This window comes from Streptomyces sp. NPDC028991, assembly GCF_055564775.1.
Map to the genome: position 1 here is coordinate 112,707 of NZ_JBVHVP010000010.1, position 56,264 is coordinate 168,970.

The following is a 56,264-nucleotide window of genomic DNA, read 5'->3' on the forward strand; positions in this document are numbered from 1 at the left end:
CCGTGGGCGCTGCACAACGACCTGTTCGTGGAGTACCTGCGGGCCGGGCTGGACACCGCGCGGCTGCTGGAGGAGCTGGCCGAGTAGCCCGGCACGCCTCCGGGCACGCAAAATGGACTCCCGTCCGAACAGGGTTTTGCGGATCACCGGTGCGATCACCGATGCCGATCACCCGATGTCACCAGACCTCACCAGACCTCACCAGACCTCACCAGACCTCACCGGATGACCGAACCCCAGGAGTGCAGTGCTCCCGAGCCGCCGCGGGCACACCGCCCGCGTCCCCGTCGTCCTCGCGCTGCTCCTGGCGGCCGCGGCGGCCGGGTCGCTGACCGCCTGCGGTGACTCGGGCGGGCTGCGGAGCGCGGGCGCGACACCGGCCGCGCGGAGCCCGGCCCGGCTCTGGCCCGACCTGACACCGGCGTCGAGTCCGGCCTACGACATCGGCGAGGTGGACAACGAGGTCCTCGAGGGCGTCGCCGTCCCCGGCGGTGACATCCGCGAGGCCGATCCGGTGGCCGCCGTACGGGCCGAGATCGCCGCGCACCCTGACGACTACGAGGGCGACAGGGCGCCGTACCGCGAGACGGCCCGCCGGATGGCGGACTGCGGCCCGGGCGGCGTCGACGGTGCGGACGGCCGGTGCCCGGTGCTCAGACCGTACTACCGCGACCTGACCGGCGACGGGCGCCCCGAGATGACCCTGGGGTTCCGGCTGCTGCCCGAGAAGATGACCGCCGTGCGCGTCTACACCGTCGAGAAGGACCGGCTCGTGCGGGTCATGTCCTACGACGACGCGGTGAGCGCGGTCGCGCTGGCCGGGCGGACGGTGATCCTCCGCTCGCCGTCGGAGGTCGCGGGCTACGAGTACCGGCTCCAGTGGACGTGGGACCCCGACCAGCGGGCCATGCTCCTCACGAGCGACGAGATGCTGCGCACGGACGACGGCGGGATGCACACCAAGCGCCCGTCCCCGTCCCCGTCCTCGTCCCCGTCTTCGTCCCCATCCCCGTCTTCGTCCGCGTCGGCGTCGGCGTCCCGGTCCGCTTCCCCGTCGGCGAGCGCCCGGTGAGGCTCGCCCTCCCCCGGTGGACCGGCCCGCTCGCGGTGAAGGCCGCCGTCTTCATCACCGTGATGTGCTGCGCGCTCGCCGCGCTGCTCGGCGTGCTGGTGCACGTCTCGGTCACCAACCAGACCGTGGGCCAGGCCCGCGACGTCGCCCTGTCCCGGCTGGAGGAGGCGACGAAGGCGTACGAGGCCGGGGACCCGCTGCGCCGGGGTGCCGGCGTCGATCCGCCGGGGCTGCCGCAGCGGCTGCGGGAGCTGGCCGTCTCGGGCCGGCGCGGCACGCTGGTGGCCGAGCACGACGGGCGCCCCACGATGTGGGCGGCGGGCCCCGCCGACGGCGGCCGGGCGCTCGCGGTACGGGTCGACCACACGCAGGGACAGCGCACCATCGACGGCCTGGACGGTGCGATCGTGTGGTCGTCGGCGCTGGCGATCGGGGCGACGCTGCTCGTCGGCGCGTTCGCGGTGACGCGGGTGACGCGCCGGTTGCTCACGACGGCGCGGGTGGCGCGGCGGATCAGCGCGGGCGACCTGGACGCGCGCGTCGGCGATCCCCGTGCGCAGGATCCGACGCGCCCGCAGGACGAGGTGGCCTCGGTGGCCGCCGCGCTGGACTCCATGGCGTCGTCGCTGCAGGGCAAGCTGCTCGCCGAGCAGCGGTTCACCGCGGACGTGGCGCACGAGCTGCGCACCCCGTTGACCGGCCTGCACGCGGCGGCCGAACTGCTGCCGCCGGGCCGGCCGACCGAGTTGGTCCGGGACCGGGTGGCGGCCCTGCGCACACTCACCGAGGACCTGCTGGAGATCTCCCGGCTGGAGAGCGGCCGGGAACGGGTGGAGGTGGAACCCGAGGCGCTGGGCGCGCTGGCCGGACGGGTCGTCCGGGGCGCCGGCACCGACACGCGGGTGGACGTCGTACGGGACGCGCGGGTGGAGACCGACCGGCGGCGCCTGGAGCGGGTGCTCGGCAACCTGGTCGCGAACGCTCACCGGCACGGCCGGGCACCGGTGGTGCTGACCGTCGACGGGCCGGTGATCACCGTACGGGACCACGGGGACGGCTATCCGGAGTACCTCCTCGCCCACGGACCGCAGCGGTTCCGCACCGAGGGCGGGACGAAGGGGCACGGCCTCGGACTGACCATCGCGCTGGGGCAGGCGGAGGTGCTCGGCGCTCGGCTGGAGTTCACGAACCCGCCGGACGGCGGGGCACTGGCGACCCTGACCCTGCCTCAGCAGTCCTGACCGGTCCCGGGCGGCCGGGCGGTTCCCCGATGGCTCAGTGCGGCGGGCGGTCCGCACCGAGCACTCCTAATGTGGCGGTTAGTCACCTGAAGACCCGTTCGCTCCCGGGAGGAACTCCCATGTCCCTGTTGTCCGCACGCTCCACGCGCTCACCACTCCTTCGCGGCCTCGCCACCGCGGTCGCCGCCGGCGCGCTCGCCACCGCCGTCGCCGTCACGCCCGCCGTCGCGAACGACGAGTGGGGCGGCGGCGGGGACTCCGCCTCCGGCAGCGCCACCGCCAACCCGTCCGGCGGAAACGGCGGGAACGGCGGCGGGAACGGCGGCGGGAACGGTGGAAACGGCGGCGGGAACGACGGCCGCCAGGAGCAGGGCCGGTACCGGGGCGTGGTCACCGCCGACCGCCTCCCCCTGCGCACCTCGCCGACCCGCGGCGGACAGGTCATCCGGTACGCCCACCGGGGCGAGACCGTCCGCATCTACTGCAAGACCCCCGGCGACAAGGTGAAGGGCAACCCCCTCTGGTACCTCCTCACGGACGGCACCTGGGCCTGGGGCGCGGCCCGCTACATCGACAACATCGGACCCGCGCCGCGCTGGTGCTGATGCGGACGACTCACACATCACTTCATTTGGGTAAGTTCCGGACATGACCAAGGCCGGAACCGGACCCGGAATCACCGTGGCACAGGCGGACACGCCCGCTCCCGTCCCCCGTCTCCCCCGGCGTCGTGGCATCGAACTCACGCTGATCCTCATGGCCGTCCTGCTGTCGGTCTTCGGCTACTGCAACGTCGGTCTCGCCCAGCACGGCAGCCTCCCGCCCGGCGCCGCCGGTTACGGCGCCGGGCTCGGCGTGCTCGCGCTCCTCGCCCATCTGGCGGTGCGGCTGCGCGCTCCCTGGGCCGATCCGCTGCTGCTGCCCATCGGGGTGCTGCTCAACGGCCTCGGCCTGGTCCTGATCTACCGGCTCGACCTGGAGACGCCCGGCGACCGTGCGGCCCCCACCCAGCTGGTGTGGTCGACGCTGGGCGTCGCGCTGTTCATCGTGGTCGTGCTGCTCCTGCGCGACCACCGCGTGCTCCAGCGCTACGCCTACGTCTGCGTCGCCGCCGCGCTCGTCCTGCTCACCGTGCCGATCTTCTTCCCGGCCGTGAACGGCGCCCGCATCTGGATCCGGATCCAGGGCTTCTCCATCCAGCCCGGTGAGTTCGCCAAGGTGCTCCTCGCCGTGTTCTTCGCCGCCTACCTGGCCGCCAACCGCGCCGCGCTGGCGTACGCGGGCCGCCGTGTGTGGCGGCTCCAGCTGCCCACCGGCCGCGTCCTCGGCCCGATCCTCGCCGTGTGGCTGGTCAGTGTCGGCGTCCTGGTCCTGGAACGCGACCTCGGCACCTCGCTGCTCTTCTTCGGCCTCTTCGTGGTCCTCCTCTACGTCGCCACCGGCCGCACCGGCTGGATCGCCGTCGGTCTGCTGCTCGCCTCGCTGGGCGCGGTCGCCGTGGGCTGGCTGGAGCCGCACGTGCACAGCAGGGTGGAGGACTGGCTGCACCCCTTCGCGTCGATCGAGGCGGGCCGGGGGCCCAACCAGCTGGCCCAGTCGCTGTTCGCCTTCGCCGCGGGCGGGGTGACCGGCACGGGCCTGGGCCTGGGCGACTCCATCCTGATCGGATTCGCCGTCAAGTCCGACTTCATCCTGGCGACCGCCGGGGAGGAGCTGGGCTTCCTGGGGCTGACCGCGATCTTCCTGCTGTACGCGCTGCTGGTGGAGCGCGGCTACCGGGCGGGTCTGGCCGCCCGCGATCCCTTCGGCCGGCTGCTCGCGGTCGGCCTCTCCTCGATCGTGGCGCTCCAGGTGTTCGTCATCGCGGGCGGGGTGACCGGGCTGATCCCGCTGACCGGCATGGCCATGCCGTTCCTGGCCCAGGGCGGCTCCTCGGTCGTCACCAACTGGGCGATCGTCGCGCTGCTGATCCGGGTCAGCCACGCGGCCCGCAGCCAGGCCGGCCAGGCCGACGGGCGGGTGGCGCCGTGAGAACGGACAGGCTCCGGTGACCCGGAACATCCGGCACGCCGCCGCCTTCTGCGCCCTGTTGCTGATCGCCCTGCTGGTCAACGCGGCCCGGGTGCAGATCGTCCAGGCGCCGGAGTACGACGGCAATCCGGCCAACCGCCGCCCGGACATCGCCCGCTACCAGCAGCCGCGCGGCGACATCCTGGTCGGCGGCGAGCCGGTCACCGGCTCCCGGGACACCGGCGAACATCTGCGCTTCGAACGGACCTACCAGGAGGGGCCGCTGTACGCACCGATCACCGGCTTCGCCTCGCAGGCGTACGGGACGACCCTGCTGGAGCACGCCGAGGACGGCCTCCTGTCCGGTGCCGACCCGGTGCTCGCGCCACTCCCCCTGTGGAACGACGTCACCGGGGCCCACAATCCGGGCGGCGACGTCGTGACGACCATCAACGGGGCCGCGCAGCGGGCGGCGTTCGAGGGGCTCGGCCGGCACAAGGGTGCGGTGGCCGCGATAGAGCCGTCGACCGGCCGCGTCCTGGCGCTGGTCTCCACGCCGTCGTACGACCCGCAGCTGCTCTCCGGGAACAGCACGGCCGCCACCCGGACCTGGGACCGGCTGAACGGTGACCCGGACAAGCCGATGCTCAACCGGGCGGTGCGCCGTACCTATCCGCCGGGTTCCACCTTCAAGGTGATCACCGCGGCGGCCGCACTGGACGCGGGCGTGATCCGGGACCTCGACGCGCCGACCCGCTCGCCCGACCCGTACACCCTGCCCGGCACCCGGACCCGGCTGACGAACGAGGCCGACGGCTGCCGCGACGCCTCGCTGCGGGAGGCGTTCGAGTGGTCCTGCAACACGGTCTTCGCCAAGCTCGGCGTGGACGTGGGCGTGCGCGCCATGGCGGCCACGGCCGAGGCCTTCGGCTTCAACGACGACGGGCTGCGCATCCCGTTCGCCGCATCGCGGAGCACCTTCGACACCTCGGTGGACCGGGCGCAGCTCGGGCTGTCGTCGATCGGCCAGTACAACACGCGGGCCACTCCGCTGCAGATGGCGATGGTGGCGGCGGCGGTGGCCAACGGGGGCCAGGCGCGTTCGCCGTACCTGGTGGAGCGGACGCTGCGGGCGGGCGGCAGCCTGGTGGCGACGGCCGGCTCGCGGCCCACCCGGGAGGTGATGCGCCCCTCGACGGCGGCGCGGCTCAAGGAGCTGATGACCGGGGTGGTGGAGAAGGGCACCGGCGCGAACGCCGCGATCCGCGGCGCCACCGTCGGCGGCAAGACCGGCACCGCCCAGCACGGCTTCGGCAACTCGGGCACGCCGTACGCCTGGTTCGTCTCCTGGGCGCAGGGCGACGGCGACCTGGAGCCGAAGGTCGCGGTCGCGGTGGTGGTCGAGGGCTCGTCGGCGGACCGCGAGGGCATCAGCGGGGGCGGGCTGGCCGCGCCGATCGCCCGGGCGGTGATGGAGGCGGTGCTCGAGTCCTGAGACGGGGGTACCACGGCGCCGACGGCCCGACCTAACGTTCGGTACATGACTGACGCCGCGTACGAACTCGCCCAGGTCAACATCGCCCGCCTCAAGGCCCCCCTGGACTCACCGCAGTTGAAGGACTTCGTCGACGCGCTCGACCCGGTGAACGCCGCGGCGGACGCCGCCGAGGGGTTCGTGTGGCGACTCCAGGACGACTCGGGCAACGCGACGGACGTGCCCTTCTTCGGCGACGACTGGCTCATCGTCAACCTGACGGTGTGGCGGGACGCGAACGCCCTGACGGCCTTCATGTACCAGGGGCGGCACCGGGAGATGCTGACCCGCCGGCGAGAGTGGTTCGAGCGGCTCGCGGAAGCGGTCACGACCCTGTGGTGGGTCCCGGCCGGGCACCGGCCGACGGTCGCGGAGGCGGAGGCGCGGCTGCTGCACCTGCGCACGCACGGGCCGACGCCGTACGCGTTCACGCTGCGGACGTCGTTCCCGGCGGGGTCGTCGGTGCCGATGGCGGGTGAGGCGCCGGAGGGGCTGGGCTGTTCGGTCTAGGCACCTGAACACCTCCCACTTCTTTACTCGCGGTCAACAAGTCGTGCGCAGGGGATTGACGAGCTTACTGACACGCAGTCTCATAAGACCAAGCGAACGAGAGTAACCGCGGGTAACCCGAACCGTACGACGAGGTGGGACAGCCATGACGACCCTGACGGAAGCCGACGCGCTCGAAGGCCTGCGCGACGCGCTCGGCCTGCTCAAGGACCGGGAGCAGGTGGCCGAACGGCTGCTCGACTCTTCCGCCAAGCACTCCTTCGACCCGGACGAGGAGCTGGACTGGGAGGCGCCCTTCGAGGACGGCAAGTGGTTCTGGCCGCCGGAGCTGGTGTCGCTGTACGACACCCCGATGTGGAAGCGGATGAGCGAGGAGCAGCGCATCGTGCTCTCCCAGCACGAGGCCGCCGCGCTCGCCTCGCTCGGCATCTGGTTCGAGCTGATCCTCATGCAGCTGCTGGTGCGGCACATCTACGACAAGGCCGCGACGAGCGCGCACGTGCGCTACGCGCTGACCGAGATCGAGGACGAGTGCCGGCACTCGAAGATGTTCGCCCGGCTGATATCGCGCGGCGAGACTCCGTGGTACCCGGTGAGCCCGGTCCACCAGCACCTGGGGCGCCTGTTCAAGACGATCTCCACCACGCCCGGCTCCTTCACCGCCACGCTGCTCGGCGAGGAGGTCCTGGACTGGATGCAGCGGCTGACCTTCCCCGACGAGCGGGTCCAGCCGCTGATCCGGGGGGTCACGCGCATCCACGTCGTGGAGGAGGCCCGCCACGTGCGCTACGCCCGCGAGGAACTGCGCCGCCAGATGGTGACGGCTCCGAAGTGGTCGCAGGAGTTCACCCGGATCACCTCCGGCGAGTTCGCCCGCGTCTTCTCCATCGCCTTCATCAACCCCGAGGTGTACACGAACGTCGGCCTGGACAAGCGCGAGGCCCTGGCGCAGGTCAAGGCCAGTGGCCACCGCAAGGAGATCATGCAGACCGGCGCGAAGCGGCTGACGGACTTCCTGGACGACATCGGGGTGCTGCGGGGCGTCGGGCGCAAGCTGTGGAAGTCGTCGGGGCTGCTGGCGTAACCGGTCTCCGGCGCCTCGCTCCGCCGGGCCGCGCTCCCACCCGTCCGTCCCACCGGGCGGCACGATTCGGACACCGCCCAGTACACCGGCCCACCGGGCCGGGCCGGGCGGAGCGGTTACGCTGCGGTTCATGACCCCGCAGGCCTCCACCCCCGCCTACCGCCGGCTCAGCGTCGAGGAGCGCCGCGTCCAGTTGCTCGACGCGGCGCTCGCCCTCTTCGCACACCGGCCACCGGAGGAGGTCTCCCTGGACGACGTGGCGGAGCAGGCCGGGGTGTCGCGGCCGCTGGTGTACCGGTACTTCCCCGGCGGCAAGCAACAGCTGTACGAGGCCGCGCTCAGGTCCGCCGCCGACGAGCTGCGGATGTGCTTCGACGAGCCCCGCGAGGGCCCGCTGCTGGCCCGGCTCTCCCGCGCCCTGGACCGCTATCTCGCCTTCGTCGACCAGCACGACACCGGCTTCAGCGCCCTGCTGCGCGGCGGCAGCGTGGCGGAGACCTCCCGGACCTCCTCCATCGTGGACGGCGTACGCCGGGCCGCCGCCGACCACATCATGAGCCACCTGGACGTCGACGCACCCGGCCCCCGGCTGCGGATGACCGTCCGGATGTGGATCACGGCGGTGGAGGCGGCCTCGCTGATCTGGCTGGACGAGGGCAAGCAACCGCCCGTGGACGAGCTGCGGGACTGGCTGGTGGAGCAGTTCCTCGCCGTGCTGACGGTCACCGCCCGCCGCGACCCGCAGACCGCAGCGCTGGTCGAGGCGCTGGCGGCGGACGTCTGACACCGGTACGCGGATCACTGACACTGGTGCCGTGAAGAGCGAAGACACCCCCTTCGAGGGCGGCCCCATGGACGGGCGGGTACTGCCCGTGCTGGTCGGGATGACCGGGCACCCGCCGAAGACCTACCGCATCCCCGTACCGGACCCGGACGGCGGCCCGCCCACCGTGCTCGTGTACCGGCGGGTGCCCCGGGACGCCCGGGGCGGGCTGCGGTTCGCCCGCTGGAAGTACGTGTATGCCCCCGAGGGGGAGAAGGGCGCGGGCGGGAAGGGCTCCGGCCGGAGGTGGCCCTGGTCCAGACCGGACGCCGGACCGGGCACCGATCCAGACGCCACGCCGGGTGGCAAGCCGGACGACGCCCACGGGTGACCCCGTTGCGCCGAACCGCGCACACTCGGCGCGCGGGCCCCGGGAACACGCCACATGCTCGCCGTGCGGAGCGGACCCGCCGCCCCGCGACGGAGGTGATGGCGTGTCAGGAAGGCTTCTGCGTCTGGTGTGTACGGCGGCGGTGGCGGCCGGGATCGTCCTCGCGCCCGTGCCCGCCGCGGCCGAACCCGGGCCCGGCACCGACGGCGACCGGTCGGTGGCAGCGCTGCTGACGGACCTTCAGCGTCTCTACCAGGAGGCGGAGAAGGCCACCGAGACCTACAACGGCACCGAGGAGCTGCTGAAGAAGCAGCGTGCCGAGGTGCAGCGGCTGGACACCGCGCTGGCCCGGACCCGGCTGTCCCTGCACGACAGCCGGGGCGCGGCCGGACGGCTGGCCCGGCAGCAGTACCGCAACAGCGGCGACCTCTCCCCCTACCTGCGGCTGCTGCTGGCCCGCGACCCGCAGCGCGCGCTCGACCAGGGACACGTGCTCGGGCAGCTGGCCCGCGAGCGGGCGGACACGGTGGGCCGCCTGACCGGCGACGAGCGGAAGGCCGACGAGCTGGCCCGCCGGGCCCGCGAAGCCCTGGACCGGCAGCTCGCCCTCGCCGAGCGGCAGGAGACGGAGCGGAACGACGTACGCGAGCGGCTGCGCGCCGTGGAGGAACTGCTCGCCTCGCTCACCCCCGAGGAGCTGGCCGCGCTGGCGGAGTTCGAGAAGAGCGGGATCGCCGAGGCGCAGGAGCGGTTCATGGCGTCCGGCGCGCTCGGCGACGACGACAAGCCCTCCGCCGAGGGCGACCGGGCGGTGCGCTTCGCGGTGGAGCAGCTCGGCAAGCCGTACGAGTGGGGCGCCGAGGGCCCGGCGTCGTACGACTGCTCGGGCCTGACCTCCGTGGCCTGGGACCGGGCCGGGACGCCGATCCCGCGCACCAGCCAGGAGCAGTGGTCGCGGCTGGAGCACGTGCCGCTCGGCGAGCTGCGCCCCGGTGACCTGGTCGTGTACTTCCCCGAGGCCACCCACGTGGCGATGTACCTCGGCGACGGAATGGTCGTCCAGGCGCCGCGCCCCGGCGCCGAGGTCAAGGTGTCGCCGATCGCGGCCAACCCGGTCCTGGGCGCCGTACGCCCCGACCCCGGCGGGGAGCCGCTGCGGCGCTACACGCCGCCGAGGCTCCCCGAGGGGGCGACGGCCGGGTCCGACGAGGGGTACGCGGCGGCCTACGCGCCGGCCGCGCCCGAGACCTCCATCAGGTAGCCCTCGGTCTTCGCCGGGTCGTAGAAGAAGTTCTCGAAGTCGGCCGGGTCGTTGAAGCCGTTGGCGAAGCGGTCGGCGACCGGCTGGAGCTGCCCGGCGGCGCCGATCAGGTTCAGGATGTGCTCCGGCGGCGGGGCGAGCATGGCGTTCGTCCACTTGGTGACGTGCCGGGCGGTCTCCCAGTAGCGGTCGAAGGTCTGCCGCATCCAGGCCTCGTCGAACTCCTTCTCCCCCTGCTCCAGGATGGAGGCGAGGTAGGAGGCGGCGCACTTGGAGGCGGAGTTGGAGCCCTGGCCGGTGATCGGGTCGTTGGCGACGACCACGTCGGCCACGCCGAGGACCAGGCCGCCGCCGGGGAGGCGGCCGACCGGGTTGCGGACGGTGGGGGCGTAGCGGCCGGCGAGGGTGCCGCCGGCATCGGTCAGTTCGACCTTGGTGGCCCGCGCGTACTCCCAGGGAAGGAATCTCTCCATGAGTTCCAGGGTCAGGGAGAGGTGCTCCGCCGGGTCCTTGACGTCCTTGAAGGCGTCCAGCGGGCCGCCGGGTATGCCCTCCCAGAACAGGATGTCGGCCCGGCCGGAGGTCGTGAACGTCGGCATGATGAACATCTCGCCGACGCCGGGGACCAGGTTGCAGCGGACGGCCTCCATGTCCGGGTGCTCCGGACGCGGGCCCATCCCGTGGACGTAGGCCACCGCCAGCGCTCGCTGCGGTTCGCTGTACGGGGACCTCTCCGGGTCGCGGCCGAACATCTGCACCAGCTCGCCCTTGCCCGCCGAGACGAGGACGAGGTCGTAGGCGCGGGAGAAGTAGTCCAGGTCGCCGACGGCCGCGCCGTGGATGACCAGCTGGCCGCCGCGCTGCGCGAAGGTCTCCATCCAGCCGGCCATCTTCACCCGCTGGTCGACCGACTGCGCGAAGCCGTCGAGGTGCCCCACCCAGTCGATCGCGCGCTGCGACGGGCCCGGGTCGAAGGAGCCGGGGGCCGCCACCGAGACGCCGAGTCCCTCGATCTTCGGGGCCTGGGACTCCCAGAAGTTCAGCTGGAGGTCGCGCTCGTGCTGGAGTGCCGTGTGGAACATGCACTGCGTCGACATGACCCGGCCGGCGCGGATCTCGTCCGCGGTCCGGTTGGACATCAGGGTCACCTCGTAGCCGTGCGACTGGAGGCCGAGGGCGAGCTGGAGACCGGACTGGCCGGCTCCGACGACGAGTATCTTCCGCATGCGGGGGACGCTCCTAAAGGGACTACTACTCGGGGGTTTCGTCGAGCGCGTGGCCCACGAGGGACAAGAGGGTCTCGATGGCCGAGATCCGGCGGCGCGCATCCATGATCATTACAGGTATGTGCGCGGGGATCGTCAACGCCTCCCGCACGTCCTCCGCCTCGAACAGCTCGCTGCCGTCGAAGTGGTTCACCGCGACGACGTACGGCAGTCCGCAGCTCTCGAAGTAGTCCAGCGCCGGGAAGCAGTCCTTCAGGCGCCGGGTGTCGGCCAGCACGACGGCGCCGATCGCGCCGCGCACCAGGTCGTCCCACATGAACCAGAACCGCTGCTGACCCGGTGTGCCGAACAGGTAGAGCACCAGGTCGTCGTCGAGCGTGATGCGGCCGAAGTCCATGGCCACGGTGGTGGTGAGCTTGCCCGGGGTGGCGGTGAGGTCGTCGGTCTCCTCGCTCGCCTCGGTCATCAGCGCCTCGGTCTGCAGGGGCGTGATCTCCGAGACGGCGGTGACCAGTGTGGTCTTGCCGACGCCGAATCCTCCCGCCACCACGATCTTCGTGGCTATGGGCGCGCGGGTGCGATCCGTCTGCCAGGGCTGAGCGGGCTCGTCGGGGTCGACGAGCGGGGAGACGCCGTAGGCGGCGGCGTCAGAGACGACGGAGTCCACTGAGCACCCTTTCGAGCAGAGCGCGGTCCGGGCGGCCCGTGCCGTGGCCGGTCCCGGTTCCGTACACACGGATCTTTCCCTGGTCCGCGAGGTCGCTGAGGAGCACGCGGACCACGCCGAGCGGCATCTTCAGCAGCGCGGCGATCTCGGCCACCGTACGCATACGGCGGCACAGTTCGACGATGGCCCGCATCTCCGGCATCACGCGGGAGGTGAGGGAACCGTTCGTCAGTTCCTTGCGCTCCTCGGCGGCTTCCAACGCGGCGGTACCGGCCGTCGCGCCGACGAACGTCTCGACGAGCAGAACGTGGCCGAAGCGGGTACGGCCGCCGGTGAGCGAGTAGGGGCGTACGCGGGCGGACTTGCGGTCGGCGCCGCGTACGGGGAGGTGCTTCGGTGTTTTCCTGGGGCTGCTGCTCATCGGGTACTCCCCGTAGAGGTCGACTCGGACTCCAGGGATTTCCGCAGCTCGCTGCGGAGTTCGGGGGTCAGGACGTGGCCGGCGCGGCCGACGAACAGCGCCATGTGGTACGCGATGACGCTCATGTCGGCCTCCGCGGAACCGTGCACGCCGAGCAGCGAACCGTCGCTGATCGACATCACGAACAGGCTGCCCTCGTCCATGGCGACCATCGTGTGCTTCACGTTGCCGAAGTCCATCAGCCGGGCGGCCCCGATGGTGAGGCTGCCGACGCCGGAGACGACGGTGGCGAGGTCGGCGGCGGAGCCGCGCGGGCCGGTGCGGCGCACGGCCTGGGCCTCGCGGGCCGCGTCGATGCGGTGCTGGTCGGAGGAGAGCAGCAGCAGGCCGTCGGAGGAGACCACCGCGACCGAGAGGATGCCGGGCACCTCCTCGACCAGGTTGGTCAGCAGCCAGTGCAGATTGCGGGCTTCACTGCTGAGTCCGAAAGTACTGGGCGCGGTCAACTGCTTGCCTCCTCGACAGTGCCCCCCGTGGCTTCTTCGGTTGTCCCTGCTGCGGCGGTCGGCGCCTCGTTCCGACCGGTCCGGTCGGCGATCTCCGCCTCGACGTCGCGGCGGCCGGCCTCCGCCCCCTGGCGGAATCCGCCCAGGCGGCGGCGGAGTGCGTCGGCGTCGACGGAACCCGCGGTGCGCGGCCGTGGGGCCGCCGCCGGTGTACTGAGCTTCGGGGTCCGCTTGGGCAGGCCCTTGTCGGTGACAGGCTCGGCGGACCCGGTGTTCTCGGCGGACCCGGTGTTCTCGGCCGGCCCTGGGCTTCCGGCAGCCCCGGGCGCCCCGGCGTCCGCTGCCCGCTCGGTGCCCTCGTTCGGGGTGCGGCCGTGGGCGTCGGGGCCGATGGCGTAGGGGTCGGCGGAGCGCTGTCCGGGGAGCTCGATCGCGGCGGGCTCCTGTGTGGCGGGCTCCTCCGGGGCGGGTGCCTCGGGTGCGGAACCCGGCTCGGGCTCCGGTGCCTGTGCCGGTTCCGGTGCCTGTACCGGCAGCAGGAGGGCCATCGTGGCGTCGTCGGGGAGGTCGTGGCCGGGGTGGGAGGACGCGGAGTCCTCCGTCTCCGGGGCGGGATCCGCGACCGCGCCCGGGTCGGCTGCCTCCGCCTCGTCCGTCTCCGGTGACGCCGACGGGGCCGGGGAGGGAGCCGTGACCGCTTCCGCCTCCGGGGCCGCCTCCGCGCCCTCCGCCACGTCGGTCTCCGCGCTGTCCGCCTCGTCGGCCTCGTCGGCCTCCGCGCGCCGTACGGCCTGTTCCGCAGAGGCGACCAGCGGGTCCACGTTTTCCCGCGTTCCCTGCTCCGCGCGGCCGTGCAGGACGTTGGAGTTGGCCTCCGCGTCGGCGCCCGGCAGGGAGAAGGACCCCGTGCCCTCCGTCATCGGCACGGTCGGCGCGAGGGCGGCCGGCGGCGCCGCCGCGAGCAGGGTGCTCGGGAGGACCACGACGGCCGCGACACCGCCCTGCTTCTGCTCCCGCAGGCGCACGCGCGCACCGTGCCGGTGGGCGAGCCGGGCCACGACGTACAGGCCGAGCCCGAGACCGTCGTCGCCCTCCTGGTCGTAGGGCGCGTCCGGGTCGAAGTCGGTCAGGCGGGCGTTGAGCCGCTGGAGCCGCTCGGTGGCCATGCCGATGCCCTCGTCCTGGACGGAGAGCATCACCTCGCCGTTCTCCAGCAGCCAGCCGGAGACCTCGACGGGCAGGTCCGGCGGCGAGAAGGAGGTGGCGTTCTCCATCAGCTCCGCGAGCAGGTGGGAGAGGTCGTCGGCGGCGAACCCGGCCACGTGCGCGTGCGGCGGCAGCGCGGCGATGCGGACGCGCTCGTAGCGCTCGATCTCACTGACCGCGGCCCGGACCACGTCGACCAGCGGCACCGGTCCGGCGCTGTGCTGGACGTGCTCGGTACCGGCGAGGACGAGGAGGTTCTCGCTGTGCCGGCGCATGACCGTGGCGAAGTGGTCGAGCTTGAACAGGGTGGCCAGGCGGTCCGGGTCCTGCTCGCGCTCCTCCAGGCTCTCGATGACCGCGAGTTGCCGCTCGACCAGACCGAGAGTGCGCAGCGCGAGGTTCACGAAGGTGGAGCCGATACTCTTGCGCACGACCTCCAGCCGAGCGGCGGACTCGGCGAGTTCGGCGCGCAGTCCCTCGCGGGCGTCGGCCATCTTCTGCCGCTGGCCGACGAGGTGCTTGCGGTCGGCCTCCAGCGTGTTGACGCGCCCGGCGAGCGTGGCCGCGTGCGTGTGCAGGGCGTTGACGGAGCGGACGACCTGGGCGAACTCGTCGTTGCGGCCGGTGAAGGCGACGGGCTCTTCGGCCGTCGGATCCTCCGCGCCGGCGAGCCGGGCCGAACCGCGGCGCAGCACCGAGAGCGGGCGCGTCAGGGTGCGCGCCATGGCGGTGGCGATGCCGACGGCCAGCAGGATCAGGGCGCCGAGGGCGGCGATCCGGATCTCCAGCGCGGTGACGTCGTCGTCGCGCAGCTTCTCCAGAGCCGTGGTGCGCTTCTCGTAGAGGGCGGACTCGGCGCCGCGCATGGCGTCGACGCGGGCGGAGAGCGCGGCGTCCAGCCTCTTGGTGCTGGTGCCGAGGTCGTCGTCGGACAGCGCCGGCTCGTCCGTGAGGCCGGCGAGGTACTTCTCGGCGGAGTTGACCTCGGGGCCGGCGACCGTGGCGTCGAAGCCGGCGCGCGCCTCCTTGGGCGCGCCCTCGCGGAAGTCGGCGAGTGCGGCGTCGGAGCGCACCCGGGCCTGCTGGGCGGCGGCGGCGAGCGCGTCGCGCTGCTCGGCGTCGGCCTCCGAGGAGGTGGTCGTCTCGGTCGGCAGGCCCGTGATCGGGTCGATGACGGTCTGCGTACTGCTCGGCACGTTCAGCGCCGCGAGCAGCAGACCTCGGGTGGCGGCGGCCTGCTGGACGGCGGTGTCCAGTTCGGCCAGGGCGTAGGCGCCGGCGCCTACGCGGGGCGGCATCCGCTCGGCCAGCTCCTCGGCCAGGGCGTGCAGTTCGGTGATCGCCTCCGAGTACGCCTCGTGCGCCTGGACAGCGGTGCTCTTGCCGGTGAGCGCCGCCCGGCGCAGCGCCGCGATGGCGTCGAGGTCCTCGCGCAGGGAGGCCGGCGTGTCGGTGTCGGCACGCAGTTCCTCGACCTGCCGGTCGACGCGTGCGCTGCGCTGTTCGGAGGGCGCCTTGGACTCGGGGCGGCCGGCGGCGATGTACGGGGTGACCTCGTCCCGCTCGTCGGCGAGGGAGTGGGCGAGGGTCAGCGCGCCCTGGGTCTGCTCGGCGAGCGTCACCAGTTCCTGGGAGTCGTGCAGTTGCCCGGAGGCGGCCACGACCGACGGGGCTCCGGCCCCGGCGACGGCGGCGGCCACGACCGCAACGGCGACGATGAGGCGGTTGCGTACGTGGGTCGGACGGCCCTTGCCGACGGGGGCCGCCGGCGGCGCCGGGGTGGAGGTGCCGGAAGTGCGCTCCGCGCTCTCCCGGGGGGCCGTCTGCTTGCCTGTGCGACGAGGCCGCGTCTTCTGCACCGGTGCTCGCATTCCTGACTCGTGTACCCGTGGGCCCGGGTGGCGCTCCGTCAACTGGCCGGTCGGCGCGTGCACCCTCCGCCACGCTCTGGGCTGCTCCCCGGCCGCCGATGGCGCATCGGGCGGAGAGACCGCGTGAGCAGGGCAGGCCCCCCACCGGATCCCGACCCTCCCAGTGCCGGTGGGCGGTGGGCGCGCATCATCCGACCCGCCACCCGAAGGAGTGAACCCCGGACGGGAGTTGGGGAGCAAGTTCCCCTGTCTCGTGCGGCACGCCTGTGCGGCGCGCCGGTTGGACGTCTGGGACGGGCGGTGGCACTATGTGCCGCCACGCGTTGCCGGAGTGCCGAATTCCACCCCAAATCCGGCGCCTGACCTGCGCCCCTGCGTCGATCCCGGGGAACTTGCCAGCCTTTTGCGGACGCCGTGAAGAGGTCGTGCAGACTGGCTGGATGCGCACGGAACTCGTCTCGGAACCCGGCCTCACCGACCACCCCAACGAGGACTTCGCGAGCGTCGGACTACCGGCCTCGGGACAGGGTGGCTCGCTCGTCGTGCTGGACGGCGTGACTCCGCCTCGGACCGCGACGGGGTGTCTGCATTCCGTGCCCTGGTTCACCGCGCGCCTCGGCGGCGCCCTGACCGAACTGACCGTTTCACTGCCGGATGTTCCCCTCGCCGAAGCCCTGTCCCGCGCCATCGCTCGTACCTCGGCGGCACACTCGGAAACCTGTGACCTTTCTCACCCGCGGACTCCACAGGCAACCGTGGTCCTGGCGCGGTGGTCCCCCGCCCGCGTCGAGTACCTGGTCCTGTCCGACTCGGCCCTGCTGGTGGAGGCCCCGGACGGCACGGTCACGGCCGTCCTGGACGACCGGCTGGCCAGGCTGCCCCGAGCGGCCCTCGCCACCGACGCGCTGATCGACGCCGGCCTCCGGAACAAGGAGGGCGGCTTCTTCACGGCCGCGGCCGACCCGGCGGTGTCGGCGCGGGCGGTGACGGGCGTGCTGCCGCGCGACGAGGTGCGCACGCTGGCGGCGCTGACGGACGGGGCCGCGCGGTGGGTGGAGAAGTTCCGGGAGGGCGACTGGACGGACTGCCTCGCGCTGGTGCGGAAGCAGGGCGCGCAGGCGCTGGTGGACCGGGTGCGGGAGCTGGAGCGGTCGGACGCGGCGGGGCCCCGGGCGTTCCTGGGGCGCAGCAAGGCGCACGACGACGCGACGGTGGTGTACGCGGAGCTGTGAACGCCGGGGGCCGCGCCCCTACTTCTCCATCCCCCGGTTGAGCTGCCGCAGCAGCCGGGCCAGTTCGGTCACCTCGCGCGGGTCCCAGTCGGCGAGCCGGCCGGCGTACCGTGCGCGGCGCGCCTCCCGCACCCGGCTGACACGCGACTGGCCCTCCGGGGTCAGGGTGACCAGCCATGCGCGGCCGTCGGCGGGGTCGGGTTCCCGGGCGATGAGGCCGAGTTCCTCCAGGGCGCGCAGCTGGCGGGACATCGTCGCCTTGCCGACGCCGATGTAGGCGGCGAGTTCCGTGGCGCGCTGCCCACCGCACTCACCGAGCCGGACGAGAAGGCCGTACGCGGACGACTCCAGGTCGGGGTGGACCTCCCGGGCCATCTCGCCCTGATTGGCACGGGCGCGCCGGAGCAGGACCGTCAACTCCCGCTCCAAGGCCAGGAACTCCGGCTGGTTCACACCACTACCGGACAGGTCGGATTCGACCCCGCGTCCGCCGCCGTTCCCGTTTTCGTGCACGTCAGCCCCTGCCTCGAATTTCCCGGTCCTGAAAGTTTCCGCCACGGGCCGCCATCACCGCAGCTTGGCAAGTATTTCGCAGGCTTAGACCATCGGCGGCTTCCGGCCCCTCTTCCCACCCCCCGTTCTACGTGCGTAGCGTCTTCACCGGACCTCGCGATGGCATGCTCACGCCACTCACGAGTCCTCCCCACTCGCGCATCCCCCACCGAGCACCACCGAGCCATCGGAGGCACGTCATGCTCGTGCACAGATCCGGATCGGCCCGCGGACGGCGCTTCGCCGTCACCGGGATTCTGCTCGCCGCGTTCTCCCTGGTGTCCGCCCTCCCCGCGCAGGCCTCGCCGGCCGCCGACACCCCGCCGCGCGGCTCCGCCCACATGGGCATGGGCGTCCTCGAGCACGACGGGCGCCACGGCACCCCCGTCCCGGGCGACGCGACCCAGACGGAAGGCGTCGACGTCTCGAGCCACCAGGGCAACGTCGCCTGGTCGACCCTGTGGAACAGCGGAGTCAAGTGGGCCTACGTCAAGGCCACCGAAGGGACGTACTACACCAACCCCTACTTCGCCCAGCAGTACAACGGCTCCTACAACGTGGGCATGATCCGCGGCGCCTACCACTTCGCCACCCCGGACACGACGAGCGGCGCCGCGCAGGCCAACTACTTCGTCGACCACGGCGGCGGCTGGTCCCGCGACGGCAAGACGCTGCCGGGCGCGCTGGACATCGAGTGGAACCCGTACGGGGCCACCTGCTACGGCAAGTCGCAGAGCCAGATGGTCTCCTGGATCCGCGACTTCCTGAACACCTACAAGGCGCGCACCGGCCGCGACGCCGTGATCTACACCGCCACCAGCTGGTGGACCCAGTGCACCGGCAACTACGGGGGCTTCGCGGCGAACAACCCGCTGTGGATCGCCCGGTACGCGTCCTCGGTCGGGACGCTGCCGGCGGGCTGGCCGTACTACACGATGTGGCAGTACACCTCGTCCGGGCCGACGGTCGGCGACCACAACAAGTTCAACGGGGCCCTGGACCGGGTCCGGGCGCTCGCGAACGGCTGACGCACACGCGCGTACGGCGAGGGCCCGGACTCGCACGGAGTCCGGGCCCTCCCCTTTACTCATCCGGTCGCATGGCCCGTCACGCCGCGACCGGAACCTCCGGCTCCGCACCGCTGGTCGCCGGTGCGAGTGCCAGCTCCAGGACCTGGCGGACGTCGGTGACCGCGTGGACGTCGAGCTTGTCCAGCACCTCGGCCGGGACGTCGTCCAGGTCGGGCTCGTTGCGCTTGGGGATGATCACCGTGGTGACGCCCGCCCGGTGCGCCGCGAGCAGCTTCTGCTTGACCCCGCCGATCGGCAGCACGCGCCCGGTCAGCGAGACCTCGCCGGTCATCGCCACGTCGGTGCGCACCAGCCGGCCGGAGAGCAGCGAGGCCAGCGCCGTCGTCATCGTGACGCCCGCGCTCGGGCCGTCCTTGGGGACCGCGCCCGCCGGGAAGTGGATGTGCACGCCCCGGTCCTTCAGGTCGGCCACCGGCAGCTCCAGCTCGGCGCCGCGGCTGCGCAGAAAACTCAGCGCGATCTGCGCCGACTCCTTCATGACGTCGCCCAGCTGACCGGTCAGGGTCAGCCCGGCCGCGCCCGTCTCCGGGTCGGCCAGCGACGCCTCCACGTAGAGCACGTCGCCGCCCGCGCCGGTGACCGCGAGGCCCGTGGCCACGCCCGGCACCGAGGTGCGCCGCTCGGCCGGGTCCTGGGCGGACTCGGGCACGTGGTGCGGCCGGCCGATCAGGGCACGCAGGTCGCCGTCGGTGACGGTGAACGGGAGCTTGCGTTCGCCGAGTTCGTGCTGGGCCGCCACCTTGCGCAGCAGCCGGGCGATCGACCGTTCCAGGGTGCGCACGCCCGCCTCTCGCGTGTACTCGCCGGCCAGCTTGCGCAGCGCGCCCTCGTCGACCGTGACCTCGTCCGGGGCCAGGCCGGCCCGCTCCAGCTGGCGCGGGAGCAGGTGGTCGCGGGCGATGACGATCTTCTCGTCCTCGGTGTAGCCGTCGAGGCGGACCAGTTCCATGCGGTCGAGCAGGGCCTCCGGGATGGCTTCGAGGACGTTGGCCGTCGCGAGGAACACGACGTCGGACAGGTCCAGCTCGACCTCCAGGTAGTGGTCCCGGAAGGTGTGGTTCTGGGCGGGGTCGAGCACTTCGAGCAGGGCGGCGGCCGGGTCGCCCCGGAAGTCGGAGCCCACCTTGTCGATCTCGTCCAGCAGGACGACCGGGTTCATGGACCCGGCCTCCTTGACGGCGCGCACGATGCGTCCGGGCAGCGCGCCGACGTACGTACGCCGGTGGCCACGGATCTCGGCCTCGTCGCGGACGCCGCCGAGGGCGACGCGGACGAACTTCCGGCCCATCGCGTGGGCGACGGACTCGCCGAGGCTGGTCTTGCCGACGCCGGGCGGGCCGACGAGAGCCAGTACCGCACCACCGCGCCGGCCGCCGACGACCCCGAGGCCGCGGTCGCCCCGCCGCTTGCGCACCGCCAGGTACTCGGTGATCCGCTCCTTGACGTCCTCCAGACCCGCGTGCTCGTCGTCGAGGACCGCCTGTGCGCCCTGAATGTCGTAGGCGTCCTCGGTGCGGACGTTCCACGGCAGTTCGAGGACGGTGTCGAGCCACGTGCGGATCCAGGAGCCCTCCGGCGACTGGTCGGAGGACCGCTCCAGCTTGTCGACCTCCTTGAGGGCCGCCTCGCGGACCTTCTCCGGCAGGTCGGCGGCCTCGACGCGGGCACGGTAGTCGTCGGACTCCTCACCCTCCTGCTCGCCGTTGAGTTCGCGCAGTTCCTTGCGCACGGCTTCCAGCTGGCGGCGCAGCAGGAACTCCCGCTGCTGCTTGTCGACGCCCTCCTGGACGTCCTTGGCGATGGTCTCGGCGACGTCCTGCTCGGCGAGGTGGTCGCGCAGTTGCTGGGTGGCGAGCCGCAGCCGGGCGACCGGGTCGGCGGTCTCCAGGAGCTCGACCTTCTGCTCGGTGGTCAGGAAGGGCGAGTAGCCGGAGTTGTCGGCGAGCGCGGAGACGCCGTCGATGGCCTGGACGCGGTCGACGACCTGCCAGGCACCGCGCTTGCGCAGCCAGGCGGTGGCGAGCGCCTTGTACTCCTTCACCAGCTCGGCGACCTGGCCGGGCAGCGGGTCGGGCACGGTCTCGTCGACGCTCGTGCCCTCGACCCACAGCGCGGCGCCGGGACCGGTGGTGCCGGCGCCGATCTTCACGCGGTCCCGGCCGCGGATCAGGGCTCCCGGGTCGCCGTCGGCCAGCCTGCCGACCTGCTCCACCGTGCCGAGGACGCCGGTCTTGGCGTAGGTGCCGTCGATGCGTGGGACGAGGAGGACCCGGGGCTTGCCGGGTTCGGACCTGGCGGCGGCCTGGGCGGCCTCCACCGCGGCCCGTACCTCGGCGTCGCTCAGGTCCAGGGGGACGACCATTCCGGGCAGGACCACTTCGTCGTCGAGCGGCAGCACAGGCAGGGTGAGCGGTGTGAAGGCGGCGGACTCAGCAGCCATGATCTCCCCTTCGGCAGTCAAGTTGAGTTACATCGACTCAATGAAAGGGAGTCTCCGATTGTTCCCCACAGCGTGTTCGCTCTGAGCGATCAACAACCGGGGCTTCCGTGGCCTGCCGGAATTCAAGGGCCGGCTCGGGATCCGCAGCCGGGCCCCGTGGAGGGGAGCACGGCCGGAGGCTCCCGCATTCCCCCTGTCAAGCCCTGTCAAGATGGGCCGATGCCCACCCCTTCCCATGACTCCTACGACATCCCCGAAGTGCTGGACCGTCGCGAGGGCCCGCACGGCGAGGTCGTCCTGCGCCGGCACGGGGCGCTGCTGCAGATCATCGCGAACGGCTGCTTCCTGATGGACACCTCCGACGGACGCTCGGAGCGGCGCCTGGTCGACGCGGCGGCCGACGCGCTCGCCGCCTCCGGCGGACGCGGTGCGCCGCACCTGCTCATCGGCGGGCTCGGCGTCGGCTTCTCGCTCGCACACGCGGCCGCCGACCCGCGCTGGGGCCGGATCGCGGTCGTCGAGCGCGAGCGCGCCGTCATCGACTGGCACCGGGGCGGACCGCTGGCCGCGCTGTCCGCCGAGGCGCTGGCCGATCCGCGCGCGGAGATCGTGGAATCGGATCTCGTGGAGTACGTCAATGAGACATCCGACACGTACGACGCGCTCTGCCTCGACATCGACAACGGCCCCGGCTGGACCGTCACCGAGGGCAACGACGGGCTCTACGCGCCGGCCGGACTGGCGGGCTGCGCACGGGTGTTGAGGACCGGCGGGGTGCTTGCCGTATGGTCTGCGCAGCCCTCTCCGGAATTCGAAGAAACCTTGCGTAATGCCGGGTTCCAACAGGTGCGTACCGAAGAGATCCCCGTTGCCCGGGGCGTTCCGGACGTCGTCCACCTCGCCGTCGGGCCTGGATAGCAAAGGCGCGGTGGCTCCCCGTACGCTGCTGCTCTGACGCGGATCATTCAAGCGTCAAGCGCAGCCATGGGATCACCCCACGGATTCCGGAAAGCACACCTCAGGGGCGGGCGATGGAGCAGACACAGACCTCCCACAACGGCACGGCGACGGCTACTCCGGGCGCACAGCGACGGGTGCTGGTGGTCGAGGACGACCAGACGATCGTGGACGCCATCGCGACCCGCCTGCGCGCCGAGGGGTTCCTGGTGCAAACGGCGGGCGACGGTCCGTCCGCGGTCGACACGGCCGAGGCATGGCAGCCCGACCTGCTGATCCTCGACATCATGCTGCCCGGCTTCGACGGTCTGGAGGTCTGCCGGCGCGTGCAGGCCCAGCGACCGGTGCCGGTGCTCATGCTCACCGCGCGCGACGACGAGACGGACATGCTGGTCGGACTCGGCGTGGGCGCCGACGACTACATGACCAAGCCGTTCTCGATGCGCGAGCTGGCCGCGCGCGTGCATGTGCTGCTGCGCCGGGTGGAGCGGGCCGTCGTGGCCGCCTCCACGCCGCGCAGCGGCATCCTGCGCCTCGGTGAACTGGAGATCGACCACGCGCAGCGCCGGGTGCGGGTGCGCAGCGATGACGTGCACCTCACCCCCACCGAGTTCGACCTGCTGGTCTGCCTGGCGAACACCCCGCGCGCGGTGCTCTCCCGTGAGCAGCTGCTGGCCGAGGTGTGGGACTGGGCGGACGCCTCCGGCACCCGGACCGTCGACAGCCACATCAAGGCGCTGCGGCGGAAGATCGGCGCCGAGCGCATCCGCACGGTGCACGGCGTGGGCTACGCGCTGGAGACACCGACGCCATGAGCCGAGGGCGGCAGGCCGCGCGCAGGAGCCCCGCCCCCCGGAGCACCGGGGTTCCCTGGGGCGGTGTACGCCCGTTCTCGATCAAGACCAAGCTGGGCGCGCTGGTCGTCACGTCGGTGCTGATCACCACCGGCCTGTCGGTGATAGCGGTGCACACCAAGACGGAGCTGCGCTTCATCACGGTCTTCTCGATGATCGCCACGCTGCTGATCACGCAGTTCGTCGCGCACGGGCTGACCGCGCCGCTGGACGAGATGAACGCCGTGGCCCGGTCCATCTCGCACGGCGACTACACGCGCCGGGTACGCGAGAACCGCCGCGACGAGCTGGGCGACCTGGCCGTCACCATCAACCGCATGGCCGACGACCTGGAGGCCCAGGACCTCCAGCGCAAGGAGCTGGTGGCGAACGTCTCGCACGAGCTGCGCACCCCCATCGCGGGCCTGCGCGCGGTGCTGGAGAACATCGTCGACGGGGTCACCGAGGCCGATCCGGAGACCATGCGCACGGCGCTCGGGCAGACGGAACGGCTCGGCCGGCTGGTGGAGACGCTGCTGGACCTGTCCCGCCTGGACAACGGCGTCATACCGCTGCGCAAGCGGCGCTTCGAGGTGTGGCCGTACCTCTCCGGCGTGCTGAAGGAGGCCAACATGGTGGCGTCGGCACGCGCGGGCATCGCCTCCGGCTCCGGCAACCACACCCGCACCGACGTGCATCTGGCCCTCGACGTCTTCCCGCCGGAGCTGACCGCGCACGCCGACCCCGAGCGCATCCACCAGGTCGTCGCCAACCTCATCGACAACGCGGTCAAGCACAGCCCGCCGCACGGCCGCGTGACGGTCAGGGCGCGGCGCGGGGAGCTGCCGGAGTCGCTGGAGCTGGAGGTTCTCGACGAGGGACCCGGCATTCCGCGCTCGGAGTGGCGCCGGGTGTTCGAGCGCTTCAACCGGGGTTCGGTGTCCCGGCCGCACGGTCCGGGCAGCGACGGCGGCACCGGACTCGGCCTGGCGATCGCGCGCTGGGCGGTGGATCTGCACGGCGGCCGGATCGGTGTGGCCGAATCCGAGCGGGGCTGCCGGATCCTCATCACTCTTCCGGGCCTGCCGTCGGCGTCGAGTTGACGTAGGGTTCGAAGCGGAGCGTCAAGATCCACTGACGTCCGCCCTGGCGGACACGTGTGATCAGGCGCAGACCAGGGTCAGACCCGCGTTTTCTCGGCGCCGGGTCCCGGTCTCCCGATCCCACACGCAGCAGAACCTCGCTTGTTTCCCGCCATTTCCAGCACCGAAACGCGGTCTGCGATGTGACTTACGCGACGATGAACGGGCCCGGTCTGACCTTCCGGGCCCGGGAGGCGTAGCCTTGATTCCCGCTGTCCACCATCTTGTGAAGCGGAAGAGGGCGGTTCTCGCCGTGTCGCCACAGTCCCCCAGTAACTCGAGCATCTCGACCGACACCGACCAAGCGGCCAACGCGGGCAAGAACCCCGCGGCCGCCTTCGGTGCCAACGAGTGGCTCGTCGACGAGATCTATCAGCAGTACCTCCAGGATCCGAATTCCGTGGACCGAGCCTGGTGGGACTTCTTCGCCGACTACAAGCCGGGGGCGGCCGCGGCCCAGTCCGCCTCCGGCAGCACGAACGCGGATTCCGGCAGCGCGCCCCAGGCCGCCCCCGCGCCGCAGGCGCAGGCTCCCGCCCCGGCCCGGCCCCAGGCCGCCGCCCCCCAGCAGGCCGCCGCGCCCGCACAGCAGGCCGCGCAGCCCGCCGCCGCACCGGCGGCTCCGGCCACGCGGCCCGCCCCGGCCAAGCCCGCCGCCAAGCCGCAGGCGAAGGCCGCCGCGCCGGCCAAGGACGCCACCGCCACCGAGGCCCCCGAGGGGCCCGAGCTGGTGACCCTGCGCGGCCCCGCCGCCGCGGTCGCGAAGAACATGAACGCCTCGCTCGAGCTGCCCACGGCCACGTCCGTGCGCGCGGTCCCGGTGAAGCTGCTGTTCGACAACCGCATCGTCATCAACAACCACCTCAAGCGCGCCCGGGGCGGGAAGATCTCCTTCACGCACCTGATCGGCTACGCGATGGTGCAGGCCATCAAGGCCATGCCGTCGATGAACTACGCGTTCGGCGAGAAGGACGGCAAGCCGACGCTCATCAAGCCGGCGCACGTCAACCTCGGCCTCGCCATCGACCTGGTCAAGCCCAACGGCGACCGCCAGCTCGTCGTCGCGGCGATCAAGAAGGCCGAGACGCTGAACTTCTTCGAGTTCTGGCAGGCCTACGAGGACATCGTCCGCCGCGCCCGCGACGGCAAGCTGACGATGGACGACTTCTCCGGCGTCACGGTCTCCCTGACCAACCCCGGCGGTCTCGGCACCGTCCACTCGGTGCCGCGCCTGATGCCCGGCCAGGCCGTCATCATGGGCGTCGGCTCCATGGACTACCCCGCGGAGTTCCAGGGCACCAGCCAGGACACCCTGAACAAGCTCGGCATCTCGAAGGTCATGACGCTCACGTCGACCTACGACCACCGGGTCATCCAGGGCGCCGCCTCCGGCGAGTTCCTGCGCCAGGTCGCCAACCTGCTCCTCGGCGAGAACGGCTTCTACGACGAGATCTTCGAGGCGCTGCGCATCCCCTACGAGCCGGTCCGCTGGCTCAAGGACATCGACGCCTCGCACGACGACGACGTCACCAAGGCCGCCCGCGTCTTCGAGCTGATCCACTCCTACCGGGTCCGCGGCCACGTCATGGCCGACACCGACCCGCTGGAGTACCAGCAGCGCAAGCACCCCGACCTGGACATCACCGAGCACGGGCTCACCCTGTGGGACCTGGAGCGCGAGTTCGCGGTCGGCGGCTTCGCCGGCAAGTCCCTGATGAAGCTGCGCGACATCCTCGGCGTGCTGCGCGACTCGTACTGCCGCACCACCGGCGTCGAGTTCATGCACATCCAGGACCCGAAGCAGCGCAAGTGGATCCAGGACCGCATCGAGCGCTCGCACACCAAGCCGGAGCGCGAGGAGCAGCTGCGCATCCTGCGCCGGCTGAACGCCGCCGAGGCGTTCGAGACGTTCCTCCAGACCAAGTACGTCGGCCAGAAGCGGTTCTCCCTGGAGGGCGGCGAGTCCGTCATCCCGCTGCTGGACGCGGTCATCGACTCGGCGGCCGAGTCCCGCCTGGACGAGGTCGTCGTCGGCATGGCCCACCGCGGCCGGCTGAACGTGCTGGCCAACGTCGTCGGCAAGTCGTACGCGCAGATCTTCCGCGAGTTCGAGGGCAACCTCGACCCGAAGTCGATGCACGGCTCCGGTGACGTGAAGTACCACCTGGGCGCCGAGGGCACCTTCACCGGCCTGGACGGCGAGCAGATCAAGGTCTCGCTGGTGGCCAACCCATCGCACCTGGAGGCGGTCGACCCGATCGTCGAGGGCGTCGCCCGCGCCAAGCAGGACATCATCAACAAGGGCGGCACGGACTTCACCGTCCTGCCGGTGGCGATCCACGGCGACGCGGCCTTCGCGGGCCAGGGCGTGGTGGCCGAGACCCTGAACATGTCGCAGCTGCGCGGCTACCGCACCGGCGGCACGGTCCACGTCGTCATCAACAACCAGGTCGGCTTCACCGCCGCCCCGGAGTCGTCGCGCTCCTCGATGTACGCCACCGACGTGGCCCGCATGATCGAGGCCCCGATCTTCCACGTGAACGGCGACGACCCGGAGGCCTGCGTCCGCGTGGCGCGCCTGGCCTTCGAGTTCCGCCAGGCGTTCAACAAGGACGTGGTGATCGACCTCATCTGCTACCGCCGCCGCGGTCACAACGAGACCGACAACCCGGCCTTCACCCAGCCGCTGATGTACGACCTGATCGACAAGAAGCGCTCGGTGCGCAAGCTGTACACCGAGTCCCTCATCGGTCGCGGCGACATCACCCTGGAGGAGGCCGAGCAGGCGCTCCAGGACTACCAGGGCCAGCTGGAGAAGGTCTTCACCGAGGTCCGCGAGGCCGCCTCCCAGCCGGCCGCCGCCGAGCCCTCGGACCCGCAGGCCGAGTTCCCGGTCGCCGTGAACACCGCGGTCACCGCCGAGACCGTCAAGCGGATCGCCGAGTCCCAGGTCAACATCCCCGACCACGTCACCGTGCACCCGCGGCTGCTGCCGCAGCTGCAGCGCCGGGCGGCGATGGTCGAGGACGGCACGATCGACTGGGGCATGGGCGAGACCCTCGCCGTCGGCTCGCTGCTGCTGGAGGGCGTCCCGGTCCGGCTGTCCGGCCAGGACTCGCAGCGCGGCACCTTCGGCCAGCGCCACGCGGTGCTCATCAACCGCGAGACCGGCGACGAGTTCACGCCGCTGCTGTACCTGTCCGAGGACCAGGCCAGGTACAACGTCTACAACTCCCTGCTCTCCGAGTACGCGGTGATGGGCTTCGAGTACGGCTACTCGCTGGCCCGCCCCGACGCGCTGGTGATGTGGGAGGCGCAGTTCGGCGACTTCGTCAACGGCGCGCAGACGGTCGTGGACGAGTTCATCTCGTCGGCCGAGCAGAAGTGGAACCAGACCTCCGGCGTCACCCTCCTGCTGCCGCACGGCTACGAGGGCCAGGGCCCGGACCACTCCTCGGCCCGCCCGGAGCGCTTCCTCCAGCTCTGCGCGCAGAACAACATGACGGTCGCGATGCCGACCCTGCCGTCGAACTACTTCCACCTCCTGCGGTGGCAGGTGCACAACCCGCACCACAAGCCGCTGGTCGTCTTCACCCCGAAGTCGATGCTGCGCCTCAAGGCCGCGGCCTCGAAGGCGGAGGAGTTCACGACGGGCCAGTTCCGCCCGGTCATCGGCGACGACTCGGTCGACGCGGCCGCGGTCAAGAAGGTCGTCTTCTGCGCGGGCAAGGTCTACTACGACCTCGACGCCGAGCGGAAGAAGCGCGGCGTGACGGACACGGCCATCATCCGCATCGAGCGCCTGTACCCGCTGCCGGGTGCCGAGCTCCAGGCGGAGATCGCCAAGTATCCGAACGCCGAGAAGTACCTGTGGACGCAGGAGGAGCCGGCGAACCAGGGTGCCTGGCCGTTCATCGCGCTCAACCTGATCGACCACCTGGACCTGGCGGTCGGTGCCGACGTCCCGCACGGCGAGCGCCTGCGCCGCATCTCGCGCCCGCACGGCTCGTCCCCGGCCGTCGGTTCCGCCAAGCGGCACCAGGCCGAGCAGGAGCAGCTGGTGCGCGAGGTCTTCGAGGCCTGAGAGTCTCCGAGCCGGCCTGACGTGACCTGATGGCCACGCCGGAGGGCCCGGTCCGTGTTCACTGGAACACGGACCGGGCCCTCCGGCGTGTCGCGCACGTCCTATCCTGGGACCAGCGGTTCCACGGAGCCGGCCTTGTCCGACCCCTTCCGACGGAGAGCACGTTGTACTTCACCGACCGCGGCATCGAGGAACTGGAGAAGCGGCGCGGCGAGGAGGAGGTCACCTTCGAGTGGCTCGCCGAGCAGCTGCGGACCTTCGTCGACCTGAACCCGGACTTCGAGGTGCCGGTGGAGCGGCTGGCGACGTGGCTGGCGCGGCTGGACGACGAGGACGACGAGGAGTAGCCGCACCGAGAGGGCACCGGCAGGCATGCCACCGCGTTCCCGGGGCCGTCACGGACGCCGTGACAGCCCGTACGCCACCCCCAGCGCGCCGTGTGCGATGAGCAGCGCACCCGCCGTGGTCCAGCCTCCGGCGCGGCGTCGCAGGCCCCAGACGGTGAGCGGCAGGCCGGCCGCCACCTGGGCCACGGCCAGGGCACGGGCTCCGGGACCGCCCACCCAGGGCATCCAGGGAGCGAGGCGGCTCTCGTCGGCGGTGGGGCGGCGCCCGGCCGCCTCGGTCCGCCGGGCACCGGGCAGGGCGCGGACGGCGTCGCCGAGGCGGTCGGCGGGCTCGCCGGGGTCGAGACCCGCGGGGAGCGCGACTCCCGCGCGCGTGAGGACCGCGAGCAGTCCGCGCAGCCTGGTACGGGCGTCCGCCTCGGGATCCGGCTTCGTCAGCCCGTCCAGCGACTGGACGTCCAGTACGGGATCGAGGCCGAGGCGGGCGGCGAAGGTACGCATCGCCTCGTCCTCGCCGGCCGGAGTGCCGCCCGCGAGCCACACGTAGCCGACCGGGCGGCGGAATCCCGACGCGAGGGTGTAGCCGGCCCGGTCGGCGTCCCACCACAGGGCGAGTACGGGCCACGGGGCGCCGACCGCGAGGGCCGCGGCCCAGCCGGTGAGCACCCGGTCGACCGGTTCGTCGCCGTGCCGCCAGGGCCGGCCCTCGGGTACGAGCACGCTCCATTCCTCGCCGGCCCTGGCCAGCGGCATGCGTTCGCCCAGCAGCGGGGCGACGGCGGCGACGGAGTCCGGCTCGGCGCGGCACAGCAACAGGGCACCGGGAGCGGGATCGGGCACGGACTCTTCCGTCGGCATGCTCACAAACTAGGTCAATTCAACATTCCCGGCCGACCGCAGTCACCGGAACGGGTGCCTTGACTTTCCTCGAGCGCGATATATCGTGATTGAGGAGGACGCGATATGGCGCGTTCGGTCGAGGAGGTCTGCACCATGTCCGAGTGGTCCGTCGCGGAGCCCGGAAAGCTCACCTTCGACGAGCACGTGAGCGAGCTCCAGGTACGCATCGTCAACGGAACAGTCAACGTCGTGGGCACGGACGAGGGTTCCGCCCGCCTGGAAGTCTCCGAGATCGAGGGACCGCCACTGATCGTGACCCACCGGGACGGAGTACTCACGGTGGCCTACGAGGACCTGCCCTGGAAGGGCTTCCTCAAGTGGCTCGACCGCAAGGGGTGGCGCCGCAGCGCGGTGGTCTCCCTGGCCGTGCCGACCGGCACCCGCGTGGAGGTGGGCGCGGTCAGCGCCGCGGCCGTGGTCTCCGGGCTCGACGGGCGCGCGGAGGTGAAGGGCGTCTCCGGCGACACCACGCTGGTGAGCCTCACGGGCCCGGTCCGCGCCGACACCGTCTCCGGGAATGTGGAGGCGCAGGCCCTCACCGGAGACCTTCGCTTCAACTCCGTCTCCGGCGACCTGACGGTCGTCGAGGCGGGCTCCTCCGTCCGGGCCGACTCGGTGAGCGGTTCGATGATCGTCGACCTCGACACCGCCGGCGGGCCCACCGACATCAGCCTGACCAGCGTCTCGGGCGAGATCGCCATCCGGCTGCCGCAGCCCGCCGACGCGGAGGTGGAGGCGAACACCGCCAGCGGCTCCGTCTCCAGCGCCTTCGAGGACCTCCGGGTGGGCGGCCAGTGGGGCGCCAAGCGGATCACCGGCCGGCTCGGCGCGGGCAACGGCCGCCTGAAGGCCACGACGGTCTCCGGCTCGATCGCCCTGCTGCGCCGTCCGGCGGCGGAGGACACACCGTGGGAGCGGGAACCGCGGAGCACCGGCCCGGCAGGCGACGCCCAGGACGATTCGGGGGACAATTCCGCTTCCGGCCGGGACCACAGCGCCACCGGCACCCCGGCCGACAGCACGACCGACAAGAAGGTGCTCTGACATGTCCCCCGTCTTCGCGCACGGCCGCCTGAGGCTCTACCTCCTCAAGCTCCTGGACGAGGCCCCGCGCCACGGCTACGAGGTGATCCGGCTCCTCGAAGAGCGCTTCCAGGGTCTGTACGCGCCGTCGGCGGGCACGGTGTATCCGCGCCTGGCCAAGCTGGAGGCCGAGGGCCTGGTCACCCACACCACCGAGGGCGGCCGCAAGGTGTACGCCATCACCGAGGCCGGCCGCGCCGAGCTGTCCGACCGCAGTGGTGAACTGGCCGACCTGGAACTGGAGATCCGGGAGTCGGTCGCCGAGCTCGCCGCCGAGATCCGGGCCGATGTGCGCGGCGCCGCGGGCGATCTGCGCCGGGAGATGCGGGCGGCGGCCGGCGCGGCCCGCCGGGGCACCGGCTCGGGTGCGCACGACGAGGGGGACGGCTCCGCGGCCGGCGCCGCGGACACCGACGAAAAGGAGGCCTGGCGCGCCGCGAAGGAGGAGATGCGACGCGTCAAGCAGGAGTGGAAGGAGCAGGCCCGCCGCGCCAAGGACGAGAGCCGCCGCGCCCGTGACGAGGCCCAGCGGGCCCGGCGCCAGGCCAAGGAGGCCCAGGAGCGGGCCCGGGTGCAGGCGCAGGAAGAGGTGCAGCGCATCGCCCAGCGGGTCCAGGAACAGGTGCAGGACCATTTCTCGCGGGGCGACTGGCCGACGGGGCTGCGCGAGGGCCTGAGCGAACTGGCCAAGGAGGTCGGCGACTTCGGGAAGGACTTCGGGAAGGAGTTCGGCAAGGACTGGGGCTTCGGCCGCACCGACGCCGGCCCGACCGCCCCCCGGCCCGAGTACTCCGCCACCCCTGAGGACTTCCCGGCCGGTTACGCGCCCGCCTGGGCCCAGGAGGACGCGGCGGAGACCACCGGCGATCCCGCCCGGGACCTGGACCGGCTGCTCGACCGCTTCCGGGACGACATCCGTGACGCGGCCCGGGACCACGGCGTCACGGCCGACCAGCTCCGCGACGCCCGCGGCCAGTTGTCGACGGCCGCTGCGCACATCGGGGCGATACTGCGAGCACCCAAGGCCTGAACCCGGCGGTCTGCCGCCGGCGCACCGCCGGACGCATCTCGCCGGGGGCGCCGCGCAGGTCAGGCGCAGGCCTCGTCGGTGCCACCACCCAGCACCCTCGTCAGCGACTCGTGGGTCACCCCGTGGTCGGCGAGCACCTCGGCGGGCACACCGGGGCGGACGGTCAGGGCGAGGAGGATGTGCTCGTCCCCGATCTGCCGGTCGCGCCGGGCGACGGCGACCCGCAGGGCCTTCTCCAGCACCTCCTTGGCGCCCCGGCTGAAGCCGCGGTGCCCGGTCCACCAGCGCTTGGCCTTCCGGTCGCCGGACATCGCGCCGACGCCATGGGTCTCCTCCACCCGGGCGACGATCTCGGAGACGTCGATTCCCAGCCCGGCGAGGGCGTCGGTCTCGGCCTGCGACAGACCCGCACGGCGGCGCGCCTGCGCCAGGGCCTGCCGTACCTCGCCCTTGCGTTCGCCGGCCCCGAGCGCCGACAGCGCGAAGGCGGCACGGCTCGCCTCACGATCCAGCACGGCGAGCAGCAGGTGCTCGGCATCGACGGTCCGCGCCTGCGCCGCCTCCGCGTACTCGACCGCCCCCTGCACCACGGCCCGGGCGTCCTTCGTGAACCGCTCGAACATCAATGCCTCCCGTACTTCTTGTGCACGGCCTGCCTGCTGACTCCGAGTTCGGTGGCGATCTCCTGCCACGACCACCCCTGATTGCGCGCGCTGCGCACCTGCACCGCCTCCAGCTGCTCCAGCAGCCTCCGCAGTGCGGCGACGGCTCGCAGCCCGACGCGAGGGTCGCGATCGCCCGCACGCGCGGCGAGATCCGTTGCTTCACTCATGCCGTCAACATAGGTTGACGGCTCCGTGAATGTCAACACCAGTTGACACGCGGGTCCGTCGTACGGGGAACGCGAACGGCGGGCCCGGACAACCGGACCCGCCGTGGACGCTCTGCCGCCGCAGACGCGCTGCGACGCTTCGGACAACCGCGTCAGGAGCCGCTGAGCACGATCTTGCCGAACTGCCCCCCGGAAGCCATCCGCTCGAACCCCTCACGGGCCCGGTCCATCGGAAGCACCTCGTCGATGACGGGACGCACGCCGGTCGCGGCGCAGAAGGACAGCAGATCCTCCAGCTCGTCCTTGGTGCCCATCGTGGAGCCGACGATCTTGAGCTCCAGGAAGAAGACCCGGGTCAGCTCGGCGTGGGAGGGCCGGTCACCGCTGGTGGCACCGGAGATGACGAGCGTGCCGCCCGGCCGCAGTGACTTCACCGAGTGGGACCAGGTGGCGGCGCCCACGGTCTCGATGACGGCATCGACCCGCTGCGGCAGCCGCGCGCCCGGCTCGACGGCCTCCACGGCGCCCAGCTCCAGGGCCCGCTTGCGCTTGGCCTCGTCCCGGCTGGTGGCGAAGACGCGCAGCCCGGCCGCCTTGCCGAGCACGATCGCGGCCGTGGCGACCCCGCCGCCGGCGCCCTGCACCAGCACCGAGTCACCGGGACGCACCCCGGCGTTGGTGAACAGCATCCGGTACGCCGTCAGCCAGGCGGTCGGCAGACAGGCCGCCTCCTCGAAGGAGAGCTCCTTCGGCTTGGGCAGGAGGTTCCAGGTCGGAACGGCGACCTGCTCGGCGAACGTCCCCGGGTAGCGCTCGGTGAGGATGGAGCGGGGTTCCTCGGGACCGACCCCGTGCCCGGTCTGGCCGATCACGGAGTGCAGGACGACCTCGTTGCCGTCCTCGTCGACACCGGCGGCGTCACAGCCGAGGATCATCGGCAGCCGGTCCTCCGGGAGGCCGACGCCGCGCAGGGACCACAGGTCGTGGTGGTTGAGGGAGGCGGCCCTGACATCGACGACACTCCAGCCGGGGCGGGTCCGGGGAGCGGGACGCTCTCCCAACTCCAGGCCGGTCAGCGGCTGGTCGCGGTCGATTCGGGCGGCGTACACAGCGAACATGACCTTGACGATAGGTTCCCCACCCGCCATCCGAAACCGTACGCCCCTGTGACACACGCCCTCTTGTCACCGGGGCCGACCGCTCCCGGCGCGGCTGCGGGCGATCCCCCCGCCGGGCCGCACGCCCACGTCACGTCCGGAGGCCACGAACGGTGAACAGCCCCGTCCACCGAGGACGAGGCCGTTCACCACACGCGGAACCACACCGTCACCGGCGCGCGACGCCCTCCGCCCGAGCCGCCGCCGCCACCGCGGCCGTAACGGCCGGCGCGACGCGCTCGTCGAACGGGGACGGGATGACGTAGTCGGCGGCGAGGTCGTCGCCCACCACGGAGGCCAGCGCCTCGGCCGCCGCGAGCTTCATGCCCTCGGTGATCCGGGACGCGCGCACCTGCAGCGCGCCCGCGAAGATGCCCGGGAACGCCAGCACGTTGTTGATCTGGTTCGGGAAGTCCGAGCGCCCCGTCGCGACGACCGCCGCGTACTTGTGGGCGACCTCCGGGTGCACCTCGGGGTTCGGGTTGGCCATCGCGAAGACGAAAGCGCCCTCGGCCATCGAGGCGACCGCCGGCTCCGGCACCGTACCTCCGGAGACGCCGATGAAGACGTCGGCGCCGGACAGAGCCGCCTCCAGCGAGCCGGACAGCCCCGCCTTGTTCGTGAAGGAGGCCACTTCCCGCTTGACCGGGGTCAGGTCGTCCCGGTCGGCCGAGACGACGCCCTTGCGGTCGGCCACCGCGACGTCCCCGATGCCGGCCTCCACCAGCATCTTGGCGATGGCGACACCCGCCGCGCCCGCGCCCGAGATCACCGCCCGCAGTTCACCCAGCGTCCGCCCGCTCAGCCGCGCGGCGTTCCGCAGGGCCGCAAGCGTCACGACCGCCGTACCGTGCTGGTCGTCGTGGAAGACCGGGATGTCCAGGCGCTCCTGGAGCTTGCGCTCGATCTCGAAGCACCGCGGCGCCGAGATGTCCTCCAGGTTCACGCCGCCGAAGGACGGCGCGAGCCGCACCACCGTCTCGACGATCTCGTCGGCGTCCGTGCAGCTCAGCGCGATCGGGACCGCGTCCACGCCACCGAACTGCTTGAACAGGATGGCCTTCCCTTCCATCACCGGAAGGGAGGCCTCGGGCCCGATGTCCCCGAGTCCCAGAACGGCCGTACCGTCCGTCACGACCGCCACGACCGACGACTTCCAGGTGTAGTCGTGGACGAGGTCGGGCTGCTCGGCGATCGCGCTGCACACTTGCGCGACGCCGGGCGTGTACGCCAGGGACAGGTCGTCCTTGTCACGGACCGGCACGGTGGCCTGCACGGCCATCTTGCCGCCGCGGTGCAGCGCGAACACGGGGTCGAAGGAGTCGAGGGGCTCGGCGCCCGCCTCCTGCTCCGCACTGGCGTCGCTGTCGCTGCGAGGATTGACGATCTCCGCTGCCACTTTGTCTTACCCCTTAAGAGTTCATGGTTTGAGGGTTTGTCCACTCCTGGTGAGGAATGGGCGGGCACCGCGCAGGAAGATGGCTGTCTGGGCCACATGGGCCCCCGCGCGACGGGCGCGCCGCACACGCGCCCTGAGCCCCTGATGAGGGGTGTAAAGAACCTTCTTACCCGACGGACACCCCCCGCGACGAGTCCGATAAGCGCAAGCTCACATGTCGGACCACGGACGCCGGATGCCGGTGACATGGCTCATACCCAGGGATTCGGACAACTTCTCGTCGGGCCTTGACAGGCCCGGAGATCAGCCCCTCAGTGGCCGCGCGCACCGGTGAACCACGCCTTCATTCCGGGAAATGCCGAAGATCTTCCGGCCGGAAGGGCCGATTCCCGTAAAGGTTCGGTCGGGATGTACCGACCTGGTGCGGTTCGGGGGGTCACCCGTTATCCGATTTTGACATGACGTCCCCCCTGAATGGCCGAGTCCGAATGGCAAGATGCCGTAATCACACGAGGTCGCGACACTCGAAGGCGTGTGCTCTCGTCGACCCACAACGCCTGCCGGCCCCCCGGCCGGCGCCCCGCCCCATCGGCAACTCCACCATCCGCCGGAGGACCCACCATGACCGCAAGCTCCACCCGTCGTACCACCGCCGCGCACTCCCGGCTAGCAGCGGTCGGTGCGATCGCGGTCGCAGGCACCCTGCTGCTCACCGGATGCGGCGACCAGACCAAGGACAACGGTTCCGGCGACGAGAGCTCGTCGAAGAGCGCCGCTCCGCTGGCCGACAAGCTGCCGCAGGCCATTCGCGACAAGGGCGTCATCAAGGTCGGTTCCGACATCGCCTACGCCCCGGTCGAGTTCAAGGACGACTCCGGCAAGGTCGTCGGTATCGACCCCGACCTGGCCGAGGCGATGGGCAAGCAGCTCGGCGTGAAGTTCGAGTTCCAGAACGCCACGTTCGACACCCTCGTCGGCGGTCTCGCCTCCAAGCGCTACGACATCGCCATGTCGGCCATGACCGACACCAAGCAGCGCCAGGAGGGCATCGACGCCGACACCGGCAAGAAGGTCGGCGCGGGCGTCGACTTCGTCGACTACTTCACGGCGGGTGTCTCGCTCTACACCAACAAGGGCGACGACCAGGGCATCAAGACCTGGGACGACCTGTGCGGCAAGACCATGGCCGTGCAGCGCAACACCTTCTCCCACGACCTCGCCAAGGAGCAGGCGACGAAGTGCGAGAAGGACGGCAAGAAGACACTGAAGATCGAGGACTTCGGCACCAACCCCGAGGCCGAGACCCGGATGCGTTCCAAGGGCGCGGACGTCGTCTCCGCCGACTTCCCGATCGCCGCCTACTCCGTGAAGAACTCCGGGGGCGGCAAGTACTTCGAGATCGTCGGCGGCCAGGTCGAGGCGGGCCCCTACGGCATCGCCGTCGCCAAGGGCAACACCGAGCTGCGCGACGCGCTCCAGGCCGCGGTCCAGGCACTCATCGACAACGGCGAGTACAAGAAGATCATCGACAAGTGGGGCGTCGCGGACGGCGCGATCACCGAGGCCAAGATCAACGGCGGTTCCTGAACCGGCCCGTTCGACTCGGCTCTGAAAGGCTCCACCCGTGACTGTTGACGTCAACAAGACGGACGGTCCCGACGCGACGCCCCCCGCCGGGCCGGAGGCCATCAAGGCCATCCCGGTCCGGCACCCGGGGCGGTACGTGTCCGCGGCCGTCGCACTCGCCCTCCTGGGCACCGTCGTCTACGCCTTCGCCCAAGGCAACATCAACTGGGGCGCGATCCCCGAGTACTTCTTCGACGACCGCATCCTCAAGGGCGTCTGGAACACCCTGCTGCTCACGGTGCTGTCGATGGCGATCGGCATCGTCGGCGGCATCCTGCTCGCCGTGATGCGCCTGTCGAAGAACCCGGTGACCTCGTCGATCGCCTGGTTCTACATCTGGTTCTTCCGGGGCACCCCGGTCCTGGTCCAGCTGTTCGTCTGGTTCAACCTCGGCCTGGTCTTCGAGTACATCAACCTGGGTCCGGTCTACAAGGACTACTGGTCCTCGTTCATGACGCCGCTGCTGACGGCGCTGCTCGGTCTGGGGCTCAACGAGGCCGCGTACATGGCCGAGATCTGCCGTGCCGGTCTGCTCTCGGTCGACGAGGGCCAGACGGAGGCGTCGCACGCGCTCGGCATGAGCCAGCCGAAGACGCTGCGCCGGATCGTGATCCCGCAGGCGATGCGTGTGATCGTGCCGCCCACGGGCAACGAGGTCATCAACATGCTGAAGACCACCTCGCTGGTCTCGGCGGTGCAGTTCGCCGACCTCTTCAAACAGGCCCAGGACATCGGGCAGGGCGCCGGCTCGACGGTGGAGATGTACTTCCTCGCCGCCGCCTGGTACCTGATCATGACCTCGATCCTGAGCGTCGGGCAGTACTACGTCGAGCGGTACTACGCCCGCGGTTCCAGCCGCACCCTGCCGCCGACGCCGCTGCAGCGCTTCAAGGCGGCCGCCCTGCCCGCACGCCGCCCGAAGGGAGTCACGGCATGACGCAGTCCTCCCCCGCCATGGTCAAGGCCGAGGGCGTCCACAAGTCCTTCGGAGCCGTGGAGGTCCTCAAGGGGATCGACCTGGAGGTGAAGCAGGGCGAGGTGTTCTGCCTCATCGGCCGCTCCGGCTCCGGCAAGTCGACCTTCCTGCGCTGCATCAACCACCTGGAGAAGATCAACGCCGGTCGGCTGTACGTCGACGGCGAGCTGGTCGGCTACCGCCAGAGGGGTGACAAGCTCTACGAGCTCAAGGACAGCGAGGTCGCCGTCAAGCGCCGGGACATCGGCATGGTCTTCCAGCGCTTCAACCTGTTCCCGCACATGACGGCGGTGGAGAACGTCATGGAGGCGCCGATCCAGGTCAAGGGTGTGAGCAAGGCGCAGGCCAGGGACCGCGCACGCCAGCTCCTGGAACGCGTGGGCCTGGGCGACAAGGCGGGCAGCTACCCCTCGCAGCTCTCCGGCGGCCAGCAGCAGCGCGTCGCCATCGCGCGGGCCCTCGCCATGGACCCGAAGCTCATGCTGTTCGACGAGCCGACCTCGGCCCTGGACCCGGAGCTCGTCGGCGACGTCCTCGACGTCATGCGCGACCTCGCCGAGTCCGGTATGACGATGGTCGTCGTCACCCACGAGATGGGCTTCGCCCGCGAGGTCGGCGACAGCCTGGTCTTCATGGACGGCGGTGTGGTGGTCGAGGCGGGCAACCCGCGCGACGTCCTGACCGACCCGCAGCACGAGCGGACGAAGGCGTTCCTGTCCAAGGTCCTCTGAACGGCCACCCGCCGTCGGACCACACCACGTCGGACCACACCACGACGGACCGCACGACGACGGACCGCACGACGACGGACCGAGGGGCGGTACGGATCTCCGTACCGCCCCTTCGGGTTGCTCGCGGGCTACTTGAGCGCCAGCAGCAGCGTGTCCGACGGCGAGCACCACACCGGCCGCGCCTCGCCGAAGCCCTTCTCACGCAGCACGCGCGCGTGCCACGCCACCGAGGGCATGTCGCCGTCGGCGTGCTCACCGTAGATCTCGAAACGGCGTGCCGTGGGCCCGGCGAGGGCCGGGTCCTTGGCGGCGAGCTGCCACCATTCGGCCCAGTCGAGCGCGCCGTCGCGCTTGGCCGCCTCCATCCGCGCGTGCCGCTGGGCGCGCTCGGCCGCGTTGATCCGTGGCGTCGTCTCGTCGATCATGTGGTCGGCGTTCATGAAGACACCGCCGTCGCGGACCAGCCCCGCGATCCGACCGTAGAGGGCCGCGAGGGGTTCGGCGTGGAGCCAGTGCAGGGCTGTGGCGGTCAGGACGGCGTCGTAGGAGTCGTAGGGCAGCCTCGCCGTCCAGTCGGGGTCCTTGAGGTCGGCGGTGACCAGGGAGACCCGTTCGTCACCCGCGAAGGTGCCCTCGGCGATGGCGAGGAGCGCCGGGTCCAGGTCCACACCGGTGCTGGTGGCCTCCGGGAACCGGGCGAGCAGCCGGGCGGTGATGGTCCCGGTGCCGCAGGCGAGGTCCAGCACCCGCGGCGCGGGGCCGACCAGGGCCTCCACCATGTCCAGCATGGTCCGCAAGCGCTCCTCGCGGTCCGGCATGTACCACTCCTGCTGCCGGTCCCAGCTGACCTGCCAGGCCTGCCAGTCGGCGGCGGTCGTGGTGGTAGTGGTGGTGTCCGCGTCCGTCATCGAGCCCCTCCGTCGCGTACGAGACGTAATACCCTGGAAGCACGATCAGCTGTTACCTGACCGCAGGCACGACCATAGAGCCCCTTCGTAAGGACTACAAGTGGAACTGGCCTATTACTCGGACTACGCCGTACGTCTCGTCAACACCGAGGAACCGGCCCGGGGAAAGGACTCACTGACCTCGGTCGAGGCCGTCCGTGAACTCTTCGGCGCCAACCAGTCGGCGGCCCGGCGCGCCACGGACGCGGACGTGACGCGGTTCCGTTCGGTCCGGGGACGGCTGCGCTCGGTCTTCGAGGCGGCCGACGGCGGCGACGAGACCCTCGCCGTGGACCTCCTGAACTCCCTCCTGCTGGAGTTCCCGGTGAGCCCGCAGATCTCCGGCCACGACCACCGCGACGACGACGGCAGCCCGCTGTGGCACATGCACCTGGCGGACCATCCGTCCAACGCGACGGCCGGCTTCGCCGCCATCGCGGCGATGGGCCTGGCCTTCCACCTCACCGAGTACGGCGTGGACCGCCTGGGCCTGTGCGAGGCCTCCCCCTGCCGCAACGCCTACCTGGACACCTCCACCAACCGCTCCCGGCGCTACTGCTCCGACCGGTGTGCCACCCGTGCCAACGTGGCGGCCTACCGCGCCCGCAAGCGCTTGGAGGCGGACCGGTCGGCCGGCACCGGCCTGAGCGCCGAAAGCGCCCAGCGCACCACGGCGAACGGCGAACGCTGACCCGGCCGGAGCGGTCGGTACCGCACCCGCGCCCTGCCGAGCACGAGCTCCTCGGGGACAACCCCGTAGTCGGTGCTGTCCCCGCCCGCGAACGCGTTGTCCCCGAGCACCCACCAGCCGGCCCCGCGCCGCTCGACGGCCCGCTTGACCACGAGCAGATCCTGCTGGAAGGGATGCCGCAGCACGACCACGTCACCGGGCCGCACCCTGGCCCCCCAGTGCACCAGGAGCACGTCCCCGTGGTGCAGCGTGGGCACCATCGACGGCCCGGTCACCTCGGCCGGCCCGAAGGGCAGGGCCCCTCTCGCGCGTTCGGTCTCCTGCGACAACTGCTCCGGCATGTCCCGGCACCTCCCCGGTCTTTCCTCCACCAGTCTCAGTCTCACCCCGGACTTTTGTCCTAAGCCCACGGGGGCACTCGCGAAATCGGGCCTCCCAGGGAGTAATGTCCCCCCTGAGAAGACGATCACGAGGAAGGAACGCTCCATGCTTTCCCGCCTGTTTGCCCCCAAGGTCACGGTCAGCGCCCACTGCGACCTGCCCTGCGGCGTGTACGACCCGGCCCAGGCCCGCATCGAGGCGGAGTCGGTGAAGGCCGTCCAGGAAAAGATGGCCGGCAACGACGACCCGCACTTCCAGGCTCGCGCCACGGTCATCAAGGAGCAGCGCGCCGAGCTCGCCAAGCACCACGTCTCCGTGCTGTGGAGCGACTACTTCAAGCCCCCGCACTTCGAGAAGTACCCGGAGCTGCACCAGCTGGTCAACGACACCCTGAAGGCCCTGTCGGCCGCCAAGGGTTCGACCGACCCGGCGACCGGCCAGAAGGCCCTGGACTACATCGCCCAGATCGACAAGATCTTCTGGGAGACCAAGAAGGCCTGATCTTCGATCATGCCGCTTGACCTGCGGTTTCTTGGTCGCATGGGATTTTGGCCCGCACCCGGTCCGCGGTACGCCGAACACGGCGTCCCCGACGGACCGGGTGCGGTCTTCTTTCCGGGGCCGCGCGGGCCCGTCCGGGCACGACGGGCGGCCGGGGCGGGCGTGAGCGGCGCCGTCGCTCAGCGCTTCCTGCGGTACGTCCGCACCACGACGCCGTCGCCGAAGGTCCGCACCGTCCCCTGGCCAATCCGTCTCCTCCTCCGCCTCAGGCATTCCAGGTAGAGTGCTCCACTCGTAGTGGTTCAATCGGATTTCCGGTTCTCGGAGAAGCGCGTTCCGGTCAGGCGGTCGCCCGCGCCCGCGGCTCGCGCCACATCGGCCACATCCGGGGGCCGTCCGGCAGGTCCAGTGCCCGGCCGGTGAACGCGAAGCCGAGGCGCTCGTACAGCCCCCGGCCACGGGCACTGCTGGCCTCCAGGTAGGCGGGCAGCCCCTCGCGGTCGCATCGTTCGAGGACCGACTCGATGAGCGCGGTACCCAGGCCCTCGCCCTGCCGCCCCGGCGTGACGCCGATCATCCACAGGTACTCGTGGGCCCGCCCGGACGGGTGGACGCTCTCCGTCAGCCGGGCTATCAGCTCGACTCGCTCGTTCTCCGGGTCGACCGCCTCGCGCACCTGGACGGGGCCGTCATCGGCCCCGCCGCCGCCGTCACCACCGGGCACGTCGCCGGGCTGCCCGTCCGCCGCCACGGGCAGCCACAGGGCACAGGCCGCCCCGTCCTCGGTGAGATCGATACGCCCGTCCGCGAGCACGGCGTCGGTGAAGGCCCTCATGAGCCGGTGGTGGGTCCGGCGGCGGTACTCCCGGCCGGGAAAGACCCAGCTGCTCACCGGGTCGTCCTGAAAGGCCTCGTCCAGCAGCCGCACGACCAGCTCCCGGTCACCCTCCCCCGCCGCCCGTATCGCCACACCCATGCCCGGCCCGTCCCTTCCACTCAACATCGCCTGTCCGTACGGCGGTTGAGCCTAGCCGTTGGCTTCGAGGGGGAGGATGCGGTGATCCCGGCCGTACGGCCGTACGCCGGAGGGGGCGGGCCCCGCACACCGTGGGGAAGTGCGGGACCCGCCGAACCGGAGCACTCGGCGGTGCGGCCGTACGTCGGTCAGGTCCGTACGGCCCTGCACGGGCTCCGGGGTCTTGCGCGGCCTGCCGGGCGTTCCGCGGTCGCCGGGCCGGCCAGGGTGACCGTCAGACGCTGCGCCGGGTCACGAACTCGGCCAGTGCGAGCAGGCCGCCCGCCGCCTCCGGATCGGGCACGGCACGGGCCAGCTCCTGCATGGCCCTCGCCATCCGGTCGGCCGCCTGGACCTGTGCCCAGTCCCGGCCGCCCGCCCGCTCCACGGCCAGTGCGGTGCGCTCCAGGTCTTCCTTGCCCTCCTCGTACGGCGCCGCGTACAACTCGGCGAGCTCGGCGGCGGCCGGGGTGCCGGAGGTGAGGGCTGCGACCACCGGCAGCGACTTCTTGCGGGCGGCCAGGTCCGCACGGGCCGGCTTGCCGGTACGGCGCGGATCACCCCATATGCCGATGACGTCGTCGATGAGCTGGAAGGCGAGGCCCGCCTCGCGACCGAAGGCGTCCAGAGCCTCGACGTCCTCGGCGGCGGCTCCGGCGTACAGGGCGCCGAGAGCGCAGGCGCACCCCAGCAAGGCGCCCGTCTTGGCCTCGGCCATGGCGAGCGTCTCGTCGAGGGTGACCTCGCCCGGGGGGCGCCGCTCCATGGCCGTGTCCGCGTGCTGTCCCTCACACAGTTCGACGACGCAGTCGGCGAGCCGGGTGGCCGCCGCCGCGGACGCCGGGTGCGGGTCGGCGGCGAGCAGCCGCAGGGCCAGCGCCTGGAGGGCGTCCCCCGCGAGGATCGCGTCGGCGTCGCCGAACACGGTCCACGCGGTCGGCCGGTGGCGCCGGGTGGTGTCACGGTCCATCACGTCGTCGTGCAGCAACGTGAAGTTGTGGACCAGTTCCACCGCCGCCGCGGCCCGCGCCGCCGCCGTCCGGGCCCCGGGTCCGCCGAGCGCGGCGGCCGAGGTGAGGACGAGCGCGGGACGGATCGCCTTGCCCGCGTTGCCCGCCGCCGGCGTGCCGTCCGCATGCTGCCAGCCGAAGTGGTAGAGCGCGACCCGGCGCATCGACGCGGGCAGTGACGCGATGGCGGAGCGCAGTTCGGGGTCGACCGACGCCCGGGACTCCCGCAGGAGCACGGCCGCCTCGTGTCCGTCGGACCCCGCCGGCCCCTGCCCGTCGGGCGCTGCCCCGGGCGCCCCCGGCTCCTTCTCCCGCTGCGTGCCGATGTGCCCGTGCCTTTCCAGTGTTCCGGTGGGGCGACGCGCCTCGGTGGCGTCGTACCGAGCCTCTGTCATGGACTCACCTCCCCCATACGCCCGCATCCGTACCCCGGGGGTGTACCCGCCCAGGAGGGCGGGAACACGGCGTTCGGGCGACTGGCGTCACTGCCAGCGGCCGATCTCGACGTTCTCCAGGACGCCGAGCGCGTCCGGCACGAGGACCGCGGCCGAGTAGTAGGCCGTGACCAGGTACTTGATGATGGCCTGTTCGTTGATGCCCATGAAGCGCACCGACAGACTCGGCTCGATCTCGTCCGGGATGCCGGTGGCGCGCAGGCCGATGACGCCCTGGTCCTGCTCGCCGGTACGCATCGCGATGATCGAGGACGTACGGGCCTCGGTGACCGGGATCTTGTTGCACGGGTAGATCGGCACCCCCCGCCAGGTCGGGATGCGGTTGCCCGCGATGTCGATCGTCTCGGGGACGAGCCCGCGCTTGTTGAGCTCGCGGCCGATCGCGGCGATCGCACGCGGGTGGGCGAGGAGCAGCTTGGTGCCGCGCCGACGGCTCAGCAGCTCGTCGAGGTCGTCCGGGCCGGGCACGCCGTCGTGCGGCTGGATCCGCTGGTCGTACTCGCAGTTGTGCAGCAGGCCGAACTCGCGGTTGTTGACGAGCTCGTGCTCCTGCCGCTCCTTCAGCGCCTCCACGGTCAGCCGGATCTGCTGTTCCGTCTGGTTCATCGGCTGGTTGTAGAGGTCGGCCACCCGCGAGTGGATGCGCAGCACGGTCTGGGCCACGCTCAGTTCGTACTCACGCGGCCGAGCCTCGTAGTCGACGAAGGTGTGCGGGATGTCCGGCTCACCACTGTGGCCGGCCGAGAGGTCGATCGCCTTCTCGCCGTGCCTGTTGGTGCGCTGCTCGGGGATCGAGCGCTGCTCCTCGAGGTGCGTGCGCAGGGATTCCGCGCGCTCCGCGACCTGCTCCACCTCCTGGCGGGGCAGGACGAGCACCGTGCACGCGGTGACCGTGCGGGCGGTGTACTCCCAGATGGCGTCCCCGTCGAGCAGCGCCTGGTCGCCGAAGTAGGCGCCGTCGGCCAGGACTCCGAGGACCGCGTCGTCGCCGTAGGGCCCGGTGCCGACCTTCTCCACCTTGCCGTGCGCCAGCAGGTACACCTCGTCGGCCCGGCCGCCGAACGAGGCGATCACCTCGCCGGGGCCGAACTCACGCTGCTCGCAGCGCTGCGCCAGTTCCGAGAGCACCTCCTCGTCCTCGTAGGACCGCAGGGCCGGCAGCTCGCCCAGTTCGGCGGGGATGACCTCGACCCGGTCGCCGGTCTTCACGAACGTCACCCGGCCGTCGCCCACGGCGAAGGTCATGCGTCGGTTCACCCGGTACGTGCCGCCCTGGATGTCCACCCATGGAAGCGTGCGCAGCAGCCAGCGGGAGCTGATCTCCTGCATCTGAGGAACGGACTTGGTCGTGGTGGCCAGGTTCCGCGCGGCCGCCGTGCCGAGGCTCTGCTGCGGCCTGGTCTGCTCGGTGCGGACCTCTTCGCCTACCGACATAAGGAATTGCCCTCCCGGTCATGCCGGACGGCTGCGCCCGGCATCGATGTGCGGGGACCAGCTTTCCTCACGGACAGTGCCGGTGCTATTACCCGAAAGAGCGGGAATGGATCACCGGTGGCCGGGGCAGAGGTGGGGGCTTGTTCGGATTCTCGGTGTCTTGTCGGGCTCTGTTCAAAGCTGTCGGCCGGAACGAGCTTGTCCGGATCGAATCGCACACGGGCCGAACAAGTAGTAGGGAGCACTCCGTTTCGGTACAAGCACCGTACGAGGCGAACGCGTCGGGCGGTCGTCGCGCAGCGTGAAGGAGCCGGCCGTGGCCTCACCCATGTCCGCGAGCAGTTTCCTCAAGGCACTGAAGGCGGAGGGCCTCACCGTCGTCCAGGTCGGCGACTGGCGCGACCACAACCGCAACCACAAGGGGCCCTGGGGACCCGTGCACGGTGTGATGATCCACCACACGGTCACCAAGGGCAGCGCCCGGACCGTGGAGATCTGCCGCAAGGGCTACGCGGGCCTGCCGGGGCCGCTGTGCCACGGGGTCGTCACCAAGGACGGCAAGGTCCACCTGGTCGGGTACGGCCGGGCCAACCACGCCGGGCTCGGTGACGACGACGTGCTGCGCGCGGTGATCGCGGAGAAGGGGCTGCCCCGGGACAACGAGACGAACACCGACGGCAACCGGCACTTCTACGGCTTCGAATGCGAGAACCTGGGCGACGGCGTCGACCCCTGGCCGGCGGCACAGCTGGAGGCGATCGAGCGGGCCGCCGCCGCGGTCTGCCGCCACCACGGGTGGAACGAACGATCCGTCATCGGCCACCTCGAATGGCAGCCGGGGAAGGTCGACCCGCGCGGATTCACGATGGCCTCGATGCGCGGGCGGATCCGGGACCGGCTGAAGTGAACGTGTCCGCTGCGCGCGGCGGCGCGACAATGGCGGGGTGACCGGCACCGACACCCGTGACCTCGCCGCCCTGCGCCCCCGCCTGCCCTCGCCGCTGCAGGAGGTCGCCGACGAGCGGTTCGAGCGGCTTGGTGTCCGCCTGCTGCTGAAGCGGGACGATCTCATCCACCCCGAGCTGGTCGGCAACAAATGGCGCAAACTCGCGCCGAATCTCGCCGCGGCGGACGGTCGTACCGTCATCACGTTCGGCGGCGCCTATTCCAACCACCTTCGCGCCACGGCCGCCGCCGGCCGGCTGCTCGGCCTGTCCACGGTGGGCGTGGTCCGCGGCCAGGAACTGGCCGGCCGGCCGCTCAACGCCTCGCTGGCCCGGTGCGCGGCCGCCGGCATGCGGCTGCACTTCGTCGACCGCTCGGCCTACCGCCGCAAGGCCGAACCGGAGACGCTGGCGGCCCTCCTGCGAGCGGCGGACGCCGAGGGCGCGTTCGTCGTCCCCGAGGGCGGCAGCAACGCGGAGGCCGTCCGCGGCTGCCGGACCCTCGGCGAGGAACTGGGCGAGCACGCCGACGTGGTCGCGCTCGCCTGCGGCACCGGCGGCACGCTCGCCGGGCTGGCCGCCGGCCTCCCGCCGGGCCGCCGGACACTCGGGATACCGGTCCTCAAGGGCGGCTTCCTGGCCGAGGACATACGACGGCTCCAGTTCCGTGCCTTCGGCGGGCTACGCGGCGCCTGGAGCCTCGACGACCGCTTCCACCACGGCGGCTACGCCCGCACCACCCCCGAGCTCGACTCCTTCGCCGAGGACTTCGAAAACCGCCACGGCATCCCCGTGGAGCGCGTCTACGTCGCCAAGATGCTCCACGCCCTGCTCGTCCTCGCCGAGGAGGGCGCCTTCCCGCGCGGCACGGCCCTGACGGCGGTCATCACCGGCCGCCCCTTTCCCTGAACGGGCCCGCCATCCGTCACGGGCGTCCGGTGCCTCACCCGCGCGTGGGAGGCCGCTACGCCGTCTCCCGGTATGCCGCCGCCTCCTCCAGGTCCAGCCGGCGCAGCAGCGTCCGGAGCATCTCGTCGTCGATGTAGCGGCCGTCCCGGAGCCGGACGAACACCTCGCGCTCCGCGCTGATCATCTCCCGCGACAGCCGCCGGTAGGTGTCGTCGACGGTCTCCCCGGTGACGGGGTTGACCTGTCCGAGCCGTTCCCAGACGGCGTTGCGACGCCGCTCCAGGACCGTGCGGAGGCGGTCGGCGAGCGGGGCCGGCAGGGCGTTGCGCTCGTCGGCCAGGAGATCGTCCAGGCGCTGCTCCGCGGCCCGGGAGGCCTGCGCCTGGGCGTTGGCCTCCGCGAGCGTCTCGGCCTGTACGTCGCGCGCGGGGAACTTCAGCAGGCGGATGAGCGGCGGCAGGGTGACGCCCTGGACGACGAGCGTCCCGATGACCGTGGTGAAGGTGAGGAACAGGATGAGGTTGCGCTCGGGGAAGGGCTCGCCGCCGTGCACGGTGAGCGGGATGGAGAAGGCGATCGCCAGCGACACCACACCCCGCATCCCCGCCCAGCCGATCACGAACGGCCCCTTCCAGGAAAGGTCGCCCTCACGCGCGCGTACGCGTGCCGACAACCGGGGCAGGAAGGTGGCCGGATACACCCACACGAACCTCGCCACGGCGACCACCAGGAAGACCGCGACCGCGTACCAGGCGGCGTCGGCACCCTCGTAGTCCCCGAGGCCCTTGAGGACGACGGGCAGTTGGAGGCCGATCAGGGCGAACACGACCGACTCCAGGACGAACGCGACCATCTTCCACACCGCCTCCTCCTGGAGACGGGTGGCGAAATCGACCTCCCACGCGCGGTGGCCGAGATAGAGCGCGACGACCACGACCGCGAGCACCCCGGAGGCGTGCACCTGCTCGGCGACCGCGTAGGCGACGAACGGGATCAGCAGGGAGAGCGTGTTCTTCAGCAGCGCCTCCGTGACGTGTGTGCGCAGCCAGTGGAGCGGCACCATGAGCACCAGCCCGACGCCGACGCCGCCGATGGCCGCGATCAGGAACTCCGCGATCCCGCCGGCCCACGTGGCGCCCTCGCCGACCGCCGCGGCGAGCGCCACCCTGAAGGCGGTGATGGCGGTGGCGTCGTTCACCAGGGACTCGCCCTGGAGGATCGTGGTGACGCGGGAGGGCAGCCCCACGCGGCGCGCGACCGCCGTGGCCGCGACGGCGTCCGGCGGCGCCACCACCGCGCCGAGCACCAGGGCCGCGGTGAGCGGCAGGCCCGGCACGATCAGGTACGCGGCGCAGCCGACGACGAAGGTGGCGAAGAGCACGTAACCCACGGACAGCAGCGCCACGGGCCGCACCTGTGCCCGCAGGTCGAGGTAGGAGCTGTCGGTGGCCGCCGTGTGGAGCAGCGGGGGCAGCAGCAGGGGCAGGACGATGTGCGGGTCGAGGGTGTAGTCCGGCACTCCGGGGACGTAGCTCACCGCCAGTCCCACCGCGACCAGCAGCAGCGGTGCCGGCACCGGCACGCGCCGGCCCGCCGCGGCGATCGCGGCGCTGCCCGCCACCAGCAGCAGCAGCGGCATCACGTCCATGGTCCTCGCCCGCCCTCGTTTTTCCGCGCGGTCATCCGCACGCCCGTCGTAACCTGGCAATCATGAAACAGTGCACGCACGCCGACGCGCTGCCGCACCCGGAGCCGGAGCCGCGCGGCGAGACCTGTCCGGAGTGTCTGGCCGAGGGCACGGACCCGGTGCAGCTGAGGCTGTGCCTCGTCTGCGGTCACGTCGGCTGCTGCGACTCCTCGCCGAGGCAGCACGCGACGGCGCACCACAAGGAGACGGGCCACCCTGTGATGCGCACCTTCGAGCCCGGGGAGAACTGGCGCTGGTGCTTCGTCGACCACGTCCTCGTGTGACCTCCGCCCGGGACGGTTCGACCGTCTGAGGCCTGGGTACGTCAACCCGGCGCGCGCTCTTCCGATTTGGGCCCGCCACACCCCTAGCCACTGTGCGTGTTCATGTGTTTACTATGAGTGACAGCAAGGGGATGGGGTCTCGGGGACAGGAAAGTTCGGAGCGCGATAACGTCACCGCTGAACCACGTATCGCGTTACCCGAGGGGCGACCCTCGGCCCTGTAACGCTTGTACCACCTTGGAGGTGAGGGTGTCCCAGATCGCAGGCGAGCCCGCGACCCAGGACTTCGTCGAAGTCCGGCTGCCGGCCGCGGGTGCCTACCTGTCGGTACTGCGTACGGCGACGGCCGGCCTCGCAGCCCGTTTGGACTTCACCCTCGACGAGATCGAGGACCTGCGCATCGCAGTCGACGAGGCCTGCGCGATCCTGCTTCAGCAGGCCGTGCCCGGCTCGGTGCTCAGTTGTGTCTTCCGCCTCGTCGACGACTCGCTCGAGGTCACCGTCTCGGCGCCGACCACGGACGGCCACGCCCCCTCGCGGGACACCTTCGCCTGGACCGTGCTGTCCGCCCTCGCGGGCAAGGTCTCCTCCGCCGTGGACGAGGACAAAACCGTTTCGATCAGTCTCTACAAACAGCGCGGCGCGGGACCCGGGCCGGCGTGAGGAACGGGGACGGGCCGGTGCGGGACGAAGAGCGCGGCACACGGGAGCTGCCGGCCGAGGGCACACGTTCTGAGAACGAGGCCCGGCGCACGGCGGACGGCATCGACGGCATCCCCGAACAGGCCCGGCCGCATCCGGAGGACGAGGCCTCCCCCGAGGCCGTCGCCCCCGGCGACGGACAGCGGACCGGGGACACCCCCGTCCGGCCCGTCCGAGCGGAGGCGAGGGCTCGGGAAAGGGCAACGGGCGGGACGATGAGCGAGCACGAGCGACACTCCGAGGACGACGCGCCGGGCACCCGGGGCACGCAGGGCACGCGGCACGACCCGCAGGACCGCAGCGGGGCGCGTCTCCTGTTCGCCGAGCTGCGCACGCTGGAGAAGGACAGCCCCGCGTACGCGGAGCTGCGCAATCGGCTGGTCCGCATGCACCTGCCGCTCGTCGAGCATCTCGCGCGCCGCTTCCGCAACCGCGGCGAGCCCCTGGACGACCTCACCCAGGTCGCCACCATCGGGCTGATCAAGTCGGTCGACCGCTTCGACCCGGACCGCGGGGTGGAGTTCTCCACGTACGCGACCCCGACGGTCGTCGGCGAGATCAAGCGGCACTTCCGGGACAAGGGCTGGGCGGTGCGCGTCCCGCGGCGCCTGCAGGAGCTCCGGCTGGCCCTGACGACGGCCACGGCGGAACTCTCACAGCTGCACGGGCGCTCCCCCACGGTCCACGAGCTCGCCGAGAAGCTGGCGATCTCGGAGGAGGAGGTCCTGGAGGGCCTGGAGTCGGCCAACGCGTACTCCACGCTGTCCCTGGACGTCCCGGACACCGACGACGAGTCCCCGGCGGTCGCGGACACCCTGGGCGCCGAGGACGAGGCCCTGGAGGGCGTCGAGTACCGGGAGTCGCTCAAGCCGCTGCTGGAAGACCTGCCGCCGCGGGAGAAGCGGATCCTGCTGCTGCGCTTCTTCGGCAACATGACCCAGTCGCAGATCGCGCAGGAGGTCGGGATCTCGCAGATGCACGTGTCGCGGCTGCTGGCCCGCACGCTGGCACAGCTCCGGGAGAAGCTGCTGGTCGAGGAGTAGCCGCCGGGCACCGGTCAGCGTCGTTCGCACCGCGGCCGGAGCACCGGGCGGCGCTTACTTCCCGGCGCTGCCGGGCCCCCGGATGCCGAGCGCCTGAGTGGTCGTGGGGTTCACGAGCAGCACCAGCGCCGTGACGGCGACGACGCCCAGCACGATGCCTCCCGGGATGGCCACGCTGTCCGCCTGCAGGAGGTTGTAGGCCACGGGCAGCGCCATGATCTGCGTGATGACGGCGGGCCCCCGGCTCCAGCCCCGCTGGCCCAGCAGTCCGCGGGCGGCGAGCAGCGGCAGCAGGGCGAGGGCGATCAGGGTGACGCCGCCGGTGATGGCCGAGGTCCGGTCGTCGGGGTGCCCGGTGAGACCTCCGACGAGCATCCACCCGCCGCCGACGACGAGCGCCAGCCCCTCGAGTGCGGCCAGCGCGGCCGCGGCGGTCAGCCGGCCGGGACGGGGACCCGCCTCTTCGGCGGCTTCGGGGGTGGGGGTCTGCTCACTGCTCACCCCTGAAGGGTAGCCCTCGGCACACCGCGGCCGTGGGCGCGTCCGGCGGATCGCGCGCCGTGCGCCCTCCGCGATCTCCACCTCGGTCTGGGCCGGGTACCACTCAGTAGGTACCCTGCAAACCATGCGTGCACTTCTCGTGGTCAATCCGGCGGCAACCACCACGAGTGCGCGCACGCGCGACGTGCTGATCCATGCGCTCGCGAGCGAGATGAAGCTGGAGGCGGTCACCACCGAGTACCGCGGCCACGCACGCGACCTCGGCCGGCAGGCGGCACAGAGCGACGACATCGAGCTGGTGGTCGCCCTCGGCGGCGACGGCACGGTGAACGAGGTCGTCAACGGCCTGCTGCACGCCGGCCCCGACCCGGAGCACCTGCCCGGCCTCGCGGTGGTCCCCGGCGGTTCCACCAACGTCTTCGCCCGCGCCCTCGGCCTGCCCAACCACGCGGTGGAGGCCACCGGCGCCCTGCTGGACGCCCTGCGCGAGGGCAGCGAGCGGACCGTCGGACTGGGCCTGGCCTCGGGTACGCCGGGCACCGAGGACGAGGCGGTCCCGGCCCGATGGTTCACCTTCAACGCCGGGCTGGGTTTCGACGCCGGCGTGGTCGGCCGGGTCGAGCAGCACCGTGAGCGCGGCAAGAAGTCGACGCACGCTCTCTATGTCCGCCAGGTGATGCGCGCGCTCATCGGCGAGCCGCACCGCCGCAACGGGACGATCACCCTGGAGCGGGCGGGCGAGGACCCGATCACCGATCTGGTGCTGTCCATAGTCTCGAACACGTGCCCCTGGACGTTTCTCGGCAATCGCCCGATCTACGCGTCACCTAAGGCCTCGTTCGATACCGGGCTCGACATCTTCGGCCTCAGCCGCCTGTCGACGGCCGCGGTTGCCCGGTATGGCACCCAGTTGCTCACTTCGTCCCCCGAGCGCGGACCCAGGGGACGGCACGCGGTCTCCCTGCACGACATGACCGAGTTCACCTTGCATTCGAAGGTGCCGCTCCCCCTTCAGATGGACGGTGACCACCTGGGGCTGCGGACCAGCGTGACGTTCACAGGCGTTCGCCGTGCACTGCGTGTGATTGTGTGAGCAGAAGGGGCGAAAGTCCTTTCACTCGAACGTTTAGACCAGGGTCCACCCCATGGAAGTACGGCTGTGACCTAGTCGACACCGAAGAATCAAAAAAAACTTTCCGGAAGGGGTTGTATCCGCCGCCGAGGTTTGCGAGTCTCTTCTTGGCGATCGGAACGGCCCGCAACACCGGCCTCCACAGATCACCAGAACCCCTCTTCAAATCACAGGACCACGCCAGGGCAACCTGACGGTAGGCCCTTCCCTTGTTGAGGGTTTCGTGAAAGCGTTCACATTCACAAGCATCCCTGCATGTAATACCAAGGAGAGGTAGCAGCCATGGACTGGCGTCACCGCGCCGTTTGCCGCGAGGAAGACCCCGAGCTCTTCTTCCCCATCGGCAACACCGGTCCCGCGCTGCTGCAGATCGAGGAAGCCAAGGCCGTCTGCCGTCGCTGCCCTGTCATGGAGCAGTGCCTGCAGTGGGCGCTCGAGTCCGGCCAGGACTCCGGCGTCTGGGGTGGTCTCAGCGAGGACGAGCGCCGCGCAATGAAGCGCCGTGCCGCCCGCAACCGGGCTCGTCAGGCCTCCGCCTGACCATCCACCCCTGCTGACAGCCTGAGCTTGGCGGCGTGTACAGCGCGTACACAACCCCCGCTCCCGAGCCGCAGCGCGCAGTACCCCCGATGCGCATCGGACGATGGATCGCACGAGCACTGGCCTCGGACCCTCACCGGTCCGGGGCTTTTTGCTTGGGTCTTGCCGCCCGGCCCCGCTTCCTACTTGTCCGTGGGCACCGGGATGTCCAGGATCACCCGGGTGCCGCGCCCCGGAGCCGGGACCATGTCGAAGACGCCGCCCAACTCGCCCTCCACCAGGGTACGGACGATCTGCAGGCCGAGGTTGCCGGAGCGGCGCGGGTCGAAGTCCTCGGGCAGGCCGACGCCGTCGTCCTGGACGGTGACCAGGAGGCGGGCCTCCTTCGTCGTACCGCCCCGGACCGCGGAGACCTCGACCGTGCCGGTGTCGCCGTCGCGGAAGCCGTGCTCCAGGGCGTTCTGCAGCACCTCGGTCAGTACCATCGACAGGGGGGTCGCGACCTCGGCGTCCAGAATGCCGAAGCGACCGCTGCGCCGGCCGGTGACCTTGCCCGGCGAGATCTCCGCCACCATCGCCAGCACCCGGTCGGCGATCTCGTCGAACTCCACCCGCTCGTCCAGGTTCTGGGAGAGCGTCTCGTGCACGATGGCGATCGAACCGACCCGGCGTACCGCCTCCTCGAGCGCCTCGCGTCCCCGGTCTGACTCGATGCGCCGAGCCTGAAGGCGCAGCAGGGCGGCCACCGTCTGGAGGTTGTTCTTCACCCGGTGGTGGATCTCCCGGATGGTGGCGTCCTTGGTGATCAACTCGCGCTCACGGCGGCGCAGTTCCGTGACGTCGCGCAGGAGCACCAGCGAACCGATGCGGGTGCCCTTCGGCTTGAGCGGGATGGCGCGGAACTGGATCACCCCGTCGTGCGCCTCGATCTCGAACTCGCGCGGCGCCCAGCCGCTGGCCACCTTGGCGAGTGCCTCGTCCACCGGGCCGCGGGACGGGGCGAGTTCGGCGGTGGTCCGTCCGAGGTGATGGCCGACCAGGTCGGCGGCGAGGCCCATGTGGTGGTAGGCCGACAGCGCGTTCGGGGACGCGTACTGGACGATGCCGTCCGCGTCGAGGCGGATCAGGCCGTCGCCGACGCGGGGCGAGGCGTCCATGTCGACCTGCTGGTTCTCGAACGGGAAGGCGCCGGCCGCGATCATCTGCGCGAGATCCGAGGCGCTCTGCAGATACGTGAGTTCCAGCCGGCTCGGGGTACGCACGGTGAGCAGGTTGGTGTTGCGGGCGATGACGCCCAGGACGCGTCCCTGACGTCGTACGGGGATGGACTCGACGCGGACCGGGACCTCCTCGCGCCACTCCGGGTCGCCCTCGCGCACGATCCGGCCCTCGTCCAGGGCGGCGTCCAGCATGGGGCGCCGGCCGCGCGGGACCAGGTGGCCGACCATGTCGTCCTGGTAGGAGGTCGGTCCGGTGTTGGGCCGCATCTGGGCCACGGAGACGTAGCGGGTGCCGTCGCGGGTGGGGACCCACAGGACCAGGTCGGCGAAGGAGAGGTCGGAGAGGAGCTGCCACTCCGAGACCAGCAGGTGGAGCCACTCGAGGTCGGAGTCGTCGAGCGCGGTGTGCTGGCGTACGAGTTCGTTCATGGAGGGCACGTGGCTGAGCGTACCTGGCGGTTCGGACAGCGATCGAAACCAGCCGAACTCCACCGTCGCAGGTCCCGGGTCCGGTCCTGGGAACACCCGCGGGCGGCACGGTCCCGGAAACACCCGCGGGCCGCGGCGCCTGAGAGGGACCCTCAGCCCTCCCGGCACCGCAGCCCGGAGCAACAACGGCCGTGGGGTGTGCGGTCCCGGTCGGCCGAAGGATGAGGAGCCGGGGCAGTCAGGGCAGAGAGCTCCGGTTCCTCGGTCCGCCCTCCTGTGCGGGGAGGACGGAAGCCTGGCGATCACCTTGCCCGAGTGTCACGGGAAGGATCTCGGTACAAGTGTCTTGGTCGCCATTGTGGACTAGACCACTCGTGGTGTCCATGCGATGGACGGTGTTTGTTGTCGTCGCACTCCGCCGACCGGCCGGGACGTCCGAGCGCCCGGCCAAAGCCTAACCCTGTTGGCTCACACACGGGGCCAGACGGCCAGGGCAATTTCCGCGACCGCCGCCAGCTCCGCCCGGCCCGCGCCGTCGCGCGCCTGTTGTGACATGCCCTGGATCATGGCGCCGGTGTACCGGGCGAGGGTGGCCGCGTCGGTGTCCGGCGGCAGCGTGCCCGCGGCCACGTCGGCCGCGATCCGGTCCTCGATCGCCGCGATGTTGGCGTTGCGCCGCTCCCGCAGGGACTCCTCGACCTCCGCGGTCGAACAGTTGACGGCCGCGTGGATGACGAGGCAGCCGTGCGGCCGGCCGGGGGCGGTGTACTCGACGGCGGCCTCGCGCAGCATCCTCTCCACGCCCGCGCGGGCGGTCGGCTCCTCGGCGAGGGCACGGCTGCCGAACGAGCCGTACCGGACGCCGTACTCCTGGACGACCTCCTCGAAGAGGGAGCGCTTGTCACCGAAGGCGGCGTACAGGCTCGGGGCACCGATGTCCATGACCCGTGTGAGGTCGGAGACCGAGGTGGCCTCGTAACCGTGCTCCCAGAAGGCCATCAGCGCCTTTTCCAACGCCGTCGCCCGGTCGAAGGAGCGGGGGCGGCCCCGGTTTCTGGCGGTCCCGCCCCGAGCGGGCGCCGCCTCCTGCCCGCTCTTCTCGCTGCTCACCATGGAGCGCATTTTATAGCGGGCACTAGAGAAAAGTCACCGGCCTGCTGTACGGTCATTTTTGTAGCGACCGCTAGGGAAATGCGAAGGAGGGCGCCGACATGGGCGTGCAGGGGGTACTCGCAGGCAGGACGGCTCTCGTCACGGGGGCGAGCAGGGGCATCGGGCGAGGGATCGCGGAGCGGCTGGGGCGCGACGGCGCCCGGGTCGCGGTGCACTACGGCAGGAACGAGACGGCGGCGAAGGAGACGGTCGCCGCGATCGAGACGGCGGGCGGCACGGCCTTCGCGATCGGGGCCGACCTGAGCGCTCCGGGGGCCGCCGAGGCCCTGTGGGAGGAGTTCGACCGGCACGCCGACGGCGTGGACGTCCTGGTGAACAACGCCGGAATCGGCGGCACACGCCCCATCGGGGAGATAGGGGAGGAAGAGTTCGACACGGTCTTCACCGTCAACGTGAAGGCACCGTTCTTCATCCTCAGACACGGGATGGGGCGACTGCGCGACGGCGGTCGGGTCATCAACATCTCGTCGGGGTTGTCCCGCACCGCGGTGATGCCGGACAACATGGCGTACTCGATGACGAAGGGCGCGCTGGACGTGTTCTCGCGAGACCTCTCCAAGGTGCTGGGTACCCGTGGCATCACGGTGAACTCGGTGGCGCCCGGCATCATCGACACGGACAACACGGCCGAGCTGCTGCACGGGAGCGCGGACGGCTGGGACCGGGCGGCGGCCCTCTCCGCGCTGGGCGGCGTGGGGACGCCGGCTGAAGTGGCCGACGTGGTGGCCTTCCTCGCCTCGCACGACGGCCGGTGGGTCACGGGAAGCTGGGTGGACGCGACGGGAGGCTCACTGACCTGACGCCGCCTCCCGCCTCACCGTTTCGACGCGCCCGCCGGGCCCTGCTCTGTTAGATTGGTCTAAACCACATAGGGCCCCACACAGCCAGTCCCGGACCCCGGGTGAGTCCTCTCTTCGAAACGGCAGGCAAGCGTGGAAGTTGTCATCGTTCCGGACGCCAAGGCAGGCGGCGAGCTGATAGCCGAAACCATGGCGCAGCTGCTCCGGCGCAAGCCCGACGCCCTGCTCGGGGTGGCCACCGGCTCGACGCCGCTGCCCGTGTACGAGGCACTGGCGGCCAAGGTTCGCTCG

55 protein-coding genes (2 of these 55 cut by a window edge) are annotated in these 56,264 nt (G+C 71.5%); 34 read left to right on the top strand and 21 right to left on the bottom strand.

Translation table 11 applies throughout. The features are described from left to right. The 11 genes from ACZ4V1_RS21065 to ACZ4V1_RS21115 all read left to right on the top strand — a co-directional run. Positions 1–87, top strand: the 3' portion of a protein-coding gene (locus ACZ4V1_RS21065; RefSeq protein ID WP_468338229.1) for a protein-tyrosine phosphatase family protein. It extends 420 nt beyond the left edge of the window; 87 of the gene's 507 nt are visible here — the last part of the coding sequence; the start codon falls outside the window, past its left edge; it ends in the stop codon at positions 85–87. Between the two features lie 160 nt (positions 88–247). Continuing rightward, on the top strand, positions 248–1,072 hold the full coding sequence (locus ACZ4V1_RS21070) for a hypothetical protein (RefSeq protein ID WP_468338232.1): 825 nt from the start codon (positions 248–250) through the stop codon (positions 1,070–1,072). Beyond that, on the top strand, positions 1,069–2,313 hold the full coding sequence (locus ACZ4V1_RS21075; RefSeq protein ID WP_468338235.1) for an ATP-binding protein: 1,245 nt from the start codon (positions 1,069–1,071) through the stop codon (positions 2,311–2,313). Before ACZ4V1_RS21070 ends, ACZ4V1_RS21075 begins: the two co-directional genes overlap by 4 nt. Positions 2,314–2,432: 119 nt before the next feature. Further along, positions 2,433–2,918, top strand: a complete 486-nt coding sequence (locus ACZ4V1_RS21080; protein ID WP_468338238.1) for an SH3 domain-containing protein — start codon at positions 2,433–2,435, stop codon at positions 2,916–2,918. Positions 2,919–2,961: 43 nt separating this feature from the next. Continuing rightward, entirely contained in the window at positions 2,962–4,344 is a 1,383-nt protein-coding gene (locus ACZ4V1_RS21085) for an FtsW/RodA/SpoVE family cell cycle protein (RefSeq protein ID WP_468338241.1), read from the top strand. A 16-nt stretch (positions 4,345–4,360) separates the two neighbouring features. After that, a complete protein-coding gene (locus ACZ4V1_RS21090) occupies positions 4,361–5,818 on the top strand; it encodes a penicillin-binding transpeptidase domain-containing protein (protein ID WP_468338244.1) in 1,458 nt (485 codons plus the stop codon). 45 nt (positions 5,819–5,863) lie between these two features. Then, entirely contained in the window at positions 5,864–6,367 is a 504-nt protein-coding gene (locus ACZ4V1_RS21095) for a DUF3291 domain-containing protein (protein ID WP_468338247.1), read from the top strand. A 145-nt stretch (positions 6,368–6,512) separates the two neighbouring features. Continuing rightward, complete coding sequence (locus ACZ4V1_RS21100; protein ID WP_468338250.1) at positions 6,513–7,451, top strand: AurF N-oxygenase family protein; 939 nt, start codon at positions 6,513–6,515, stop codon at positions 7,449–7,451. Between the two features lie 130 nt (positions 7,452–7,581). Beyond that, positions 7,582–8,235, top strand: coding sequence for a TetR/AcrR family transcriptional regulator (locus tag ACZ4V1_RS21105; protein ID WP_468338253.1), 654 nt, complete (start codon positions 7,582–7,584; stop codon positions 8,233–8,235). A gap of 31 nt (positions 8,236–8,266) precedes the next feature. Beyond that, complete coding sequence (locus tag ACZ4V1_RS21110) at positions 8,267–8,605, top strand: hypothetical protein (RefSeq protein ID WP_468338256.1); 339 nt, start codon at positions 8,267–8,269, stop codon at positions 8,603–8,605. A gap of 103 nt (positions 8,606–8,708) precedes the next feature. Beyond that, positions 8,709–9,866 (top strand): C40 family peptidase, encoded by a 1,158-nt coding sequence (locus ACZ4V1_RS21115; protein WP_468338259.1) that lies wholly within the window; start codon positions 8,709–8,711, stop codon positions 9,864–9,866. On the opposite strand, the gene ACZ4V1_RS21120 is transcribed toward ACZ4V1_RS21115, so the two are convergent. From ACZ4V1_RS21120 to ACZ4V1_RS21140, 5 genes are read right to left on the bottom strand one after another with little or no spacing between them, the layout of a single operon-like run. Next, positions 9,830–11,092 carry a styrene monooxygenase/indole monooxygenase family protein gene (locus tag ACZ4V1_RS21120; RefSeq protein ID WP_468338262.1) on the bottom strand — a complete coding sequence of 421 codons (1,263 nt, stop codon included), beginning with the start codon at positions 11,090–11,092 and terminating at the stop codon, positions 9,830–9,832. The genes ACZ4V1_RS21115 and ACZ4V1_RS21120 overlap by 37 nt on opposite strands. 25 nt (positions 11,093–11,117) lie before the next feature. Further along, the gene (locus ACZ4V1_RS21125) at positions 11,118–11,759 is read right to left on the bottom strand and encodes a GTP-binding protein (protein WP_468338265.1); all 642 of its coding nucleotides are present in this window, start codon (positions 11,757–11,759) and stop codon (positions 11,118–11,120) included. Then, on the bottom strand, positions 11,740–12,180 hold the full coding sequence (locus ACZ4V1_RS21130) for a DUF742 domain-containing protein (RefSeq protein ID WP_468338268.1): 441 nt from the start codon (positions 12,178–12,180) through the stop codon (positions 11,740–11,742). Before ACZ4V1_RS21130 ends, ACZ4V1_RS21125 begins: the two co-directional genes overlap by 20 nt. Beyond that, complete coding sequence (locus tag ACZ4V1_RS21135) at positions 12,177–12,686, bottom strand: roadblock/LC7 domain-containing protein (protein ID WP_468338271.1); 510 nt, start codon at positions 12,684–12,686, stop codon at positions 12,177–12,179. Before ACZ4V1_RS21135 ends, ACZ4V1_RS21130 begins: the two co-directional genes overlap by 4 nt. Continuing rightward, a complete protein-coding gene (locus ACZ4V1_RS21140; RefSeq protein ID WP_468338274.1) occupies positions 12,683–15,751 on the bottom strand; it encodes a sensor histidine kinase in 3,069 nt (1,022 codons plus the stop codon). The genes ACZ4V1_RS21135 and ACZ4V1_RS21140 overlap by 4 nt, the downstream gene beginning before the upstream one ends. 452 nt (positions 15,752–16,203) lie before the next feature. Here ACZ4V1_RS21140 and ACZ4V1_RS21145 point away from each other — a divergent pair, with 452 nt between their 5' ends. Continuing rightward, positions 16,204–16,995, top strand: coding sequence for a protein phosphatase 2C domain-containing protein (locus ACZ4V1_RS21145; protein WP_468338277.1), 792 nt, complete (start codon positions 16,204–16,206; stop codon positions 16,993–16,995). 18 nt (positions 16,996–17,013) lie between these two features. Here ACZ4V1_RS21145 and ACZ4V1_RS21150 read toward each other — a convergent pair whose 3' ends face one another. Beyond that, the gene (locus tag ACZ4V1_RS21150) at positions 17,014–17,508 is read right to left on the bottom strand and encodes a MarR family winged helix-turn-helix transcriptional regulator (RefSeq protein WP_468338280.1); all 495 of its coding nucleotides are present in this window, start codon (positions 17,506–17,508) and stop codon (positions 17,014–17,016) included. A gap of 239 nt (positions 17,509–17,747) precedes the next feature. Here ACZ4V1_RS21150 and ACZ4V1_RS21155 point away from each other — a divergent pair, with 239 nt between their 5' ends. Beyond that, entirely contained in the window at positions 17,748–18,575 is an 828-nt protein-coding gene (locus ACZ4V1_RS21155; protein WP_468338283.1) for a lysozyme, read from the top strand. 79 nt (positions 18,576–18,654) lie between these two features. Here ACZ4V1_RS21155 and lon read toward each other — a convergent pair whose 3' ends face one another. Next, positions 18,655–21,078, bottom strand: coding sequence for an endopeptidase La (gene lon, locus ACZ4V1_RS21160; protein WP_468338286.1), 2,424 nt, complete (start codon positions 21,076–21,078; stop codon positions 18,655–18,657). A gap of 219 nt (positions 21,079–21,297) precedes the next feature. On the opposite strand from lon, the gene ACZ4V1_RS21165 reads away from it, so the two are divergent. From ACZ4V1_RS21165 to ACZ4V1_RS21185, 5 genes are all read left to right on the top strand, one after another. After that, positions 21,298–21,996, top strand: coding sequence for a polyamine aminopropyltransferase (locus ACZ4V1_RS21165; RefSeq protein WP_468338289.1), 699 nt, complete (start codon positions 21,298–21,300; stop codon positions 21,994–21,996). A gap of 113 nt (positions 21,997–22,109) precedes the next feature. Continuing rightward, positions 22,110–22,850, top strand: a complete 741-nt coding sequence (locus ACZ4V1_RS21170) for a response regulator transcription factor (RefSeq protein ID WP_055417893.1) — start codon at positions 22,110–22,112, stop codon at positions 22,848–22,850. Beyond that, positions 22,847–23,971 (top strand): sensor histidine kinase, encoded by a 1,125-nt coding sequence (locus tag ACZ4V1_RS21175; RefSeq protein WP_468338293.1) that lies wholly within the window; start codon positions 22,847–22,849, stop codon positions 23,969–23,971. The genes ACZ4V1_RS21170 and ACZ4V1_RS21175 overlap by 4 nt, the downstream gene beginning before the upstream one ends. Before the next feature lie 292 nt (positions 23,972–24,263). Continuing rightward, positions 24,264–28,094: a multifunctional oxoglutarate decarboxylase/oxoglutarate dehydrogenase thiamine pyrophosphate-binding subunit/dihydrolipoyllysine-residue succinyltransferase subunit gene (locus ACZ4V1_RS21180; RefSeq protein ID WP_468338296.1), complete on the top strand. Its 3,831-nt coding sequence runs from the start codon at positions 24,264–24,266 to the stop codon at positions 28,092–28,094. Between the two features lie 164 nt (positions 28,095–28,258). Continuing rightward, on the top strand, positions 28,259–28,441 hold the full coding sequence (locus tag ACZ4V1_RS21185) for a DUF6104 family protein (protein ID WP_005312030.1): 183 nt from the start codon (positions 28,259–28,261) through the stop codon (positions 28,439–28,441). Between the two features lie 48 nt (positions 28,442–28,489). Here the strand turns inward: ACZ4V1_RS21185 and ACZ4V1_RS21190 are convergent, their stop codons facing one another. Continuing rightward, positions 28,490–29,299 (bottom strand): hypothetical protein, encoded by an 810-nt coding sequence (locus tag ACZ4V1_RS21190; RefSeq protein ID WP_468338299.1) that lies wholly within the window; start codon positions 29,297–29,299, stop codon positions 28,490–28,492. Between the two features lie 135 nt (positions 29,300–29,434). On the opposite strand from ACZ4V1_RS21190, the gene ACZ4V1_RS21195 reads away from it, so the two are divergent. Further along, positions 29,435–30,385 carry a DUF4097 family beta strand repeat-containing protein gene (locus ACZ4V1_RS21195; protein ID WP_468338539.1) on the top strand — a complete coding sequence of 317 codons (951 nt, stop codon included), beginning with the start codon at positions 29,435–29,437 and terminating at the stop codon, positions 30,383–30,385. Position 30,386: 1 nt separating this feature from the next. Further along, positions 30,387–31,454: a PadR family transcriptional regulator gene (locus ACZ4V1_RS21200; protein WP_468338302.1), complete on the top strand. Its 1,068-nt coding sequence runs from the start codon at positions 30,387–30,389 to the stop codon at positions 31,452–31,454. A gap of 59 nt (positions 31,455–31,513) precedes the next feature. Here ACZ4V1_RS21200 and ACZ4V1_RS21205 read toward each other — a convergent pair whose 3' ends face one another. The 4 genes from ACZ4V1_RS21205 to ACZ4V1_RS21220 all read right to left on the bottom strand — a co-directional run bounded on the left by ACZ4V1_RS21205 (position 31,514) and on the right by ACZ4V1_RS21220 (position 34,842). Next, positions 31,514–32,077 carry a Clp protease N-terminal domain-containing protein gene (locus tag ACZ4V1_RS21205; protein ID WP_468338305.1) on the bottom strand — a complete coding sequence of 188 codons (564 nt, stop codon included), beginning with the start codon at positions 32,075–32,077 and terminating at the stop codon, positions 31,514–31,516. Next, positions 32,077–32,286 carry a helix-turn-helix domain-containing protein gene (locus ACZ4V1_RS21210; RefSeq protein WP_055417899.1) on the bottom strand — a complete coding sequence of 70 codons (210 nt, stop codon included), beginning with the start codon at positions 32,284–32,286 and terminating at the stop codon, positions 32,077–32,079. The genes ACZ4V1_RS21205 and ACZ4V1_RS21210 overlap by 1 nt, the downstream gene beginning before the upstream one ends. Before the next feature lie 152 nt (positions 32,287–32,438). Next, positions 32,439–33,404 (bottom strand): zinc-binding dehydrogenase, encoded by a 966-nt coding sequence (locus ACZ4V1_RS21215; RefSeq protein WP_468338309.1) that lies wholly within the window; start codon positions 33,402–33,404, stop codon positions 32,439–32,441. A 208-nt stretch (positions 33,405–33,612) separates the two neighbouring features. Continuing rightward, entirely contained in the window at positions 33,613–34,842 is a 1,230-nt protein-coding gene (locus tag ACZ4V1_RS21220) for an NAD(P)-dependent malic enzyme (RefSeq protein ID WP_468338312.1), read from the bottom strand. 621 nt (positions 34,843–35,463) lie between these two features. Here ACZ4V1_RS21220 and ACZ4V1_RS21225 point away from each other — a divergent pair. From ACZ4V1_RS21225 to ACZ4V1_RS21235, 3 genes are read left to right on the top strand one after another with little or no spacing between them, the layout of a single operon-like run. After that, positions 35,464–36,429 (top strand): ABC transporter substrate-binding protein, encoded by a 966-nt coding sequence (locus ACZ4V1_RS21225; RefSeq protein ID WP_468338315.1) that lies wholly within the window; start codon positions 35,464–35,466, stop codon positions 36,427–36,429. Positions 36,430–36,466: 37 nt separating this feature from the next. Next, a complete protein-coding gene (locus ACZ4V1_RS21230; RefSeq protein WP_468338318.1) occupies positions 36,467–37,405 on the top strand; it encodes an amino acid ABC transporter permease in 939 nt (312 codons plus the stop codon). After that, complete coding sequence (locus ACZ4V1_RS21235; protein WP_468338321.1) at positions 37,402–38,175, top strand: amino acid ABC transporter ATP-binding protein; 774 nt, start codon at positions 37,402–37,404, stop codon at positions 38,173–38,175. The genes ACZ4V1_RS21230 and ACZ4V1_RS21235 overlap by 4 nt, the downstream gene beginning before the upstream one ends. Before the next feature lie 128 nt (positions 38,176–38,303). Here the strand turns inward: ACZ4V1_RS21235 and ACZ4V1_RS21240 are convergent, their stop codons facing one another. After that, positions 38,304–39,083, bottom strand: a complete 780-nt coding sequence (locus ACZ4V1_RS21240) for a class I SAM-dependent methyltransferase (RefSeq protein ID WP_468338324.1) — start codon at positions 39,081–39,083, stop codon at positions 38,304–38,306. 100 nt (positions 39,084–39,183) lie between these two features. Here ACZ4V1_RS21240 and ACZ4V1_RS21245 point away from each other — a divergent pair, with 100 nt between their 5' ends. Next, positions 39,184–39,813 carry a CGNR zinc finger domain-containing protein gene (locus tag ACZ4V1_RS21245; protein ID WP_468338327.1) on the top strand — a complete coding sequence of 210 codons (630 nt, stop codon included), beginning with the start codon at positions 39,184–39,186 and terminating at the stop codon, positions 39,811–39,813. Here the strand turns inward: ACZ4V1_RS21245 and sodX are convergent. Further along, positions 39,717–40,154: a nickel-type superoxide dismutase maturation protease gene (gene sodX / locus ACZ4V1_RS21250; protein WP_468338330.1), complete on the bottom strand. Its 438-nt coding sequence runs from the start codon at positions 40,152–40,154 to the stop codon at positions 39,717–39,719. The two genes, ACZ4V1_RS21245 and sodX, sit on opposite strands and share 97 nt — an antisense overlap. Positions 40,155–40,299: 145 nt before the next feature. Between sodX and sodN the strand changes: the two genes are divergently transcribed. Beyond that, positions 40,300–40,695 (top strand): superoxide dismutase, Ni, encoded by a 396-nt coding sequence (gene sodN, locus ACZ4V1_RS21255; RefSeq protein WP_064729779.1) that lies wholly within the window; start codon positions 40,300–40,302, stop codon positions 40,693–40,695. A gap of 340 nt (positions 40,696–41,035) precedes the next feature. Here sodN and ACZ4V1_RS21260 read toward each other — a convergent pair whose 3' ends face one another. From ACZ4V1_RS21260 to ACZ4V1_RS21270, 3 genes are all read right to left on the bottom strand, one after another. Further along, a complete protein-coding gene (locus ACZ4V1_RS21260) occupies positions 41,036–41,671 on the bottom strand; it encodes a GNAT family N-acetyltransferase (RefSeq protein WP_468338333.1) in 636 nt (211 codons plus the stop codon). Between the two features lie 274 nt (positions 41,672–41,945). Next, positions 41,946–43,115, bottom strand: coding sequence for a family 2 encapsulin nanocompartment cargo protein polyprenyl transferase (locus ACZ4V1_RS21265; protein ID WP_468338336.1), 1,170 nt, complete (start codon positions 43,113–43,115; stop codon positions 41,946–41,948). 87 nt (positions 43,116–43,202) lie between these two features. Continuing rightward, positions 43,203–44,609, bottom strand: coding sequence for a family 2B encapsulin nanocompartment shell protein (locus tag ACZ4V1_RS21270; RefSeq protein ID WP_468338339.1), 1,407 nt, complete (start codon positions 44,607–44,609; stop codon positions 43,203–43,205). A gap of 328 nt (positions 44,610–44,937) precedes the next feature. Here ACZ4V1_RS21270 and ACZ4V1_RS21275 point away from each other — a divergent pair, with 328 nt between their 5' ends. Continuing rightward, positions 44,938–45,516 carry an N-acetylmuramoyl-L-alanine amidase gene (locus ACZ4V1_RS21275; RefSeq protein WP_468338542.1) on the top strand — a complete coding sequence of 193 codons (579 nt, stop codon included), beginning with the start codon at positions 44,938–44,940 and terminating at the stop codon, positions 45,514–45,516. A 37-nt stretch (positions 45,517–45,553) separates the two neighbouring features. Then, the gene (locus ACZ4V1_RS21280; RefSeq protein WP_468338342.1) at positions 45,554–46,462 is read left to right on the top strand and encodes a 1-aminocyclopropane-1-carboxylate deaminase/D-cysteine desulfhydrase; all 909 of its coding nucleotides are present in this window, start codon (positions 45,554–45,556) and stop codon (positions 46,460–46,462) included. A gap of 55 nt (positions 46,463–46,517) precedes the next feature. Here ACZ4V1_RS21280 and ACZ4V1_RS21285 read toward each other — a convergent pair whose 3' ends face one another. Continuing rightward, entirely contained in the window at positions 46,518–48,110 is a 1,593-nt protein-coding gene (locus tag ACZ4V1_RS21285) for a Na+/H+ antiporter (RefSeq protein ID WP_468338345.1), read from the bottom strand. A gap of 62 nt (positions 48,111–48,172) precedes the next feature. Between ACZ4V1_RS21285 and ACZ4V1_RS21290 the strand changes: the two genes are divergently transcribed. The 3 genes from ACZ4V1_RS21290 (at position 48,173) to ACZ4V1_RS21300 (ending at position 50,178) form a co-directional block, all read left to right on the top strand. Further along, entirely contained in the window at positions 48,173–48,433 is a 261-nt protein-coding gene (locus ACZ4V1_RS21290; protein ID WP_468338347.1) for a UBP-type zinc finger domain-containing protein, read from the top strand. Positions 48,434–48,682: 249 nt separating this feature from the next. Beyond that, entirely contained in the window at positions 48,683–49,096 is a 414-nt protein-coding gene (locus ACZ4V1_RS21295) for an ATP-binding protein (RefSeq protein WP_004925829.1), read from the top strand. Positions 49,097–49,113: 17 nt separating this feature from the next. After that, entirely contained in the window at positions 49,114–50,178 is a 1,065-nt protein-coding gene (locus ACZ4V1_RS21300; RefSeq protein WP_468338350.1) for an RNA polymerase sigma factor SigF, read from the top strand. 54 nt (positions 50,179–50,232) lie between these two features. Here ACZ4V1_RS21300 and ACZ4V1_RS21305 read toward each other — a convergent pair whose 3' ends face one another. Beyond that, positions 50,233–50,679, bottom strand: a complete 447-nt coding sequence (locus ACZ4V1_RS21305; RefSeq protein WP_468338353.1) for a hypothetical protein — start codon at positions 50,677–50,679, stop codon at positions 50,233–50,235. Positions 50,680–50,803: 124 nt separating this feature from the next. Here ACZ4V1_RS21305 and ACZ4V1_RS21310 point away from each other — a divergent pair, with 124 nt between their 5' ends. Then, on the top strand, positions 50,804–51,772 hold the full coding sequence (locus tag ACZ4V1_RS21310) for a diacylglycerol/lipid kinase family protein (protein ID WP_468338356.1): 969 nt from the start codon (positions 50,804–50,806) through the stop codon (positions 51,770–51,772). Between the two features lie 321 nt (positions 51,773–52,093). Beyond that, positions 52,094–52,351, top strand: coding sequence for a WhiB family transcriptional regulator (locus ACZ4V1_RS21315; RefSeq protein ID WP_003973730.1), 258 nt, complete (start codon positions 52,094–52,096; stop codon positions 52,349–52,351). Positions 52,352–52,533: 182 nt separating this feature from the next. Here the strand turns inward: ACZ4V1_RS21315 and ACZ4V1_RS21320 are convergent, their stop codons facing one another. Both ACZ4V1_RS21320 and ACZ4V1_RS21325 read right to left on the bottom strand, forming a co-directional pair. Further along, on the bottom strand, positions 52,534–54,009 hold the full coding sequence (locus tag ACZ4V1_RS21320) for a sensor histidine kinase (protein ID WP_468338359.1): 1,476 nt from the start codon (positions 54,007–54,009) through the stop codon (positions 52,534–52,536). A gap of 459 nt (positions 54,010–54,468) precedes the next feature. After that, complete coding sequence (locus ACZ4V1_RS21325; protein WP_468338362.1) at positions 54,469–55,113, bottom strand: TetR/AcrR family transcriptional regulator; 645 nt, start codon at positions 55,111–55,113, stop codon at positions 54,469–54,471. Positions 55,114–55,211: 98 nt separating this feature from the next. Between ACZ4V1_RS21325 and ACZ4V1_RS21330 the strand changes: the two genes are divergently transcribed. Both ACZ4V1_RS21330 and nagB read left to right on the top strand, forming a co-directional pair. After that, positions 55,212–55,973, top strand: coding sequence for an SDR family oxidoreductase (locus ACZ4V1_RS21330; protein ID WP_468338365.1), 762 nt, complete (start codon positions 55,212–55,214; stop codon positions 55,971–55,973). Between the two features lie 132 nt (positions 55,974–56,105). Beyond that, positions 56,106–56,264, top strand: partial view of a glucosamine-6-phosphate deaminase gene (gene nagB, locus ACZ4V1_RS21335; protein WP_468338368.1) — the beginning only. Its footprint extends 627 nt past the window's final position; only the first 159 of its 786 coding nucleotides appear in the window; its start codon is at positions 56,106–56,108; the stop codon falls past the right edge of the window.

Coding starts and splice junctions, on each gene's coding strand:
- lon (WP_468338286.1), bottom strand. CDS start 21,078: ATGGCTGCTGAGTCCGCCGCCTTCACACCGCTCACCCTGCCTGTGCTG.
- ACZ4V1_RS21290 (WP_468338347.1), top strand. CDS start 48,173: ATGAAACAGTGCACGCACGCCGACGCGCTGCCGCACCCGGAGCCGGAG.
- ACZ4V1_RS21275 (WP_468338542.1), top strand. CDS start 44,938: ATGTCCGCGAGCAGTTTCCTCAAGGCACTGAAGGCGGAGGGCCTCACC.
- ACZ4V1_RS21145 (WP_468338277.1), top strand. CDS start 16,204: ATGCGCACGGAACTCGTCTCGGAACCCGGCCTCACCGACCACCCCAAC.
- ACZ4V1_RS21095 (WP_468338247.1), top strand. CDS start 5,864: ATGACTGACGCCGCGTACGAACTCGCCCAGGTCAACATCGCCCGCCTC.
- ACZ4V1_RS21210 (WP_055417899.1), bottom strand. CDS start 32,286: ATGAGTGAAGCAACGGATCTCGCCGCGCGTGCGGGCGATCGCGACCCT.
- ACZ4V1_RS21120 (WP_468338262.1), bottom strand. CDS start 11,092: ATGCGGAAGATACTCGTCGTCGGAGCCGGCCAGTCCGGTCTCCAGCTC.
- ACZ4V1_RS21080 (WP_468338238.1), top strand. CDS start 2,433: ATGTCCCTGTTGTCCGCACGCTCCACGCGCTCACCACTCCTTCGCGGC.
- ACZ4V1_RS21205 (WP_468338305.1), bottom strand. CDS start 32,077: ATGTTCGAGCGGTTCACGAAGGACGCCCGGGCCGTGGTGCAGGGGGCG.
- ACZ4V1_RS21235 (WP_468338321.1), top strand. CDS start 37,402: ATGACGCAGTCCTCCCCCGCCATGGTCAAGGCCGAGGGCGTCCACAAG.
- ACZ4V1_RS21265 (WP_468338336.1), bottom strand. CDS start 43,115: ATGACAGAGGCTCGGTACGACGCCACCGAGGCGCGTCGCCCCACCGGA.
- ACZ4V1_RS21270 (WP_468338339.1), bottom strand. CDS start 44,609: ATGTCGGTAGGCGAAGAGGTCCGCACCGAGCAGACCAGGCCGCAGCAG.
- ACZ4V1_RS21165 (WP_468338289.1), top strand. CDS start 21,298: ATGCCCACCCCTTCCCATGACTCCTACGACATCCCCGAAGTGCTGGAC.
- ACZ4V1_RS21330 (WP_468338365.1), top strand. CDS start 55,212: ATGGGCGTGCAGGGGGTACTCGCAGGCAGGACGGCTCTCGTCACGGGG.
- sodX (WP_468338330.1), bottom strand. CDS start 40,154: ATGCCGGAGCAGTTGTCGCAGGAGACCGAACGCGCGAGAGGGGCCCTG.
- ACZ4V1_RS21200 (WP_468338302.1), top strand. CDS start 30,387: ATGTCCCCCGTCTTCGCGCACGGCCGCCTGAGGCTCTACCTCCTCAAG.
- ACZ4V1_RS21105 (WP_468338253.1), top strand. CDS start 7,582: ATGACCCCGCAGGCCTCCACCCCCGCCTACCGCCGGCTCAGCGTCGAG.
- ACZ4V1_RS21225 (WP_468338315.1), top strand. CDS start 35,464: ATGACCGCAAGCTCCACCCGTCGTACCACCGCCGCGCACTCCCGGCTA.
- ACZ4V1_RS21190 (WP_468338299.1), bottom strand. CDS start 29,299: ATGCCGACGGAAGAGTCCGTGCCCGATCCCGCTCCCGGTGCCCTGTTG.
- ACZ4V1_RS21195 (WP_468338539.1), top strand. CDS start 29,435: ATGTCCGAGTGGTCCGTCGCGGAGCCCGGAAAGCTCACCTTCGACGAG.
- ACZ4V1_RS21285 (WP_468338345.1), bottom strand. CDS start 48,110: ATGGACGTGATGCCGCTGCTGCTGCTGGTGGCGGGCAGCGCCGCGATC.
- sodN (WP_064729779.1), top strand. CDS start 40,300: ATGCTTTCCCGCCTGTTTGCCCCCAAGGTCACGGTCAGCGCCCACTGC.
- ACZ4V1_RS21315 (WP_003973730.1), top strand. CDS start 52,094: ATGGACTGGCGTCACCGCGCCGTTTGCCGCGAGGAAGACCCCGAGCTC.
- ACZ4V1_RS21155 (WP_468338283.1), top strand. CDS start 17,748: ATGCTCGTGCACAGATCCGGATCGGCCCGCGGACGGCGCTTCGCCGTC.
- ACZ4V1_RS21325 (WP_468338362.1), bottom strand. CDS start 55,113: ATGGTGAGCAGCGAGAAGAGCGGGCAGGAGGCGGCGCCCGCTCGGGGC.
- ACZ4V1_RS21175 (WP_468338293.1), top strand. CDS start 22,847: ATGAGCCGAGGGCGGCAGGCCGCGCGCAGGAGCCCCGCCCCCCGGAGC.
- ACZ4V1_RS21170 (WP_055417893.1), top strand. CDS start 22,110: ATGGAGCAGACACAGACCTCCCACAACGGCACGGCGACGGCTACTCCG.
- ACZ4V1_RS21215 (WP_468338309.1), bottom strand. CDS start 33,404: ATGTTCGCTGTGTACGCCGCCCGAATCGACCGCGACCAGCCGCTGACC.
- ACZ4V1_RS21310 (WP_468338356.1), top strand. CDS start 50,804: ATGCGTGCACTTCTCGTGGTCAATCCGGCGGCAACCACCACGAGTGCG.
- ACZ4V1_RS21130 (WP_468338268.1), bottom strand. CDS start 12,180: ATGAGCAGCAGCCCCAGGAAAACACCGAAGCACCTCCCCGTACGCGGC.
- ACZ4V1_RS21100 (WP_468338250.1), top strand. CDS start 6,513: ATGACGACCCTGACGGAAGCCGACGCGCTCGAAGGCCTGCGCGACGCG.
- ACZ4V1_RS21240 (WP_468338324.1), bottom strand. CDS start 39,083: ATGACGGACGCGGACACCACCACTACCACCACGACCGCCGCCGACTGG.
- ACZ4V1_RS21260 (WP_468338333.1), bottom strand. CDS start 41,671: ATGGGTGTGGCGATACGGGCGGCGGGGGAGGGTGACCGGGAGCTGGTC.
- ACZ4V1_RS21085 (WP_468338241.1), top strand. CDS start 2,962: ATGACCAAGGCCGGAACCGGACCCGGAATCACCGTGGCACAGGCGGAC.